We start from the raw sequence: 57046 nt of genomic DNA, 5'->3' as shown, positions 1-57046 counted from the left end.
GTCGCCCGCCAAGTCGTGCTTCCGACGAATTCGGCGACGAACGCGTCCGCCAATTCCATGCGGCGGCCGGGATCGGCCATCGGGCCGGGACGGACGGCCGCGTCCGCGGGCGCCCATCGCGTCGCCGTGACGTCCGGCCTGGTCACCGAGGGCGGTTCGGCGGACAGGCCCTTGCTCGGGAGGAACGGCTCGTCGTCGCGTGGTGCGTGCCGTCCCGCGGACGGCTCCTTGGAGAGCGGATCGGCGCCCGGCCCCCACCCGGGCCCGCCCGGGTTCTCCGGGGACGGCTCACCGGCTCGGGGCGCGGGGACGCCGGGCGTGCCGCCCGGTCGCGGCGGCGACGGCTCGTCGGCCGAGGACTCCCAGGTGGACGGCCCGCCCGGCGGCTCGCCGAAGGACGTGTCGGACGGCTCGCGTCCCGGCCACGACGACGCGCCCGGCTCCCCGCCGGTGGGCACCCCGGCCTGCGGGGTGATCCGCGGATCGTGCGGCTGCCACGACGGGGACGAACCGGCCGAGGCGGGCCCGCCGGAGAGCGGATCGTCCTGCGGAACGGGACCCGGTTCGTGAGGCTCCCACCCCGCGCCCGCCTCGCCGCCCTGGAGCGGGTCCCGCGCCGTCGCGGACGGCGATTCGGGATTCGGCGGCGGAGTCACGCCCGGGGAATGCGGCTCCCACCCGGAGGAGGACGGTGTCTCAGCAGCGGGAACACCACCCGCGCCCCCGACCGGACCAGGTTCGGACGACGACCCCGCACCCTGGGACCAGGTCGGCCGGGTCTCCCCCAGTGTCTCCGGGTCAGAGGGCGTGGCCTCCCCTTGGGGCCAGGGCTGCGGGCCCTGCCCGGACGCGGCACCGCTCTGAGCCTGCGGGTCGAGCGGCGATGGCCCGGCCTGAGACCAGGGGCGCGAGGTCTGGCCCGGCGCGCCGCCTCCCGAAGGCTCCGAGGCGGGCGCCGGTCCACCTTGGGACCAGGTGTGCGGGGTCTCGCCCGGGGTGTCGCCTTCCGAGGGCGCTGAAGCTTGCGTCCAGGGCTGCGCGGGCTGGCCCAGAGGGTCGCCTTCCGGGGACGCTGCGGCCTGCGTCCAGGGTTGCAGGGGCTCACTCGGGGTGCTGCCCTCCGAGGGCGCTGCGGATTGGGACCAGGGTTGCGGGGGCTCGCCCGGGCTGCCCTCCGGGGACCCCGTGGCTTGGGACCAGGGTTGCGGGGGCTCGCTCGGGGTGCTGCCCTCCGGGGACCCTGCGGGTTGGGTCCAGGGTTGCGGGGGCTCGCCTGGGGTGTTGCCTTGCGGGGGTGCTGCGGATTGGGGCCACGGTTGCGTGGGGTGGCCTGGTGTGGTGCCGCTCTGGTGGGGGGCGGGGGGTGGTGTCGCGGCTTGGGGGCTTGTCTGCGGCGGTGGGGTCGGGGTGCCATCGGTCTGGACGGGGATCCAGTCGGAGGGCGGCGAGGCGTCCTGCGGAGTGGTGCTGCGGCCCGCCACGTGGACGTCCCCCGGATATGGGCCGGGACGTCGGCCGGGTGTCACGTCTCCCGAAGCGGGAGGGTCCGCGGGGCCGGGGTCTGAGGGGCCGGGGTCATCGGGGCTTGGACGGTCGCTCGGGCCGAATCTCACGGTGTCGATCCTGCGCTCTCTTCAAGATCATCGGCAAGTTTCATCGGCGGCCTTCGGGGGTGCCGAAAAGGGCGTCGCACAGGGCCTCCAGGCTGTCCGGGGCGGTCTCCTGCGGAGCGGCCGCCGAGGGGACGGCCTCGTTCCCCCCATTCCTCAGACGCTCCGTTCCGGTCGCCGGGTCGCCTCCCGCGGGGAGGACGGTCAAAGCGTTCTTGTCCAGGCGCAGCCGGACCGACACCTCGCCGTGCTCCGGATCGTCCGTCCCCTGGGCGGCGGCGATGTCCCGGCGGCCGACGGAGATGACCTCCGGGACGTCCACCACCAGGGCTCCGGCGTGCAGCGCGTTGAGCCACAGGTCGAGGACGCGGTGGGCGAGGCCGTTGAGCAGGCGCCCCCACGGTTCGACCAGGTCGCCGGGGACGTCCTCCGTCTGCAGCTCGGGCAGCCCGTACCGCCCGAGGCCCTTCGTGGTGAAGAAGAAGCCGCGCGGGCCCGAGGTGTGCGGGAGGAGCATCCAGTCGGTGAGCCGGACGGCGCCGTCCGGGCCGGGCAGGGAGCGGCGGAGATGCTCCCTGCCGAGGATCTGCGGGGTGAACGCGTCGATCACGGGGGCGTCCACGGCGGCGCCGAGCGCGCCCGCGATGGCCCGGGCCGCCCACTCGTGTGCGGGTGGACGGCCCGGGCGGAACGCGGCGCGGACGGCGAGAAGGTGGGCGGCGCCGTCCACCGCCGCGAGGTCGGCCGCGGCGGCGCCGTAGGCGGCGAGCAGGTCGCGGGGCAGCGGCGGGAACCCGGACGCGGGACGCTGGTCGAGGGTCAGCATGGGGCTGTCGAGCATCCCGAGGACGAGTTCGCGCAGCGGCGGCCGGGTGTGCCGCGTCACCTCGTCCCTGGCCAGCACCGCGGGGTCGGAGATCGGCGCGGGCAGCGCCAGCGCGTAGGTGGCGTAGAGCGTCTCCGGCACGGGCAGCGTCAGACTGGAACCCAAAACCTCGTCCCCCGTCGGCCTCGATGAGCGTCCGTCACCTTCGATCTGAGCGGACGAGGCCGTTGGAAACTAACTGTCGCCGCCGGGACATTTACCTCACAAAACCGCGAGCCAGGCAACAACCGCAACTCGGACGACGACGGCTCGGCCGGTCAACCGGGCAACCGGTGCTCGAACCACACGACCTTCCCGCGTTCGGCGCGGTGCGTCCCCCAGCGCTCGGACAGGAAGCTGACGAGCTGGAGCCCGCGCCCGGACTCGTCGGTGGCGTCGGCGTGCCGGAGCCGGGGCAGGTCGGCGCCGTCGTCGTAGACCTCGCAGAGCAGCGTCATGCCCCTGATCAGGCGGAGCCCGATGGACCCGGCGCCGTGCACCAGCGCGTTCGTGACCAGCTCGCTGACCAGCAGCTGGACGGTCTCGGTGAGCGGTTCGAGGCCCCATTCGGCGAGCTTCGCCCCGGCCTGCGCGCGGACCCACGGGACGGTGCTCGGCACCGGATCGAGCTCCCAGGCGGCGACGTCGTCCTTGGGGATGCCGTCGAAGCCGACCGCGACGATGGCGATGTCGTCGGCGGGGGTGGCGGCGGCGAGCGTGTCGAGCAGCGAGTCGCAGGTGACGTCGAGGTCGGGGGTCGCCCCGGTGAGGCGGCCGCGCAGCTCGTCCAGGCCCTGCTCGATGTCGCGGTCGCGGCGTTCGAGCAGGCCGTCGGTGCACAGGACGAGCTGCGACCCGTCCTCGACCTCGATCTCCATCGCCTCGAACGGCTCGCCGCCGACCCCGATCGGCACCCCCGGCGGGACGGACAGCACGCGGCTGTCGCCGATCGCCGACACCAGCACCGGCGGGACGTGCCCGGCGTTGGCGAACGTGCACCGCCGCTCCACCGGGTCGTAGACCGCGTAGAGGCAGGTGGCGAGGTAGTCCTCGCCGAGGCGGCGGGCGAGGCCGTCGAGCTGGCGCAGCAGCCGGGCGGGCCGCATGTCCTCCCCGGCGAGGGCGCGCACGGCGGTGCGGAACTGGCCCATGATCGCGGCGGAGGTGAGGCCGTGCCCCATCACGTCCCCGACGACGATCCCCAGTCGGCAGCCGGGCAGCGGGATCGCGTCGAACCAGTCGCCGCCGACCTGGGCGGCCTGCTCGGCGGGACGGTACCGGTACCGGACGCGCGCGCCCGCGACGTCCGGCGGGTCGTCGGGCAGCATGCTGCGCTGCAGCTCCTCGGCGACCTGGACCTCGCGCCGGTACAGCCGCCCGTTGTCGATGCAGAGCGCGGTGCGGCGGGCCAGCTCGTCCACCATGGCGAGGTCGAGCTCGCCGAACGCGGGCCGGTCGGGCTTGCGGACGAGCTCGAACGTGCCGAGCACCCGGCCCCGCGCGATCAGCGGGACGATCAGCAGCGCGCGCCCGGTGAGCAGCGGACGCAGGTCGCGCCCGCCGAACGAGGCGGCGAGCAGCTCGGCGCGCCCGGCGCCGACGCGCGGGATGTGCACGGGCCGCCCGGTGCGCATGGCCTGGACGAACGGCGTGCCTGGCGCCAGGAGCAGCGCCTCGCCCTCGGGGACGACGTCGTCCCACCGTCCGGGCTCGTCGTTGTGGACGACCGCGACGCGGCGCATCTGCGTGGTCTCGTCGACCTCGCCGACCGGCGGCGCCGAGTCGGCGACGACGCGTTCGAGCAGCTCGACGGCGGCGAAGTCGGCGAGGCGCGGCACCAGCACCTCGGCGAGCGCGCGGGCGGCCTGCAAATGGTCGAGCGAGCTGCCGATCTGCTGTCCGGCCTCGCCTAGGTAGGTCAGGGGTTCCCTCACGGCCATCGTCTCCAATCCCTTTTCAGGGCGCGGAATCGGGGCGGGGGGCGGATGCGGCGCATCCGGGCGCGGACTACGGGGCGGACGAACTGGTCGGGGCGGGGTCGCGCGCCGGGGCGGGGCGGCGACGGGACGGGGCTCGGCCGGGGCGGGGCCGGGCGCCGGGGAGGCGGGGTCTTCGCGCGGGGTCGGGTGCCGGGCGGGCGGGGCGGGCGGCTCTCCCTCGGTGCACGGCACGATCGGCAACCGGATGGTCAGTCCGAGGGACAGGGCCGGGCGGCCGAGCCCGATCACCCGCGCCGCGATCCGCTCGGACGCGGCCGGGCCCATCGGGGCGAGCATCTCGGCCAGCCGGGCGGCGAACGGCACGGCGTCCCCGCCGTCACCGCCGCCCGCCCCGTCACCGGCTCCGTCACCGGCTCCGTCGCCGCCGCGCGGGGCGTGGCCCGGCGGCGCGAGCGCGGGCTCGACGCGCAGCAGCCGGGCCCCGGCCTCCCGCCTGACGGTGCCGTCCGGCGGCTCGATGGGCAGGTCGCCGACGGTGACGCAGGGGCCGTCCCGGCGGAGCCGGCGCAGGTCGGCGGCCAGCGCGAGGACGCTGACGTCCGGCCCGCCGGGCCCGGCCCGGCCGCCGTCGATCGGGTACACCCACCAGCCGACCTCGGCGCGCTCCCCGGTGTCGACCCGCGGGACGGCGCAGGCGCCGCACCACACGTGGCCGAAGATCCCCGGCTCGAAGGCGCCCCGGTTCTCCGGCGGGAGCCGCAGCAGCGACGCGGGCGAGCGTCCGACCGCCTGGAGGCGGCCGACCCCGAACAGCTCGGCGGCGGCGTCGTCCCAGTGGCTGATGCGACCGCGCCCGTTCAGCGCGATGGCGGCCATCCGCGCCATACCGAGCAGGTCGGTGATGACCATGCGATCCCCCTTTCCGGGCGCGAACTGATGCAGACGCTCCCGGCAACTCGCAGTAAAGGAGACGTTACCTCTTGTAAGAATTCCGCGCTGGAGGTCGGCGGAACTCGTCCGAGTGAGCGCTCACTCATCGGCCCCGCGACGTGCTAACGTCCAGGACAGGCGGCCTGTGCGGGACGGCCAGGGAGACGAGAGACGGGAGGCCCGGTGACGGCGGGCTCGACGGCCAGGTCAACGACCAGGTCAACGGCGGGGTCAACGGCGGGGTCAACGGCGGGGTCGATGCGGGAGCGGATCCTCGCGGCGGCGGTCGAGGTGATCCGCGCGCGCGGGATCGTCGCGGCGACGACCAAGGAGATCGCGCGGAGCGCGGGGGTCTCCGAGGGCAGCCTCTACAACCATTTCGCCAACAAGACCGCCCTGTTCGCGGCGGCGCTCGGCGAGGTCACCGGGACGGCCCGCGCCGCGATGGCGACGCTGCTCGCGTCCGCCGGGCAGGGCACGGTGGAGGAGAACCTCGTCCGGCTGGCGTCCGACATGGTCCGCTTCTACGGCGAGCTGCTGCCGATGACCGGTCCCGTCCTCGCCGACCCCGACCTGATCGCCTGGCTGCGCGACGACGGCCCCGCCAGGGCGCAGGCGCCGAAAACGCACCCGAGCGCGCCGCAGCCCGGGCAAGCACAGATGGACGCGGCGGCCAAGACGCGCGCGCGGGCCGAGAGTGGCCAGGACGCCGCGACGCCGCCGCGCGGCGCCCCCGGCGGCCCTCCGGCGGGCCCTCCCGGCGGGCCGACGGCGGGCCCGGTGATGGGCCACGCCGCGCTGATCGGGTACCTGGAGGCGGAGCAGCGGGCGGGACGCCTGTCCCCGGACGCCGCCCCGCCGTTCCTCGCGGCGGCCCTGCTCGGCGGCTGCCAGCAGCACGCCTTCCTCACCCGGCTGGCGGGCGCGGACGCGGTGGCGGCGGGCGCCCGGCTGCCCGCGGCGCCGGAGGAGTTCGCGGCGCGGCTCGTCCGGACGGTCCTCGCGGGCCACCTCCCCTAGGCCCCGGCGAAGGGGCCTCGCGACCGCTCCCGGACACCGCCGTCCACCGCGCGCGACGCCCGGATGACCGAATGCGGCTTAGTACGCCGAAGGCCCATTGACACCTTTCCTCCCCCGGCAGAAGATCACGCCGCCCCCACGTCGATCTCCTGCAAGGGAGGCGCGATGTCGCGCACTGTGTTCCGGCGCCGAAGACTGACCCCGGTCCTCGCCGCCGCCGCGCTCCTGATCGGAGCGCTCAACGCGGCCCCCGCCGCGGCCGCCCCGAAGCCGTCCCCGGCGTCCGGCGCGGCCGTGGACGTCTACGCCGCCGAGCTGACCTCCGCCCAGGTCGGCACGCTGAACCGCCTCGGCCTCGACCGCGAGGACGTCAAGCTCTCCAAGGGCGCGAAGAAGGACACCGTCCACGTCGAGGCCGTGCTGAGCCAGGCCCAGGCCGCCGCGCTCAACCGGCAGGGCCTCGGCCTGACGGTGAAGAGGGTCGGCGGCAAGGACGCGCGGCAGCGCGCGCTGGCCGCCCCCGCGCCGAAGGTCTTCCGCCCCTACTCGGGCGCCGGGAACATCCACGACGAGCTGGTCAAGGTCGCCGCCGACCACCCGTCCATCGCCACCGCGGTCGACATCGGGACGTCCCTGCAGGGCAAGCCGATCACCGCCGTCAAGGTCACCAAGGACGTCCGCGGCCACCGCGAGCGCCCGGTCGTCGTCTACCAGGCCGCCCAGCACGCCCGCGAGTGGATCACTCCGGAGATGGTGCGGCGCCTGCTCCACTACTACGTCGAGGGGTACGGCACGAACCCCGAGACGACGAAGATCGTCGACACGACCGAGCTGTGGTTCATCCCGGTCGTGAACGTCGACGGCTACGACCTGACCTTCCAGGACGGCTTCCGCCTCTGGCGCAAGAACGCCCGCGACAACAACGGCGACGGCCAGATCACCGGAGCGGACGGCGTCGACCTCAACCGCAACTTCCCCTACAAGTGGGGCTATGACAACGAGGGCTCGTCCGACCAGCCCGCCAACCAGACCTACCGGGGCAAGGCGGCGGGGTCCGAGCCCGAGACGCAGGCGCAGGTGGGGCTGTACAAGAAGCTCCGCCCGGCCTACCTGGTCAACTACCACTCGGCGGCCGAGCTGCTGTTGCACGGCGTCGGCTGGCAGGCCCTGACCCGCAGCCCGGACGACGTGATCCACGACGCGCTGCTCGGCGACATCGACCACGCGGCCGTCCCCGGCTACACGCCCGAGCTGGGCGCGCAGCTCTACACGACGAACGGCGACACCGACGGCCTGGCCGACAACGTCTACGGCGCCCTGTCGATCACGCCGGAGATGGCGACGTGCGCGACCGCCGCCCGCTCCGACCCGAACGACCAGTGGGAGCCCGGCGACTGCGCCAGCGACTTCGAGTTCCCGGACGACGAGAAGCTGATCTCGAAGGAGTTCGAGAAGAACCTGCCGTTCGCGCTGTCGGTCGGGAAGTCGGCGCAGAAGCCGGACGAGCCCGTCTCCGCCGTCGGACGCACCGCGCCCGACTTCGAGACGGACGGCTTCACCACGTCCTACGGCTCGTCGCAGCGGGTCGCTTCGGTGATCCGCCGGTCGCTCCGGCACAAGGAGCTGAAGTACCGGGTCAACGGCGGGCGCACGCGCACCGAGGACGTCCGCGAATGGCGCGGCGGCGAGCGCTTCGGCGACGAGAACAACGTCTACTACGCCGAGTACCGCGGGAAGATCGAGCGGCAGAAACCCGGCGACAAGGTCGAGGTGTGGTTCACCGGCAGGAAGGGCCACAAGGACGTCGAGAGCAAGCACTTCACCTACACGGTCCGCGACCAGAAGAAGGCAGACGTCCTGGTCATCGCGGACGAGGACTACACCGGCGTCAACCCGACCTACCCGCCCGGGACGAACGGGCCGCGCTACGCGCAGCAATACGCCGACCTGGTCAAGGCCGCCAAGCACCGCCCGCTGGTCTGGGACATCGACAAGGACGGCGTCCCGCACGACCTCGGCGTCCTGAAGCACTTCAAGGCCGTCGTCTGGTACCTGGGCGACAACCGCCTCACCCAGGACGCGGCCGACGACCCGGTCAAGACCTACCTGGGCGACCAGCCCGACTCGCAGGTGGCGGACCGGGAGAAGGACCTGCTGCTGTCCGTCCGGTCGTACCTGAACGAGGGCGGCAAACTCCTCCACGCGGGTGAGACGACCGGGTACTACGGCCCCGTCAGCCGCCTGAACGGAGGCGGCATCTACTACGGCCTCAAGGGGCACCCCGAGAAGCCGTGCGTCGTCAAGGGCAACTTCCGCGACGACTGCGAACTGCTGTCGGACGACTTCTTCCAGTACTACCTGGGCGCGTACGACAGGCAGCGCGTGGGCGCGCCGACGACGTTCACCGGGGACAAGGCGCCGTTCGACGGCGTCACGGCCAAGCTGACCGGGACGCCGAGCAACCCGGTGAACGAGGCGGGCGGGTTCCAGGTGACCTCGACCGTCCTGCCCGCCGCCCAGTTCCCGCAGTTCACCAGCTGGAAGGCGGGCGACTACGCGGGCGCGGCGGCGCCCACCGAGCCCGTCGAGGGCCAGTGGTACGTCGCGGGCCCGCACCAGGACGGCCTCTACCGCCGCCTGACCCGGACGATCGACCTGACCTCGGTCACGGCCGCGCAGGCCCCGGCCCTCCAGGCCCAGATCTCCTACAGCACGGAGACGGGCTTCGACAACGTCATCCTCGAAGCGCACACCTCCGGCGCCGAGGACTGGACGACGCTGCCCGACAAGAACGGGAGGACGAGCACGGCCGTCCCGGAGCAGTGCGAGCAGGGCTACCTCCTCGACATGCATCCGTTCCTCGGCCACTACCTGACCAGGGGCAACCCCTGCGGCAACACCGGATCGTCCGGCCAGTGGAACGCCATCACCGGCAACTCCAACGGCTGGGTCCCGGTCGCGTACGACCTGTCCGCGTACGCGGGCAAGAAGGTCGAGGTGTCCATCGCCTACGTCAGCGACCCTGGCAGCGGCGGAACCGGCCTGTTCATCGATGACACCAAGGTCACCACGACCGCCGGGACGGTCGACGCCGAGGGCTTCGAAAGCGGCCTCGGCCCCTGGACGGTCCAGCCCGCGCCGCCCGGCAGCCCCGGCAACCCGGCCGAGTTCGCCCGCGCCCAGGCGCTGATCGACTCGGTCTCGTCGGTCGCGACCCGGGACACCGTCCTGCTCGGCTTCGGGATCGAGCAGGCGGCGCCCGCCGACCAGCGGACGCTCGTGGCGAGGGCGCTCCGGCACCTGATCGACTGACCGCCGGGTCCCCGGGAGCCGCCGCCCCCGGGCTCCCGGGGACCCCCTATACCGCCTGTTCAGCACCGGTACGAGCGGAACACGACCCGATGTGATGGACGACACGTGGCCGCGCGCAACCTTTCGGCCCCTTCCGCGCGTCTTACCTGAGGAAGACCACCGACGGGTGGAAGCGATCCGATCGCGCCCGGCCCGCGACGTCCCGGGAGACCGGGGTCGCCCTGGCGAAAGCCGATCCACGCGGACTCCCGGCCGCCCCTCAGCGCGAGGCCGGCGGCCCATCCGAACCCGTCGGGAACGGTGGCACGTACCACATTACGGAGGGCGGTCGGTCCGCCCGGTCCGCGCGTGCCCCCGAACACGCGCCAGCAACCGGCCCGCCAGCCGGGCCTCTACCTACGGGGAGCGACGATGACCGCTGTGAACACGCCCGTCCGCCGGGCCGGGAAGGGCCCCGCGACCGTCGACAGCACGCGGCGCTACGAGCGCGACGTCCTGCCGCTCGCCGACCCGCTGTACGCCAGCGCCGTCCGGATGACCCGCAACTCCGCCGACGCCGAGGACCTCGTCCAGGAGACCCTGGCCAAGGCCTACGTGAACTTCCACCAGTTCCAGGAGGGCACGAACCTCAAGGCGTGGCTGCACCGCATCCTGACCAACAACTTCATCAACACCTACCGCAAGAAGCAGCGCGAGCCCCAGCGCGCGGGCTCGGAGGAGCTGGAGGAGTGGCAGATCGCGCAGGCCGAGGCGCACTCGTCCGGCTTCCGGTCCGCCGAGTCCGAGGCACTGGACCGCATCCCCGACTCCGAGGTGGTCAGCGCCCTGCGCGCCCTCCCCAAGGACTTCCGGGACGCGGTCTACCTGGCCGACGTCGAGGGCTACCCGTACAAGGAGATCGCGGAAATGATGGGCACCCCCATCGGCACCGTGATGTCCCGCCTGCACCGGGGCCGCAAGCAGCTCCGCGAGGCCCTGGCCGACCACCGAGCCTCCCACGTCCTGGCCGCGTAGCCCCGAGCCCCCGACAAGATCCCGCAGTTACCCCGTGACTGCGGGATCTTTCGTTTCCAGCAACAACCAGCATCGATACAACTACCCTTAGTAAAACTAAGTGTTAGCGGCGACCCCAGCCCCCTCCGCAACCCCGCGACAACCGAAATCGTCGCGATCGCGTCCGAAGGCAGGTTCGAGCGAAGCGAGAACCTGATCGCGAAGCGAGCCGCAAGGCGAGCCGAAGCGATGCAGCGATCGCACGCCTTGCACGACGATGGAGGGCCGCCAAGGCCCGAAGGAGGAGTGCAAGGCAATAAATAGGGTAGAGCGGACACGGGCGAACGCGAGCCGCCGGCGATCGGAAGGATGTGCGCGCGATGCCACCTAGGGTCAGCGACGTGATGACGGCGCAGCCGCTGACACTGCCGCTCGACGCGACGCTGTACGAGGCCGCCCTGGTCATGCGGGACGAGGGCATCGGCGACGTCCTGGTGACGTTCGCGGGACGGCTGTGCGGCGTGGTCACCGATCGCGACATCGTGGTGCGCGGGGTAGCCGAGGCCCGCGACCCGGCGCGGACGCCCCTCGGGGACGTGTGCACGGCGGAGTTGACGACCCTCCATCCGGACGACGACACGGGGACGGCGGCGCGGCTGATGTCGGAGCAGGCCGTCCGGCGGCTGCCGGTCGTGGACGCCGAGCACCGCCCGATCGGGATCCTGTGCATCGGCGACCTGGCGGTCGCGGACGGCGAGCGCGGCCCGCTCTCGGCCATCAGCAAGGCCCCGCCGAACAACTAGCGAGACGACGAGCCGCGCGACGGGCGAGCGACCGGCAGGCGACGAGCCGCGCGACGGCGTGGAGCAGGGCGACATGAACCAGCGTGACCAGCGACATTACGGACGGGGCGACGGCCAGGCGCCGCCGGTTCCGCCGCCCGCCGGGGAGGCTAGTGTCAGAGGGGTGACGTCCAGCGAAGTCGTTCTGACCGACCAGCTCGCGCTGGAGATCGCGCGGCTCGGCATGGTCGGGGAGTCCTCCGACGTCGGCACGCTGCACCGGGTGACGGAGCTCGCGGCGCGGGTGGTGCCGGGGTGCGCGGGCGCGGCGAGCGTGCGGTGGGCGCTGCCCGAGCTGCCCGGCCTGCCGACCGACCCGGCGCACGACGTGCCGCACGTCCCGCCGCAGAGCGCGACGCCGGACGCGGCGTCCCCGGCGGCGGGCGCGGTGGAGATCAGGCCGGAGCCGCTCGCGGCGGCGGCGAGCCATCCGGACCTCGCCGAGGTGACCGACCGGCAGCTCGCCCGCGGCCGCGGGCCGATCTTCGACGTGGTGCTGGACCGGCGGCCGCTGTCGTCCGACGACATCCTCGGCGAGACCCGCTGGCCGGACGCGGTGTCGGACATGCTGCGCCGCGGGGTGCGCTGCTTCACGACGTCCCCGCACCTGAACCCGCCGGTCCTCGTGACGCTGACGCTGTACGGGGTGACGCCGAAGGCGCTCGGGGACGGGCGGCACGCGCTGGCGTCGCTGCTGATCGCGCAGGGCAGCGCGGCGGTGTCGAACACCCAGCAGTACGACGACGTCCACCGGACGGCGATGCAGTTGCAGGAGGCGGTCGAGGCGCGGGCCGTCGTCGACCAGGCGAAGGGCATCTTGATGCACGCGCTCGGATGCGACGCCGACGAGGCGTTCGCCGAGATGCGCCGTATCTCACAGACACGTCATGTGAAGCTCACCGCGCTCGCCCAGCGTATCGTCGGCGATCAGGGCCTTCCCTAGATCATGACGCTAGGCGCATGCCGAGGCTGCGCATAAGCTTCGACCAGACCGCGTGGAGCGGCTGCGACGGCCGGGGTCCCGATGATCATGGCCCCGGCCGGCCGGGCCCGGGCGGGGAGCGACCCTGGTTCCACCCTGAGGCGCGGACGAGAGGGAGACCGGATGCGCGATCAGCCCGACCAGCTCGAACCCGAGACCCTGATGCGGGAGATCTCGGACCTCGAAGGCCGCATCGGCGAGCTGCGCCAGGCCGCCGGCGTGCCGGAGCCCGATCTGCGCGCGACGCTGGACGCCGCGCTGGTCGAGCTTGAGCTGGCGCTCACCGTGCTGCGGACGATGGGCTCCGAGCACACCGGCGAGCAGGGCGGGTCGGCCGCGGCGGAGACCGAGCGGCGGGTGCTGCGGACCGTCTTCCAGGACGCCCCCGTCCCGCTTTTCCTGTTGGACCGCGGCACCAGCGTGCGGCGGGCGAACCGGCAGGCCGCGGCGCTGCTCGGCACGTCGGCCGGGTACGTGTCGGGCAAGCAGTTCACGGCGTTCTGCGACATGGCGACCCGCGCGGCGGTGCGGTCGCAGCTCGCGGCGGTCGTCCGGACGGGCCGCCGCCGCCGCGTCCAGGTCCGCTTCCTCGGCCGCGACCGGCCGGTGGACGCGGTCGTGACGCTGGCCCGGGTGTGGATCCGCGGCGAGCCGGACCCGATGGTCGTCGTGGCGGCCGGGCCGCTCAGTCCCCCGCCGGACGAGCCGCCCGCGGGGCCGGCCACGGTGAAGCAGGCGAAGGGCCGTCCGGCGGCGGCGTCCGCGCGGGCGGACGCCGCGCGGTCGGGCGGGCCGCCGGGCAAGACCGGCCCCGCCGCGCCGCCGTCGGACGACGAGGCGGTCGCGACGATCGTCCACCGGATGGACGTCCTCGCCACGGCCAGCGAGCTGCTCCTCGACGAGCCGGTCTTCAACGAGACGGTGGCGGTGCGGCGCTGCGCCCGGCTGCTCGCCGCCGAGCTGGCCGACTGGGCGTTCATCGACCTGACCGGCCCGGACGGCGGCCCGAAGAAGCCGGGCCAGGGCGGGGTGAGCGCGACGCCCACCCTGCGCCGCCAGGTCGTGATGGGCCCCGAGGACGAGCATTCGGTGGAGGCGGCGCGGATGCTGGAGGAGGTCCAGCCCGCCGAGAACACGCTGCCGCACACCGTGTACGTGACGAGGCAGAGCGCGCTCCGTCCGCACCTGGAGAACCTCGACGTGCTCGGCGTGTGCCCGGACGGCCAGCCCGTCTGCGGGAAGATCGGCGTGACGTCGGTGCTGAGCGTCCCGATCGAGGACGGCGACCGCGCCATCGGCTCGATCACGCTGGCGGCGAGCGGCGAGTACGGCCCGTTCGACCTCATGGACCTCGGGGTCGTGCAGCGGCTCGGCCGCTACCTGGCGCTCGTGATCCGGGCGGCGCGGCTGTACCGGCGGCGCGCCGAGGTGGCCGAGACGCTCCAGGCGGGGCTGCTGCCGAAGGCGCTGCCGGTGATCCCGGGCGTGCGGGTCGCGGCGAAGTACCTGACGGCGACGCACGGCTCGGAGGTCGGCGGCGACTTCTACGACGTGTTCCGGACGGAGGACGGCTGGGGCCTCATCCTCGGCGACGTGTGCGGCAAGGGCGAGGACGCGGCGGCCGTGACGTCGACGGCCCGGCACTGCGCCCGGCTCGCGTCCCGGTGGAGGTCGCGTCCGGCGGAGGTCCTCGGCATGGTCAACGAGGCCCTCCTCGACGAGGACCGGTTCGTCACCGCCGTGATGGCCGGGCTGACGCTGGAGCCGGACCGGGTGGTCGTCTCGCTGGGCACGGCGGGCCATCCCCCGGCGGTCGTGGTCCGCGCGGACGGGATGATCAGGTCCGCGTCGCGCGGCGGCGTCCCGCTCGGCCTGTTCGAGGACTTCGAGCCCGGCGTCGACACCGTCGAGCTGAACCCCGGCGACACGCTCGTCCTGCATTCGGACGGCGTCCTCGAAGCGTGCGACATGCTGCGGCAGGAGTTCGGGCAGGAGCGGCTGCTGGAGGCGCTCGCCGCGCACGCGGGCGACACGCCGGAGGGGCTGCTCGCGGGGGTGGAGCAGGCGCTGCTCGACTTCTGCGACGGCGACCTGCGCGACGACGTGTCGATGCTCGCGCTGCGCGTGGAGCCCCCGTCGCTTACCTAGACGGCCGCCCAATGAGTTGGACATCACTGACATAGCGGACTGCCGTCCGCTGTGCGGGGTAGATCGCCTGCATGAGCGCCGATTCCGCCGACAAGCCCCGCAACGAGACCGAGCACGAACGTCTCGACCGGCAGTTGATGGAGCTTCTGCAGGGGTTCCGCGTCGCGGTCACCGGCGTGCAGGTGCTGTTCGCGTTCCTGCTGACCGTGCCGTTCTCCGCCCGGTTCAGCAAGGTGGACTCCACCGGCCGCCCGATGTTCTACGTCGCGCTGTTCGGCGCGGCGGTCGCGTCGATCTGCTTCATCGCGCCCGTGTTCCAGCACCGGATCCTGTTCCGGCTCGGGCAGAAGGCGCTGCTGATCAAGCGCGCGAACCGGTTCGGGATCGTCGGCGCGTTCGCGCTCACCGTGTCGATCACCGCGGCGACGACGCTGATCGTCGAGTCGCTGGAGGACGAGGCCGCCTGGACGGCCCTCACGGCGGCGGCCGTCCTGGCGCTGTGCGGGTGGACGTGGTTCGTCCAGCCGTACCTGACGCGGCTCAGGGCGCACCGGCGCCGCGCCGCCGACGGATAGGACCCCTGACCGGGACGGCCAGGGGCCCTTGGGTGAGGCTCAGTAGGCGCGGCCGAAGATGACGCGCTTGCCGTAGGCGGACGGGCGGCCGCACTTCACGCACACGCCCGTCTCCTCCGGGGCGTCGGCCGGGATGACCCGGGGCGTCGCGGCGGTCTCGGCCTTGATCTCGTCCTCGCAGGCCGTCTCGCCGCAGTGCAGCGCGCGGGCCCAGCCGGACGCGACCTGCGCGGTGAACGCGTCCCAGCCGTCCACGGCGGCGGTGTGCTCCTCGCGGAACGCCTCGGCGCGGGCCAGCAGGAACGACTGGAAGTCGGCGAGGATGCCGGGCAGCAGCTCGGGCAGCTTCTCCAGCGGGACCTGCTCCTTGCCCTGCCCCTCGACGGTCGGCAGCCGCCGCACCAGCGTGCCGACCCCGGCCTCGATGTCGCGCTTGCCCAGCTCGATCCGGACCGGGACGCCGCGCATCTCCCACTCGTTGAACTTGAAGCCCGGGGAGAGCTGCGGGCGGTTGTCGTCGACGTGGACGCGGATGCCCATCGACTTGATCGCCGCGCCGAGCCGGCGGGCCTCGGCGGCGGCCTGCTCGCCCTGCTCCTTGCGCCCGATCGGGACGATCACGACCTGGTAGGGCGCGAGCCGCGGCGGCAGCACGAGCCCCTTGTCGTCCCCGTGCGTCATGATCACGGCGCCGATCATGCGGGTGGTCATGCCCCAGGACGTGGTGTGCGCGAGCGTCAACTTGCCCGCCTCGTCCTGGTACTGGATCTCGAACGCCTTGGCGAAGTTCGTGCCGAGGTAGTGCGACGTCCCGGCCTGGAGGGCGCGGCCGTCGCGCATCATGCCCTCGATCGTGTACGTGCGGACGGCGCCCGCGAACCGCTCGCCGGGCGTCTTCTCCCCCGCGATGACGGGGATGGCGGCCAGCTCGCGCGACACGCCCGCGTAGGCGTCCAGGGCCCACATCGTCTCGCGCATGGCGTCGTCCTCGTCGGCGTGCGCGGTGTGGCCCTCCTGCCAGAGGAACTCGGTCGTCCGCAGGAAGAGGCGGGGCCGCATCTCCCAGCGGATCACGTTCGCCCACTGGTTCAGCAGCAGCGGCAGGTCGCGGTGCGAGTCGATCCACTTGGCCATGTACTCGCCGATGATCGTCTCCGACGTCGGCCGGACGACGAGCGGCTCCTCAAGCTCCTTGCCGCCCGCGTGCGTCACGACGGCGAGCTCCGGGGAGAAGCCCTCGACGTGCTCGGCCTCGCGCTTGAGGTAGGACTCCGGGATCAGCAGCGGGAAGGAGGCGTTGTCGTGCCCCGCGTCCTTGATCCGCCGGTCCAGGTCGGCCTGGAGCAGCTCCCACACCCGGTAGCCGTACGGGCGGATGACCATCGTGCCGCGCACCGGACCGCGGTCGACGAGCTGCGCCTGCACCACCAGCTCGTTGTACCAGGCGGAGAAATCCTCGCTCTGCGGCGTCACACCTTCTCGACTCACGGCAAACAAGGGTACTGACCGGCGGGACCGAGTAATAACGCTTTCCCCGACGGGTCGCCGGGCGGCGCTTCGCTACCCTCTCGGGATGCGCTGGTCCCAGATGTTCGCGCCCACGCTCCGCGACGACCCGGCCGAGGCTGACGCGCCGAGCCACCGGCTCCTCCTGCGGGCCGGGTACGTCCGCCAGCTCACGGCCGGGCACTACTCCCTGCTGCCGCTCGCGGTGCGCGTCCGGGCGAAGATCATCCAGATCGTGCGGGAGGAGATGGACACGATCGGCGCGCAGGAGATGCTGCTGCCCGCCCTGCACCCGGCGGAGCCGTGGCGGCGGTCCGGCCGCTGGGAGCTGATGGGCGCGGAGATGTTCCGCCTCAAGGACCGGCGCGGCGCCGACCACGCGCTCGGCATGACGCACGAGGAGATCTTCGCGACGGTCGCCCGCGAGCTGAGCTCCTACCGGCAGCTCCCGCAGCAGTGGTACCAGTTCCAGACGAAGTTCCGGGACGAGCCGCGCCCCAAGGGCGGCCTCATGCGCACCCGCGAGTTCACGATGAAGGACGCCTACAGCTTCGACCTCGACCGGCCGGGGCTGGACGCCTCGTTCGACGCCTACCACGGCGCCTACACGCGGATCTTCGCGCGGCTCGGGATCCCGGCGCTGCCGTGCGACGCGTCCAGCGGGACGATGGGCGGGTCCGGCTCGACCGAGTTCATGTGCCCGTCCGAGGTCGGGGAGGACTTCGTCGTCCACTGCCCGAACTGCGGGTACGCGGCGAACATCGAGCGGGCGACCTCGGCGCTGCCCGCCGCGTCCGACGGGCCGGGCCTGCCCGCGCCCGAACGCTTCGACACGCCCGGCGTGCGCACCATCGAAGACCTGCTGGCCTATGACGCTCCCGGCGACCGGCAGGTGAAGACGCTCGTCTACGTGCTGGACGGGGCGCTCACGCTCGTCCTGCTGCGCGGCGACCACCCGCTGAACGAGCAGAAGCTCGTGGACGCGACCGGCGCCGCCGAGATCCGCGCCGCCGAGCCGGAGGAGATCCAGGCCGCGCTGGGCGCGCTGCCGGGCAGCCTCGGCGCGGTCGGCGTGTCCCTCCCGGTGATCGCGGACGAGGCGCTGCGCGGCCGCCGCGACATGTTCACCGGCGCCAACGTCGACGACACGCACCTTCGCGGCGTGGACGTCGAGCGCGACATCGAGGTGGGCCGCTGGGCCGACCTCCGCGAGGTCGGATCCGGTGAGCGGTGCGTGCGGTGCGGTGAGCGGCTGGAGATCCAGCGGGCCATCGAGGTCGGGCACATCTTCAAGCTCGGCGACAGGTACGCTCGCGCGCTCGGCGTCGAGGTGCTCGACCCGGACGGCCGCCGTGTCCCGGTGATCATGGGCAGCTACGGGATCGGGATCGAGCGGGCGATGGCCGCGATCGTCGAGACCCACAACGACGAGCGGGGCATCGTGTGGCCACTGTCGGTGGCGCCGTTCCAGGTCGCGGTGGTGGTCGCGCAGTCCGACGACGCGGAGGTCTCCGAGGCGGCCGAGGACGTCTACGCGGGCCTCCGCGCGGCGGGCGTCGAGACGGTGATCGACGACCGGGCCGAGCGCGCCGGGGTGAAGTTCCGCGACGTGGAGCTGACCGGCATCCCGTTCCGCGTCACGGTCGGGCGCCGCGGGCTGGCGGAGGGGGTCGCGGAGGTCACGTCCCGCGCCACCGGCGACACCGACAAGATCGCCCTGGACGCCGTCGTGGCGCACGTGCGGGCGCTGGCCGCCCCGTAATTGGTTTGACGGGGTCGGTCCGCCTTTCCGAGACTCGACGACCATGGGACACGTCGAGGTCGGGCACGTCCGCCACACGCTGCCGGACGGCCGCGTCCTGCTGGACGACGTGTCGTTCCGCGTCGGCGACGGCCTGGTGGCCGCGCTGGTCGGGCCGAACGGGGCCGGGAAGACGACGCTGCTGCGCCTGATCGCCGGTGACACGGCGCCGCAGGAGGGGACCGTCGCGCACAGCGGCGGCCTCGGCGTGATGCGGCAGTTCATCGGCGGGATGCGGGACGACTCGTCCGTCCACGACCTGCTGCTGTCGGTCGCGCCGCCGCGGGTGCGGGAGGCGGCGGCCACCGTCGAGGCCGCCGAGCTGGTCATGATGGAGCGCGACGACGAGCCCGCCCAGATGCGCTACGCGACGGCCCTCGCGGGCTGGGGCGACGCCGGGGGCTACGAGATCGAGGTGCTCTGGGACGCCTGCTGCGTCGCGGCGCTCGGCGTCCCGTACGAGTCGTGCCGGTGGCGCGAGGTGCGCACGCTGTCCGGCGGCGAGCAGAAGCGGCTCGCGCTGGAGGCGCTGCTGCGCGGCCCCGACGAGGTCCTCCTGCTGGACGAGCCCGACAACTACCTCGACGTCCCCGGGAAGCGGTGGCTCGAAGACCGGCTGCGGGAAACGTCCAAGACCGTCCTGCTGGTGTCGCACGACCGGGAACTGCTCGACCGGACGGCGGAGCGCATCGTCACGGTCGAGGCGGGGCACGTGTGGATTCACGGCGGCCGCTTCGCCACCTATGCCGCCGCGCGCCGCGACCGCAACGAGCGCCTCGAAGAACTGCGCCGCCGCTGGGACGAGGAGCACGCGAAACTGAAGGAACTCGTCAACACGCTCCGGAACAAGGCCACGGTCAACGACGGTTTCGCGTCCCGGTACCGGGCGGCGCAGACGCGGCTGCGCAAGTTCGAGGAGGCGGGGCCGCCCGAGGTCCCGCCGCGCGACCAGAACCTCAAGCTGCGGCTGCGCGGCGGGCGCACCGGCAAGCGCTCGGTGATCTGCGAGAACCTCGAACTGACCGGGCTGATGAAGCCGTTCGACGCCGAGGTCTGGTTCGGCGAGCGGGTCGCGGTGCTCGGCTCGAACGGGTCGGGGAAATCGCATTTCCTGCGCCTTCTCACCACCATCGCGGAAACGCTGCCGCGGGGCGCGGCGCCCGCGTCCCCCGTCGCGTTCACGGGCACGGCCCGGCTCGGCGCGCGGGTCGTCCCCGGCCTCTTCGCGCAGACCCACGCCCGTCCCGACCTCGCCGGGCGGACGCCGTGCGAGATCGTCATGACCGAGCACGCCCGGCTCCGCAACGACGCGATGAACGCGCTCGCCCGCTACGAACTGCAGCATTGCGCCGAGCAGCCGTTCGAGACGCTTTCGGGCGGGCAGCAGGCGCGCCTCCAGATCCTCCTCCTGGAACTGGGCGGCGCCACCCTCCTGCTCTTGGACGAGCCGACCGACAACCTCGACCTCGCCAGCGCCGAGGCCCTCCAGGAGGGGCTGGAGTCGTACGAGGGGACGGTCCTCGCGGTGACCCACGACCGCTGGTTCGCCCGCGCCTTCGACCGCTGCCTGGTCTTCGGCGCGGACGGCTCCGTCTACGAGTCGGCGGAGCCCGTCTGGGACGAGACCCGCGTGGCGCGCCCCCGCTGAGCCGCCGCCGAGCGGCCTCCCGGTATAGTCATGAACTGAGAAAGTCAATGACTCTGACCAATATCGGGAGGCCGCGATGGCCGACGCCGAACGGGAGCCCGACCTCGGGATGCTGATCGGACGGCTGGGCCGCGCCCTCCAGGACGAGCTGTTCACCCGCCTCGCCGAGCAGGGCCATCCGGACGTGCGCCCCCGGCACGGCACGGTGCTCGCCATCCTGCCGCCGACCGGCGCGCGGGCGACCGAGCTGGCGCGGCGCTCCGGGCAGCACAAGCAGATCGTCACCGTCATCGTGGACGAGCTCGAACGGCTCGGCTACGTCCGGCGCGAGGCCGACCCCAAGGACCGGCGCGCCAAGCTCGTCGTCCCGACCGACACCGGCCTGGACGAGATCGCCAAGGCCCGCGCCATCCTCGCCGGGATCGAGGACCGCCACCGCGACGACCTCGGCGACGACGCCTTCCGCACCTTCAAGGCCGCCCTGGAGCGGATCACGCGGACGCAGCGCGACTGGCACGCGACGGAGCCGCATACCGGCTGATCAGGGACTCGTGTCCCTGTCCCGAATGGGACGATGCGGATAGGGTGCCCCGGGTGCGGGTGGTTGTTACTGGTGCGGCGGGGTTCATCGGAAGCCATGTGGTCGACGCGCTGTCGGGCGCCGGGCACGAGGTGCTCGCCGTCGACGCGCCGGAACGGTCCCTCGCGCCCGAGACGGCGCGGCGGACGTGGGCCGAGACCGCCTCCAGGCCCGGTGTCGCGGCCGCCGAACTCGACCTGGCCGTAGCCGATCTGGACGCCGTCGCCGCGGCGGACGTCGTCGTCCACCTCGCCGGGCGTCCCGGCGTGCGCTGCTCGTGGGGCGAGGGCCGGGCGGCGGCCTGGCGGGACAACGTCGTCGCGACCCGGCGGCTCCTCGCGGCGTGCGCGGACCGTCCGGCGGGGCTCCGGCCGAAGGTGGTCGTCGCGTCCAGCTCGTCGGTCTACGGGTCGGCGGGCGGGCGGCCGAACCGCGAGGACGACCCGCTCGCCCCGGCGAGCCCGTACGCGGCCAGCAAGGCCGAGGTGGAGCGCCTCGCCCGGGACGCCGCGCGGGACGGGCTCCGGACCGTCCTGCTCAGGTACTTCTCCGTCTACGGCCCCCGGCAGCGGCCCGACATGGCGTTCCACCGGTTCGTGGAGGCGGCGCTCGACGGCCGCCCGCTGCCGGTGTTCGGCGACGGCCGCAGCTCGCGGGCGTTCACGCACGTCGGGGACGTCGTGTCCGCGACGCTCCTCGCGGCGGCGGCGGACCTGCCGCCCGGCGTCGCGGTCAACGTCGGCCACCACGAGCCGGTGGCGCTCCGCGCCGCCATCGGGACGCTCACCGGCCTGCTCGGCGTCCGCGCGGAGATCAGACGGGAGGCGCCGGTTGCCGGGGACGCCGCCCGCACCTGGGCCGACACCGGCCGCGCCCGCCGCCTCCTCGGCTGGACGGCCGCCACCGGCCTCACGGACGGCCTGGCCGACCAGATCGCCTGGCACCGCGCGCTCAGAAGCAGTTCTCGGGGGTGTGGGGGTCGTCCCCCACAGGGGGACGACGTGGACGAGGGGGTGCGGGTCGGATGATGCGGCATCGGGCCGCCTATGTCGCGTTCGACCGGTTCCCGTCCAGCAAGGGGTCGGCGGTGCACATCGCGCAGATGGCGGACGAGCTGTTCGCCCGCTTCGGCGGCGGGCTGCTCTGCGCGATCGGCGGCGGCGACCTGCCCCGCTACCAGCGCGAGGGGACGCGCGAGATCGCCCGCTTCGACGAGCCGGTGCCGAACCTGATCGACCGGGCCGAGGCGTTCTCGGCGTGGGTCGCGGGCCATCTGGAGCCGCACCTCGGCACGCTGGAGGTCTGCCACGTCCGCGACCCGTGGAGCGCGCTGCCCGCCGTCGCCGACGGCCCCCGCCACAGGCGCCGCCACCGGGTGGTGTACGAGGTCAACGGGCTGCCGTCGATCGAGATGGCGCACACCTGGCCGTGGGCGGCGCCGAGCACGCTCGCCAAGGTCCGCGAGCTGGAGCGGCACTGCCTGGAGCGCAGCGACGCGGTCGTCGTCCCGTCGCGGGTGATCGGCGCGGCGGTGCGCGGCCTCGGGGTGCCGGACGCGAAGGTCCACCTCGTCCCGAACGGGGCGGACGTCCCGGAGCCATCGGAGCGCCCGCCGGACGCGCCCGACCGCTACATCGTCTACGTCGGCGCGCTCCAGCCTTGGCAGGGTCTCGACGTCCTGCTGCGCGCGTTCGCCCGGCTCGCCGACCTGCCGGACCTGCGGCTCGTCGTGTGCGCGTCGGTCCCGGAGCGGCGGGCGAAGCCGCTGCGCCGCGCGGCCGAGCGGCTCGGCGTCGCGGACCGGGTCGAGTGGCGGTTCACGCTGCCGCACCACGAGGTCGCCGCGTGGCTCGCGCACGCCGAGGCGTCGGTGGCGCCGCTGACCGGCTGCGCCCGCAACCTCGACCAGGGCTGCGCGCCGCTGAAGGTCATCGAGTCGATGGCGGCCGGGGTGCCGGTCGTGGCGTCCGACCTTCCGGCGGTCCGCGAGCTGATGGCGGACGGGGAGCACGGGCGGCTCGTCCCGGCGGACCGTCCGGCGGAGCTGGCGCGGGCCGTCCGCGTCCTGCTGGAGTACCCCGACGAGGCCGCCGCGATGGGACGGCGCGGCCGGGCGCACATCGCGGAGAGCCTGACCTGGGCGCGGTCGCGCGCCCGGCTGTCCGCGGTCTACGACATGGTCACCGGCACGATCACGCCTTCGGACCGAGAGCGATAGGTGGTTCGTCATGTTCTGGCGTAAGCAGAAGGCCGCCATCCAGCGGTTCCATCCGCTGCACCGGGCGCTCACCCTGGAGCAGGGCTTCGCGGTCTCGCTGCGGCGGGACGACTGGGAGCCGGTGATCCAGAGCCTCGCCCGGCACACCGCCGAGATCCGGCGGCGGCGGTGGCGGCTGGACGAGCGCGTCCCCGGCGTGCTGGTGCCGATGCTGCGGATCCTCGCCTCCGACATGCCGCCGGACGGGGTGCTGTCCGTAGCGGCGGACATGCGCGGCCCGAGGGTGCCGGAGAAGAACGGGCCGGAGTACGACATGCCCGTCCAGCGTCCGGTCCTGTCGATGAAGCAGTGGTTCGCGTTCGACCCGTGGCTGCGGATGCGGGCCGAGCTGCGCGACGGCAGCGTCCTCGAAGTCGCGGTGACCGACCGGGTGCGGTTCCGCAAGCTCCGGAAGCGGAACCCGCGCGGCAAGATCAAGCTCAAGACCAAGACGAAGACGGTGCAGCTCGTCCGGGTGACCCGGCGGTTCGCCAAGGACGCCGCCGTCCGCCCGCCCGCGTCGCCGCCCCCGCCGTGGATCCGCGTCCAGGTCAGGAACGGCAGGCGGATGGCGATCCGGGTGAACGCCAAGTTCCCGGGGCCGCTGGAGGGCCCGGTGCTGATCGACCGCATCCTGCAGGTGTCGACGGAGCCGTTCCGGTGGACGCCGCCGGGCACGCCCGCGAGGAGGACCACGTGAACCGCTGCACCGTGACCACCGGTTTCTTCGTCCTCGGACGCTGCGGGCGGCAGGCCGTCGCGTCCTGCGGGCAGTGCGGGCGGCCCGTCTGCGCCGAGCACGCCGCGCCGTCCGGGGTCTGCCCGGAGTGCCTCGCCGCGCAGGGGTACGGGGCGCAGGACCCGCACGACCCGTCCTGGGCGCGCGGGCGGCGGCGGCACTACTACCAGAGCAGCGGGCACGCCTACCAGGACGCCGCCTGGTACTCGTCGTTCGACCAGTACGACCGGGGCGCGTTCAACCCCGGCGACGACTACGCGCACGGCGGCGACTGGGGCTCCGACGACGACCACGGCTTCGTGGACAGCTGATGCGCCGGGAGTCCGAGCACCGGGTCCTGTGGATCACGGGCCACTACCCGCCGAGCCGGGGCGGCATGGCGCAGTCCTGCGACCGGATCGTGCGGGGCCTGCGCGGCGCAGGGGTGGAGGTCGACGTCGCGCACCTGACCCGCCGCGCCCGCCCGTGGGGCGTCGCGCGCGAGCACGGCGGACGGCTGGTCACCGCCCCGCTCGGCGACGACGCCGAGCACGCCCTGCGCCGCCTCTGGACGACGATCACCGCCGAGAACCTCACCGGCTACACCCATGTCGTCGCGTTCGGCGGCGTGTACGCGACGCTCGCCGCGCCCGTCCTGGCCGCGCTGCTGGACGCGCCGCTCGTGACGCTGCTGCGCGGCAACGACATCGACGTCGGCGCCTTCTCGATGCGGCGGCGCGGGGTGCTGGCGGACGCGCTGCGCGCCTCGGCGCGGGTGTGCGTCGTCGCCCGCTCGCACGCCCCGCTGGTCGGCGCGCTGGCCCCGGACGTCCCGGTCGCGTTCGTCGCGAACAGCGTGGACACGGCGCGGTGGCAGGTGCTGCCGTCCGAGCGCGAGCGGGCCCGCGCCTGGCGGGACGAGCACGTCCGCGACGGCCGCCGCACGATCGGGATCGTCGGGCAGCTCAAGGTCAAGAAGGGCGTCGGCTTCTTCCTGGACGCGCTCGCCGCGTCCCGCCGCGCCGCCGACTTCCACCTGGTGCTCGTCGGCGAGGTCGAGGAGCAGGTGACGGAGTGGCTGGCCGCGCGGGGCGAGGACGTCCCGCACTCGTTCCTGCCGTTCCTGGACCGCTACGACCTCCCCGCCGTCTACGCGGGCTGCGACCTGGTCGCGCTGCCGTCCTTCTACGACGGGATGCCGAACGTCGCGCTGGAGGCGGCGGCGCTCGGCGTCCCGCTGCTCGCCTCGGACGCGGGCGGGCTCGCCGACCTCGCCGACGACGACATCGGCTTCACCTTCCCCGCCGGGGACGCGCACGGCTGCCGCGCCGCGATCGACCGCGCCGCCCGCGCGGACGCCGCCGAGCTGGCGAAGCTCGGCGCGGCGGGCGCGGAGCGGATCCGCCGCGACTTCACCCCGGCCGCCGAGACCGCCGGGTACCTCGGCGTCCTCGACGCGGCGCGGTGATCCGCTGCCACGCGTCCGGCGCCGGGCTCGGGCATCTGACCCGGCTCCGCGCGGCGCTGCGCACGCTCCGGCTGGACGGCCCCGTCACCGTCGTGACGGACTCGCCGTTCGCCGACGATCCGCGCGTCACGGGCGGCTGGCGGGTCGTGCGCCCCGGCGCCGAGCTTCCCGACAACGCCAGAGAGGTGATCGTCGACGCCTTCCCGGCCGGGCTCAGAGGCGAGCTGGACGCCGCGCCGCCGCCCGGCGCGCGGGTCACCCACCTGGCGCGGCTGCTGCGCTGGGACGCCTACGCGCCGCTGCTGCCCGCCGTCCCGCCGCGCTTCGACCGGACGTTCGTCCTGGAGGAGCTGGCCCCCGCCCACGACGCCTTCCTGCGCCGCGTCTCGGACGAGGTCGCGCCGCTGACCCTGGCCGATCCCCCGGCGGAGCCCGTCGACGTCGACGGGTGGCTCATCGTCCACAGCGGGCCCGACGCGGAGACGCGGGAACTCGTCGCGTACGCGCTCGACATGGCGTCCGCCGAACGGGTCCGGCCGCCGATGACGCTCGTGTCGCCGGTGCGGCCCGAGGGGATTCCCGCCCGGATCGCGCACCTGGACGTGTATCCGGCGTGCGCGCCGGGGCCGAACGTGGAGCGCGTCATCACGGCGGCCGGGTTCAACGCCGTCCGGCAGTTCGCGCCCTGGCGGGACATGCACCGCATGCTGCCCTTCCCGCGCCGCCTGGACGACCAGTTCACCCGCGCCGCCCGCGCCCGCCGTTAGCCCGGCAGGCGGACGTCGAACTCGACCTCGACGTCGTCGGCCAGCCTGAGCGCGCCGAAGAACGCCGAGTACGGCTTGATCCCCCACCGCGACTGCCGGACGGTCACCCCGCCCCGCACCCGGTCGTCACCCTCCAGCGCGGCCGTGACCCGCACGGGTTTCACCCGGCCCATGATCGTGAGGTCGCCCTCGATCCGCTCCCCGGCGCCGTCGATCCGCGTGGACGCGAACGTGATCCGCGGATACCGCCGGACGTCCAGCACCGAGCGCAGGTTCTTCGCGATCTCCGCGCGGTCCTGGTCGGTCAGCGGCTTCACGCCGCCGGTCCCGTCCCTGACCTCCAGGCCCTCGACCTCGACGGTCACCGCGACCGACGACGCGTCCAGGGGCTCGCGGGCCTCGACCTCCGCCGTCCAGCGGGTGGCCTCGATGGTGAGGTCGTGGCCCGCGCGGCGGCCGAGGCCGCTGCGGCCCGTCCTGATCAGCAGCCGGCCGTCGTCCGGCCCGAGTTCGTGCGTTCCCTCTCGTACGGCCATGCCTTCACACTGCCACGCGTCCCGCCCGGCGGCTCAGCGGCACTCCACCCTCGGCTGCGGACGGTACTCGGTGTGGAACCGCTCGTGACCTGCCTCGCGGCCGTCCAGCAGAAGCGTCCGCCAGACGTCGATCTCGAAGCCCGGGCGGCCTGGCGTGGGCACGCAGGCGGGTCCGCGCTCGCGCAGGACGCCCGTCCCCTGCGGGACGAACGCGTACGGCCGCGAAACAGCCGAACGCACCTCGTACCGGCGTTCGCCCCACAGGCTGACCGTCAGCGACGACCCCGTGTGCTCCACCTCGACGCGCACCGGGAGCCGGGTGTCGTTCCGCCACGTGAAGTCGAGGTCCGGGTAGGAGACGGCGGCCTCCAGCCCTTCCGGGTACTCCGGCATGTACATCGAGTGCGCGCGCGCCCTGCGGATGTCCAGCCCGGCCCGGAACACGGCGTTGAACAGCGTCGTGGACACCTGGCAGATGCCGCCGCCCACGTCGGCCACCAGGCGCGGGCCCACGATCGCGGGCGCGGGGACGTACCCGCGGCTCCGCGTGCGCGGCCCGACGACGTCGTTGAACGAGAACGTCGTGCCGGGCGCGACGACCCGGCCGTCGAGGCTCCGCGCGGCCAGCTCGATGTTGCGCACCCGCGGCTCGCCCGGGGTGAACCGCGTCGTGTAGCTGCTCATCGGCCCGCCAGGGCGCGCCTCGTGCGTCCCGTCCGCGCCGTCCGGGAGGGGGCCGACCGGCTTTCCTCCGGCGGACAGCGGCGCGGGGGCCGGGGCGCGGGGAATCCAGAGGTACGCGCCGAGCAGCAGCCCCGTCGTGGCCAGCGTGCCCGCCACGAACGGCCACCACCGCCGGGCGCACTCGCGCAGGCCCGGCTCGGGCCCGCGATCCCGGCGTCCCTGCCGCCGCCGTCTCCGGTCGGGCCGGGTCCCCGTCACGGAACACACCCCCGAGGACGATCCTCCAACGGACCCACCGGGGAACCGCCGACGACGCCCGTACCTTTACCCGGGCCAGACGAACCCCCGACCAACGGGAGCCGTCAGGGAAGCGTCAGCGGGCGCGGGCGCCTTCGCGCAGCCGCTCCGGGTCGATCTCGCGTCCCGGACGCCTGCGCAGGTACTCGGCTTCGAGCTGGTTCATGCGGCGCGTGTGCTCCCCGTACGCCTGGTCGGCGGCGTGCCTGAGGGCGTCGAGCCGCGTCTGGTACAGGTGGCCGAGCTCGCGGAACAGGTCGTCGTCGCTGAGTTCGCCGGGGTCGATCCCGGTCTCGGTGCCGTCGCTCGTCATCTCCGGGCCCCTCCTCCGTGGCCGTCCCGTCCCTTACCCGCGCCGCCGGGGACGAACACGAGCAGCGCGCCCGCGTGCTTCCCGAACCGCACCGCCCCGGGCAGGGACGACACCTCGCCGTCCCGCGCCAGCCGCAGCCCGCCGGACGGCGCGACCACCTCCAGCCCCGTCGCCCGCCACGCCCGGTACCCGGGCATGACGCCGAGCTGCCCGGCCAGCACCGCCGCGACGGCCCGCACCCGCGGGACGCGCCGCCCGGTGGCGACCAGCCGGACGTCGAGGCGGCCGTCGTCCAGCCGGTCCCGCCAGGTGGGCGCGGCGCCGCGCGTGCCGTAGCCGCAGTTGCCGACGAAGCCGAGCCAGACGCGCCGGCGCCGGCCGTCCAGGACGAGGTCGACGGGCTCGGAGCGGCGCAGCGTCCGGACGGCGGCGACCGCGAGCGCGGGCCACTTCCCGATCCGCCGCTCCAGCCGCTCCCGCCGGTCGACCAGCTCGGTGTAGGCGCCGAAGCTCGCCGTGTTGAGGAACAGCCGCTCGTCCGCGCCGCCCCGCCCGCCGTCCGCCGGGGCGACGTAGGACACGTCGACGCGGCCGAGCCGCCCGCCCCGGTAGGCGGCGACCGCGTCCGCCGCCGACTCCAGGCCGAGCGCGCGGGCGAAGTGGTCGAACGTCCCGCCGGGGACGACCAGCAGCGGCACGTCGTGCTCCAGCGCGGCCCGCGCGCCCGCGTTCACGGTGCCGTCCCCGCCGACGACGGCGAGGACGGCGGCGCGCTCGGCGGCCTCCGCGAGCGCCTTGTCGGCGTCCTCGTCCGGCGCCAGCCGGACGATCTCCGCCGCGGGCAGCTCCCGCTCGATCAGCTCGACCGCCAGGTCGGGCCGTCCCGGCAGGATCGCGGCGGTCGCCCCGCCGGAGCCGCCCGACACCGGGTTCACCACCGCGACGAGTCCCTCCCCGTCCGGCCGCACCAGGCCGTCGGCGGCCAGCGTCACCGACACCCGCGCCACCGGCGGCCGGGCGGGCCAGACGAGCCGCGTCCCGCACGCGGCCAGCGCGCCGATCCCGAGCCCGGCGAGGACGTCGCCCGGGTAGTGCGCGCCCGTGTAGACGCGGGCGAACGCGACCGCCGCCGCCGTCGCCGCGACCGGCGCGGCCACCCGGCCGGGCGCCTCCAGCGCGACCCCGGTCGCGAACGCGGCGGCCGACGCCGAGTGCCCGGACGGGAACGCGTGCGAGGTCGGCAGCTTCCAGCGGATCCGGATCGGCGGGACGAGGTCGACGACGGGCCGCTTGCGGCGGAACGCCTGCTTCCCGACGAGGTTCACGACCGGGCTCGCCACCGCGATCGCGAGCGAGCCGCGCAGCGCGGCCCGGCGCAGCCGGTGCCGCCCGGTCAGGCCCAGGGCGCCCGCCGTCGTGAACCACAGCACGCCGTGGTCGGCGAACCGCGACAGCCGCGGCAGGACGTACTCCAGCCCGGGCAGCCGCGCCGCCGCCACCCGGTCGAACGCCCACCGGTCGGCCCGGCCGAGTCTCGCGAGGAGCCGGAACCGGGGTTCGACCGTCCCCGACCGCGTGTTCCGGGCGGACCAGGGCATGATGACCGGGCGTGCGGGCGCGGCGCGGCGCCGTGAATGGTTGACGCGCATCCCGGGGGTATCCCCTTGGACGGCGACATGATTCCGTAAAGATCTCAAATCGGGGGTCACATGCGGGCGAACGTCACTCTGGACTCACCGACTGCAATAGGCTTCGCGACATGAGTCACCCGGAACGGCTCGGTTCCCCGGGTGGCGAGTCGGTCGGCACGATCGCGGAGCCTCTTCACGTGAACGAGTCGCTGTCCGACTACGCCGCACGGTACGGGCTGAGGCAGAGCGCCGCGCGTCCCCCGCTGCGCAAGTACCTCCAGCAGGTGTGGGCCCGGCGCAACTTCATCTGGGCGTTCGCCTCCGCGAAGAACATCTCGATGTACACCGATTCGCGGCTGGGGCAGTTGTGGCAGCTCCTCACGCCATTGCTGAACGCGGCGGTGTACTACCTGATCTTCGGATTGCTGCTGAACACCAGCCGCGGGATCGACGACTTCATCCCGTTCCTGGTGACCGGCGTCTTCCTGTTCGGCTTCACGCAGCGGTCGGTGACGTCCGGGGCCAAGTCGGTCGGCGACAACCTGTCGCTGATCCGCGCGCTGCACTTCCCGCGGGCCACGCTGCCGCTCGCGATCGCGGTCGTCGAGTTCCAGCAGCTGCTGCTGTCCCTGGTCGTGCTGTTCGCGATCATCATGGCCTGGGGCGAGCCGATCACGTTCAACATGGCGCTGTTCGTTCCGGTGGTGGCGCTCCAGTTGATGTTCAACGTGGGCATCAGCATGGTCATGGCGCGGCTGGGCGCGTTCAACCGCGACATCACCCAGCTCCTGCCGTTCATCATGCGGACGTGGCTCTACATGTCCGGCGTGATCTTCAGCCTGCCCGTGATGATGAAGCCCGGCTCCAAGCTGGACCGCTATCCCGTCATCGCGAGGCTGCTCGAAGCCAACCCGGCGCACGTGTACGTCGAGCTGAGCCGGAACATGCTGCTGGGCGAGTACCGCCAGTCGATGCGCGAGCAGGTGGCGGCCCACAAGGCGACCACCATGCCGCTGTCGCAACTGTGGTTGTACGCGATCGTCTGGTCCGTGGTGATGCTGGTCGGGGGATTCATGTTCTTCTACCGGGCGGAGGAGCGATATGGCCGTGGCTGACACGAGGCCCCGCAAGGCCCTCGACCCCGTCGACATCGAGATCGACCCCCGCCGGGAGCCGATCGTCGTCGTGGACGACCTGCACATCGTCTACCGCGTGTACGGCGCGGGCGGGAAGGGCAACGCGGCGTCCGCGTTCTCCCGCATCCTGCGCCGCAAGCACCGCCCGACCATGACCGAGGTCCACGCGATCAAGGGCCTGTCGTTCGTCGCCTACCGCGGCGAGGCCGTCGGGATCATCGGCACCAACGGGTCCGGCAAGTCGACGCTGCTGAAGGCGATCGCCGGGCTGCTGCCGCCGCACCGCGGCGGCGTCTACACCGACGGCCAGCCGTCGCTGCTCGGCGTGAACGCGGCCCTGATGAAGGACCTCACCGGCGAGCGCAACATCGTCCTCGGCTGCCTCGCGATGGGCATGTCCCCCGCCGAGACCAAGGCGAAGTACAAGGAGATCGTCGACTTCGCCGGGCTCAAGGAGGGGTTCATCCAGTACCCGATGCGGACGTACTCGTCCGGCATGGGAGCCCGGCTCCGGTTCGCGATCGCCGCCGCCAAGACGCACGACGTGCTGCTGATCGACGAGGCCCTCGCCACCGGCGACGCCAAGTTCAAGGTCAAGAGCAAGCGCCGGATCGAGGAGCTGCGCAAGGAGGCGGGCGCTGTCTTCCTCGTCGCGCACCAGCTCGACGTGGTCAAGGAGACCTGCGACCGCGTCATCTGGATCGACGAGGGCCGCATGCACATGGACGGCGACCCGGACGAGGTCATCTCCGCCTATATCGAGGCCACCGGCAAGTAACGGCACGCTATCGGGATGTAACGGACCACGGCCGTGTCACGCGTGTGACTCGTTGAGACCAGAGTGACAGGGAGTTACCAGATCGTCTCTGGATGAGACGGCCTCGCCGATCTACCTTCGAGGGGAGACCTTCACGGCGAGGGAGTGTGCACCCATGGCCGATCGGCTCGACGTCCCCCCGGCGGGGACGGCCCCCGACACCCCGCGAACCCCCGACACCGACTCCCACACCCCCCGGACCGACTCCGTCGGCATCAGCAGGCGGGGGTTCCTGTCCTCCTCGGCGCTCGCGGCCGGGGCGGCGGGCGCGGCCGGGTTATTGGCCGGATGCGCCAGCGAGTCCAGCGGCCCGCAGGCCAAGGGCACCGGCGACGCGCCCAAGGAGGTGTTCACCTCCCCGGCGAAGAAGCTGAGCGGCTCCCTCAGCATCCTGATGTGGAGCCACTTCGTCCCCCGGCATGACAAGTGGTTCGACAGGTTCCTCGCCGACTGGGGCAAGAAGGTCGGCGTGGACGTCCGGGTCGACCACATCAACACCGTCGACGTCCCCCGCCGCGCCGCGTCCGAGATCCAGGCGGGACGCGGCCACGACCTCATCCAGCACATCGCGCCGTTCTCGCAGTACGAGCCGTCCGTCCTCGACCTGACGGACGTCGTGCAGGAGGCGAACCGGCGGTGGGGCCAGCAGCTCGAACTGTGCCGCAAGTCGAGCTTCAACCCCAACACGAAGCGGTTCTACTGCTACTGCCCCGGCTGGTCCCCCGACCCGGGCGACTTCCGCAAGTCGATGTGGTCGAAGGTCGGCATGCCGAACGGCCCGGCGAGCTGGGAGGACCTGCTCCGCGGCGCCGCCGAGATCAAGAAGCAGACCGGCGTCCCGTGCGGGATCGGGCTGTCCCCCGAGACCGACTCGAACATGGCGGCGCGGGCGCTGCTGTGGTCGTACGGCGGGGCCGTCCAGGACGAGAACGAGAAGGTCGTGCTGAACTCCGACGCGACCGTCGCGGCCGTCGAGTACATGACGCGGCTGTTCAAGGAGGCGGAGACCAGCGAGGTGTTCTCCTGGGTGCCCGCGTCCAACAACCAGGCGCTGATCGCGGGCAAGTCGTCCTACATCCTGAACTCGATCTCGGCGTGGCGGACGGCGATGGGCGCGAACCGGGCGATCGGCGACGACATCTTCTTCGTCCCGGCGCTGCGCGGGCCGAAGGCGTCGCTGGCGGCGCAGCACGTCATCCAGCAGTGGATCGTGCCGAAGCACGCGGGCAACCCGGACGCGGCGAAGGAGTTCCTGCTGCACTACACGGCGAACTTCCCGGCCGTGACGTACAACTCGGAGTTGTACGACCTGCCGGGGTGGCCGTCGCTCGTCCCGCAGCTCGACGGGTGGCTCGACCACGACCCGTGGGGCGCGAAGCCCGCGAACAAGCTGGCCCTGCTGAAGACGGCGACGTCGTGGAGCGCGAACATCGGCTATCCGGGCCCGTCCAACCCGGCGATCGGGGAGATCTTCAACACGAACGTGCTGCCGACGATGTTCGGCCGCGCGGCGCGCGGCCAGGCGTCCCCGAAGCAGGCGGTGGCCGAGGCGGCGGGCCGCGCCGAGGCGATCTTCAAGAACTGGCGGGGCCGCGGCCTCGTCGGCGGCTGAGGGGGCGGGGCAGATCACTACCGTTGAGGTGAAAGGGCTGGTCAAGACCTTCGACGGGCAGCTCAGGGCGCGCCGCGGCCGGTCCGACCACGTGCGCGCGCTGGACGGCGTCGACCTGGCCGCGGAGCCCGGCGAGTACCTGGTGCTGCTCGGCCCGTCCGGGTGCGGCAAGACGACCCTGCTGCGCACGATCGCGGGCTTGGAGCAGCCGACCGAGGGCGAGGTGCTGATCGGCGGGAACGTGGTCAACGGGCTGCCGCCGCGCGTCCGGAAGATCGCGATGGTGTTCCAGTCGTACGCGCTGTACCCGCACAAGACCGTGTTCGACAACATCGTCTTCCCGCTGCGCGCGGAGGGGATGGCAAAGGAGGAGCGCCGGAAGAAGGCGGCGTGGGCCGCCGAGTTACTGGAGATCGAGCCGCTGCTGCGCCGCAAGCCGCGCCAGCTGTCCGGCGGGGAGCGGCAGCGGGTGGCGCTCGCGCGGGCGCTGGTCCGCGACCCGGCGGTGTTCCTGCTGGACGAGCCGCTGTCCAACCTCGACGCGAAGATGCGCGCGACGGCCCGCGACGAGCTGAAGCGCTTCCAGCAGCACGTCGGGACGACCACCGTCTACGTCACCCACGACCAGGCGGAGGCGATGGGCCTCGGCGACCGGATCGCGGTGCTGGAGAAGGGCCGCGTCCGGCAGGTAGGGACGCCGCGCGAGGTGTACGACGACCCGGCCGACACGTTCGTGGCGCGGTTCATCGGCTCCCCGCCGATGAACCTCGTCAGGCGGGACGACCGGCTCGTCGGGTTCCGTCCGGAGCACCTGCTGCCGGTGGAGAACGTCCCGGCGGAGTCGCGGGTGACGATGCCGCTGCGGGTCGAGCGGATGGAGTACCTGTCGGGCGACCGGCACGTGTACGGGACGGTCACCGGCATCGGCGAAGAGACGCGCGTCATCGCCCGCCTGCCGTCGACCGTCGCCACCCCGCTGGACGCCGGGGAGACGCACGAGTTCGCCGTGCCGGGCGAGCGGCTGCGGTTCTTCGACGCCGGGTCGGGCGCGCGGACGTCCGCCGTCCCGATCGGAGGGGCGCCGTGACGGGCGCGCGGACCGAGCCCACGCCGGTCGCCGTGCGGGACGAGGCGGCGCCGAAGCCCGGCCTCGCCGACCGGGACGGCTTCCTCGCGTGGGTGATGCTGCTGCCGTCGGTCGTCTACATCGCGGCGCTGGTCGGCGTCCCGTTCCTGCTGGCGGTCGCGTTCGCGTTCTCGGACGTGACGACCGGCGACCCGTCGTTCGACTTCGTCGGGTTCCGGAACTTCACGGCGGTCTTCGACGACGGCGTGTTCTGGCGGGCGCTGCGGAACACGCTGGTGTTCACGCTGGTCAGCATGGCGCTGATCGTGGTGTTCGGGAAGATCCTGGCGAACATCCTGGTCGCGGAGTTCCGGGGGAAGTGGTTCGTCCGGTTCCTGGTGCTGCTGCCGTGGACGACCCCGGTCGCGCTGTCGACGATCTCGTGGCTGTGGTTCCTCGACTCGATCTACTCGCCGGTCGACTGGGTGCTGCGGCACCTCGGGCTGATCGACGGGAACGTCGTGTGGCTGGGGCGTCCCGGCACGGCGATGGCGTCGGTGATCGCGGTGCAGACCTGGCGGCTGACGCCGCTCGCCGCCGTGATCGTGATGGCCGGGCTGGTCGCGATCCCGCGCGACGTCGACGAGGCGGCGCGGATCGACGGCGCCGGGTTCTGGCGGCGGATGTTCGAGGTGACGATCCCGCTGACGCTGCCGGTGATCGCGGTCGCCGGGCTGTTCGGCGCGATCATGACGTTCACCGACATGACCGTCCCGTACGTGCTGACGCGCGGCGGCCCGACGCACTCCACGGACGTCCTCGCGTCGTGGGCGTACTTCCGCGGCATCGAGGGCGGCGACGTCGGCCAGGGCGCCGCCATAGCCCTCTTCCTGTTCCCCCTCCTCCTCGCAGGCGCCGTAGCGATCCTGAGGGCGGTACGACGATTGGAGGCGGGATGACCGGAGCGGAGCGAGGATCATCCCGCCTCCAGCGGGGGTCTGGGGGTCGTCCCCCAGAAAAGCAGGGCGGGATGACCGGAGCGGAGCGAGGATCATCCCGCCTCCAGCGGGGGTCTGGGGGTCGTCCCCCAGAAAAGCAGGGCGGGATGACCGGAGCGGAGCGAGGATCATCCCGCCTCCAGCGGGGGTCTGGGGGTCGTCCCCCAGAAAAGCAGGGCGGGATGACCGGAGCGGAGCGAGGATCATCCCGCCTCCAGCGGGGGTCTGGGGGTCGTCCCCCAGAAAGGCAGGGCGGGATGACCACTGAAGTTGGGGCGTTGCGGCGGAGGTATGCGCGGCGGCATGTCGCGGCGCGGGTCGGCGTGTACGCGTCGGCGGTGCTGGCGGCGCTGGTGTGCGCGCTGCCGTTCCTGTGGAGCGTCGTCAGCGCGTTCAAGCAGAACCAGGACCTGTACAACCCGGAGAGCAACCCGTTTTACTTCAACGAGCCCGCCACCCCCGACCATGTGAAGTTCCTGTTCAGCGACACGCCGTTCCTGACGTTCGTGGGGAACACGCTGATCGTCGGCGCGGCGGTCGTCGCGATCACGCTGGCGCTGGCGCTGCCCGCCGCGTACTCCCTCGCGCGCCTGGACCGGCCGTGGGGCACGCCGATGGGCATCGCGATCTTCATGGTGTACCTGGTGCCGCCGTCGCTGCTGTTCCTGTCGCTGACCCGCGTCGTCGTGTGGCTGCGCCTGGAGGACACGCTCTGGTCGATGATCGTCGTGTATCCGACGATCACGGTGCCGGTGTCGGTGTGGCTGCTGATCGGGTTCCTGAAGGCCGTCCCGAAGGACGTCGAGGAGCAGGCCATGGTGGACGGCCACAGCCGTCTCGGCGCGTTCCTGCGGGCCGTCCTGCCGCTGGTGTTCCCGGGGATCGTCGCCGTGGTCGTGTTCAGCTTCACGCTCACGGCCAGCGAGTTCGTGTACGCGCTGGCGTTCGTGTCGGCGAGCCCGGAGATGGTGGTCAGCACGGGCGTGCCGACGCAGCTCGTCCGCGGGGACGTGTTCTTCTGGCAGTCGCTCCAGGCGGCCACGGTGGTCACGGCGGTGCCGATCGCGTTCCTGTTCAACCTGTTCCTGGACCGGTTCGTCACCGGGTTCACGATGGGAGCCGTGAAGACGTGACGTGCCACCGCGACGTCCCCTGATAGAGATGGAGGCGACAACCGGAAGTCCGAAACTGGAGGTCGCCATGTCCGGCAAGCCGCCGCTTCCCTACGAGTTCCTGCCCGAGGTCCCGTCGTTCACCGTCGAGAGCGACGACATCGCGGACGGCGAGCGCCTCCCCGACCCGCACGTCTTCGACCAGGGCGGGTTCGGCGGCGGCAACGAGTCGCCGCATTTGCGCTGGTCCGGGTTCCCGGCGGAGACGCGGAGCTTCGCGGTGACCTGCTACGACCCGGACGCGCCGACCGGCAGCGGCTTCTGGCACTGGTCGCTGTTCGACGTCCCGGCGGACGTGACGGAGCTGCCGCGCGGCGCCGGGACAGCCGACGCGAAGGTCGGCGTGCACGCCCGCAACGACTACGGGGTGAAGGCGTTCGGCGGCGCGGCTCCGCCGCCCGGCGACCCGCACCGGTACGTGTTCGCCGTGCACGCCTTGGACGTGGAGTCGCTCGGGATCGACTCGGACGCGTCCCCGGCCGCTGTGGGCTTCAACCTGACCGCGCACACGCTGGCCCGCGCGACGATCGTCCCGGTCTACGGCACCTGACAAGCGGCGGGGGCCGTCCCCGGCTGAGGACGGCCGGGGGCGGCCCCCGCGCTGCTCAGGGCGGGTCGGCGAGGACGTCCCCGACGGCCGTCCGCCGGTAGAGCACGGACCGTCCGCTGCGCTGCCGCGTGACGAGCCCGGCCGCCCGCAGCACCGCGAGATGGTCGCCGACGCCGCCGACGCTGACCCGCAGCCGGGCGCTCAGCCAGGTCGTCGTCGCCGGGTCGGCGAGCAGCCGCAGCAGGTCGGCGCGGGTGCGGCCGATCAGTTTCGCGAGGGCGTCGTCGGGGCCGCGCTCGGGGCGCTCCCAGAGCGCCGCCACTCCCCTCGCCCGGTACATCAGCGTGTACGGCCAGCCGGGCTCGACGGCGAGGCCCAGCTCGGAGAAGACGATCGGCACGAACATCAGCCCGGCGCCGCCGAGCCGGTGCACGGCGTCGCCGCCGGCGGCGATGTCCACCTCGATCACGCCGTCGCGCCAGCGCACCCGGCGGGACAGCCCGTCCAGCGCCTCGGCCCAGCCGTAGGCGGCGAGCCGTCCGGCGCGGTGGACGATGTCGCGCTCCAGAATCGACCGGACGACCGGCCAGTCCGGCTCCAGCAGCGTGTGCCAGGCGGTCTCCATGCCGGTGGCGAGGCGGCCGACCATGTCCGGGGCGTCCAGCACGGACCGGACGACGCGGTCCGGCTCCGGCAGGTCGGCCAGGTTGCGGGCGACCTCGCGGCGCGCCTGGTCGAGCGGCGTCGCCCGCATCGTGGCGAGCTGGTCGGCGACGGTGAGGTTCGGCCGGGCGGGCGGCGGGCTGACGAAGTCGGCCATGTAGCCGGCGCGGCGGCGCAGGAACACGAGCGCCCGGACGGCCGGGTCGTCCGCGATCGCCAGGTAGCGGGGCCGGGCCCGCTCGACCCATGGGCGCAGCGCGCCGACCGGGATCCGCCCGGCCACCAGGCCGAGCGCGTTCAGCGTCTCCAGCAGCGGGGAGTGGCCGAAGCGGCTGGCCGCGAAGTCCGCCTGGCCGACCTCGATCCGTTTCATGTTTCGTTCCTCCGCGAAACATTGTGCCGGGACGGCGGCCGCGCCGCAGAGTCGCCCTCATGGCCGTTTCCTCCCCCGCCTCCGTCCCGGAGTCGTCCCGGTACCGGGACGTGTTCGCCGTCCCCGAGTTCCGGACGCTGTTCGCCCTGCAGACGCTGCTGGTGGGCGGCGACTCGGTGCGGATGCTGGCGCTGTCGGTCCAGGCGTTCGAGCGGACCGGCTCCACCGTCGCCGCCGCGCTGATCTTCGCGGCGGGCTTCCTGCCGTACGTGGTGGGCGGGGCGCTGCTGCTCTCGCTCACCGACCGCGTCCCGGCGCGGCGCCTGCTCACCGCGTTCCACCTGCTGCGGCTCGCCGTCACGGCCGTCCTCGCGGTCGGCGCGCCGCCGGTCCCCGCGACGCTCGCGCTGCTCTTCGCGGTGGGGCTGTTCGCGCCGGTCGGCGGCGCGACCGTGCAGGCGAGGCTGCCCGACCTGCTGCCCGGCGACGGGTACGTGCTCGGCCGCTCGCTGTTCACGATGACGAGCGCGGGCGCGCAGATCGCCGGGCAGGCGGCGGGCGGGCTGCTGCTCGCGCTGCTCGGCACGACCGGGACGCTCTGGCTCGCCGCCGCGAGCGCCGGGCTGGGCGCCGTCCTCGCCCGGTTCCGGCTGCCGGACGTCCCGCCGCCAGCCCCCGAAGCGACGGCCGGGACGGCGCGCGAGACCTGGCGGGTGAACCGGCTGCTGCTCGGCGACCGCGGCGTCCGCGGCCTGCTCCTCGGCGCCTGGCTGCCGATCTCGTGCTGGGTCGGGTCGGAGGGCATGGCCGTCCCCTACGCGGCGGCCGCCGGCAGCGCGCACGGGGCCGGGCTGCTGCTGTCCGCCGCCGCGGCCGGGATGTTCGCCGGGAACCTCGTCGTGGGCCGGCTGATCCGGCCGGACGTCCGGGAGCGGCTCACCCTCCCGCTCGCCGCGCTGACCGGCGTGCCGCTGCTGGCGTTCGTCCTCGCCCCGGGCCTCGCGGCGGCCTGTGCGCTGATGGCCGCCGGGACGTTCGGCCTCGGCTACGAGCTGACCGTCCAGCGGCGGCTGGTGGACGCCGTCCCGGAGCGGATCCGCGGGCAGGCGCTCGGCCTGTCCAACACCGGCCTGATGACGGGCCAGGCGGCGGGCATCGGCGCGGCCGGGGCGCTCGGCGAGTTCCTCGCCCCGTCCCACGTCATGGCGGTGTGCGGGGCGGCCACGCTGGCGTCCGTCCTCGCGCTCCGGCGGCACCTGCGCTGAGGCGGCCTCCTGGACGTGGCGTGCCCGCCCGGGTCCCGGGAGGGACGGCGGGCACGCCACCGCGCGCGGCTACTTCTCCCAGGGGAAGCTGTCGGCGAAGGCCGGTTTGAGGTCGTCCAGCCAGACCGCTTCGGGGTCGTACTGCGCGTAGAAGGGCTTGCCGACCAGCTCGGCGTCGCGGCACTGGATGAAGTGCAGCGCGAACGCCTTCTCCCCGAACAGGTCGACGACGCCGTCCACGCAGACCTTGCCCGGCGTGGCCGACATGGACGGGCCCCGCACGGTCCGCGACAGGCCGGACACGTTCTTGTAGGCGTCCCGGTAGATCTCGTAGGCGCGGGCGAGCGGGACGGCGAAGTAGTCCTGCGGCCCCGTGTCGCGCTCGACGAACATGTAGTACGGGACGAGCCCCATCCGGGTCTGGACGCGCCACATCGTCTCCCACACCGCCGGATCGTCGTTGATCGTCCGGATCAGCGGGGCCTGGGTGCGGATGACCGCGCCCGTGTCGCGGATGCGCCGGCACGCCTCGGTCACCATGAGCGGCTCAAGCTCGCGCGGGTGGGAGAAGTGCGCCATGAACGCGAGGTTCTTGCCCGACTCGACGACCTGCTCGAACAGCCGCAGCATGTCGTCGGCGTCCGGGTCGGTGACGAACTTCTGCGGCCAGTAGGCGAGCGACTTCGTCCCGATCCTGATGGATTCGAGCTGCTCCAGGTCGAGCAGGGGCTCGACGTAGCGGCGCAGCACCGGCTCGCCCATGATCATGGCGTCGCCGCCGGTGAAGAGGACGCTCGTCACCTCCGGATGGGCGACCAGGTAGTCGCGCAGGGCGGTGACGTCGTCCCCGGCCATCTTCAGGTCGGCCTCGCCGACGAACTGGGCCCAGCGGAAGCAGTACGTGCAGTACGCGTGGCATGTCTGGCCCTGCTTCGGGAAGTACAGGACGGTCTCGTCGTACTTGTGCTGCATGCCGGGGATCTTGCCGTCGCCGAAGCTCGGCACGTTGAGTTCGAGCTGCCCCGCGGGATGCGGGTTCAGCCGCATCCGGACCGCGTGCGCGGCCGCCTCGACCTCCGCCTTCGGCGCCTCGCGGCGCAGCAGGTCGGACAGGTGCGCGACGTCCTCCGGCGGAAGCATGTCCTCCTGCGGGAAGACCAGCCGGTATATCGGGTCGTCGGGCGCGGCCTCCCAGTCGATCAGCTCGTCGATGACGTAGGCGTTCGTCCGGAAGGGCAGGACGGTGGCCACCGCGCGGGTCGCGAGGCGCTGCGCGGGCGAGAGCCCCGCGCGAGCGGTGAGCTCGTCGAGGTGCTTCGCCGTGAAGGCGCGGAACTTGCGACCGGTGGATCGCACCGCGGGAGCCGCGTCGTTCACCAGTGTCACGTGTTGGTACTCCTTGCTGTCAACGGGGAGGCGGACCCCCGGTGCGGCGTCACGGACCGTGATCGGTACTGCGCAGGACACCCCCATTCAACCCGTTGGGATGGGTTCATTACGAATTGATGCCCCCTACCCGGTAAGAACAAAGCCGGTCAAGGACGATCCCGACAAATCGCCTCGACATCATCGTGGACGTCCCGCGGCCAGTACAACGACCGCGGGAGCCTGACTTCTCCACCGTCCGGTCCCGGGATCGCCTCCACCGACGGCGGTCCGGGTCTCGGCGACACCCCGGTGCACCGCCCGACCAGCGGATACACGAGGAACACTCACCCCGTGTCACCTGCTGACAAGATCTTGGGAAATACTGGGCGAGGGCGCGGCAAGGACAGGGCGGCGTGAGGGGGCTCGGTGAACTCCGACGAGCGTGGCGGGCCGGGCATCGTTCCCGTGAGGGTGATCGTCCTGGCCGCCGTCGCGGGCGTCAGCTACGCGACCTTCCTGCTGGAGAACCTCCTCAGTCCGAAGCTGGACTTCCTCAACGGCTACGTCAGCGAGCTCTCGGCCGTCGACCAGCCGTTCCACGCCGTCTACAGCGCGGGCGACTTCGTCACGGGCGTCCTGTCGATCCTCGTGGCGCTGGAGACCCTGCGCAGGCTGAGCCGCAGGCCCCTCGCCACCGCCGGGTGGGCGTTCCTCGGCCTGTTCGGCGTGTGCGCGATCGGCGACGCGTCGTTCCCGCTCGACTGCGCGCCCAGCCTGGAGACGTGGTGCGCGCTGCGCGAGCGGTCCGGGCACGTGTCGTTCTCCCACGAGTTCCACTCGGTGACGAGCAGCGCCGTGATCGTGTGCGGGGTGGCCGCACTGCTGCTGCTGTCGCTCGCCGCCCGCCGGTACGGGTGGTGGCCCGCCCTCGCCCGCTGGGGCTGGCTGCTCGCCCTGGCCGAGACGGTGCTCGCCCTGGGCACGCTCGTCGCGATGTACATGGGCCAGTGGCTCGGGATCGTCCAGCGGGCGCAGATCAGCGTCCTGTGCCTCGGGCTCCTGGTGATCGCGTGGGCGCTGTACGCCGACTGGCGGGACACGGTCCGCGCCCGCCGGGCCGCGCCGGGAGCGATGGAGGAGGCACGCCGGTGACGGAGATCGTGAGCGCCGGGGGCGAGCGGGTCCACGTGGTCCGGTCCGGGCCCGCGGACGGCGTCCCGCTGCTGCTCGGCTCCGGGCTCGGCGGGGCCTGGTTCGACTGGGCGCCGTCCGTCGAGCTGCTCCGGGACGAGTACCGCGTGACCGTGTATGACCGTCCGGGGCTCGGGCTCAGCCCGGCCGCCGTCCGGCGTCCCACGCTGGACCGCGACGTCCGGATCATGGCGGCGCTGGCGGAGCGGGCGGGCCGGCCGGTGATCGTCCTCGCGCACTCGATGGCGGCGTTCGCGGCGGAGGCCCTCGCGCGGACGTCGCCGGAGCACGTCCTCGGCATGGTCCTGGTCGACCCGAGCTACGAGCACGCGCCGCGCGCCCCGCTCCCGCTGGGCGCCGCGCTGGCGCCGGTCTGCGGGGCGGCGGGCGCCGTCCTCGACGCGACGCGGATCGCGCGGGTCGCCGGGCCGTTCGGGCGGCGGCTCGCCCTCCGCCACACGAGCCGCCGGGGGGAGGCCGTCCCGGACGGCGTCGTCCGCTCCGTCTACGGGCGCGGGACGGTCATCGGCACCGTCCTCGCCGAGGAGCTGGCCTACCGGGAGATGGCGGTCGCGCTGGCGCGGCTGCGCGCCCGGACGGCGTTCCCGGCCGTCCCGCTGGTCGTCGTGACGGCGCTCGGCGACGCGGGCCGTCCGGCCAAGCAGCGCGAATGGGCCGAGGGCCACGAGCGGCTCACGAAGATGAGCCCGCTGGGCAGCCGCGTCGAGCTGCCCGACGCCCGCCACATGGTCGCCCTCGACCGTCCCGACGCCGTGGCCAAGGCCGTGGCGAGAGTCGCGCAGGAGACGCCATGACCACTCCGGTCCGGATCGTCGTCTCGGTGGTCGTGCTCGCGCTGAGCCTGTCGGGATGCAAGGTCATGCAGCGGATCTCCGAGGGCGCGTACCGCAACGCCGTCAGCGACGGGGTCGTGGACGACCTCAAAGCGCAGGGCATCGAGCTGCGGAAGCGTCCCGAATGCACGTCGGCCAAGCAGGAGACCGCGGCGATGGTCCGGGTGACCTGCACCGCGCTGACCCGGGCGGGCGAGCCGGTCGTCGTCAGCGGCGTCGCCTACGACGCCGACACCGACCGGCCGCGCGAGAGCTACGTCGTCACCGTCGCCGGACGCGAGATCCTCCGCAAGAACTGCCTCGGCATCGGCTGCGGCTGACCGCACGGCTGACCGCACGGGGGTTCTGGCAAGGAATCCGCATACGGAACGGAAAAAGCGACCACCCTGCGCATACAACACCGTACCCTCGGTGAGGTTGTCGACGTGGATATACGTCGCAAGGCCGTGGAGTTGAGCCGCCGGGTCGTCGGCGCGAACCGCAGGCGGGCCCTGATCCTCGGATCGGCCGGGGTGCTCGTGCTCGCGCTGGTGGGCGGCGGTGTCGCGTTCCTGCTGTCGACCCGCGGGGAGCTGCAGTACAAGACGCAGTCGGCGCTGCGCAGGGCGCTGCCGGTGACGGCGGCGGCCGAGCTGGAGAAGCGCGGCGTGTCGCTGGCGGCCCCGCTGAAATGCCAGGACCTGCCCGGCTGGACGAAGTCGAAGCTGCGGGTCTCCTGCACCGGGACGACCACGGACCGCAAGTCCGTCAAGGTCCTCGGCACCGGCGAGGAGAAGACGCACAAGAGCTACTACACGATCCTCGTGGACGGCCGTCCGGTCGTGGAGAACGCGCACTGCCTCGGCGCCGACTGCAAGGGCGAGCAGGGGTAGTTCGCGGGCGGGTGATGATCGCCACTCCGGCCGGGCGCGGTCAAGACGGGTGGGAGAACGTCCTACGATGCGATGAGCTGCACTATCGCAGCGTTTCCCTTTCACCCTCCTGGAGCGGCCATGACCGGCACCGGCGAGCCGTCGCGTCCCGCGGCGCCTCGCCGCGGGGCGCCGGTGCGGCCGCTGCCCGTCGCGGTGGACACGATGGGCGGCGACCACGCCCCCGCGGAGATCATCGCGGGCGCGGTGGAGGCCGTCGCCGAGCACGGCGTGCGCGTGGTGCTCGTCGGGCAGGCCCCGCGGATCCGCCGCGAGCTGGACCGGCACGGCGCCATCGGCAAGATCCCCATCGTGCACGCCGAGGAGGCCCTCGACATGGGCGAGGGCGCGCTCGCGAGCTGGCGCAAGCCCCGCTCGTCCGTCGCGATCGCGTGCCATCTGATCCGGCAGGGCCGGGCGTCGGCGCTGGTGTCGGCGGGCAGCACCGCCGGGGTCGTCGCGACGTCGCGGCTGCGGCTGAAGGGCCAGCAGGGCGTGCTGCGCCCGGCGATCGCGGTGACGCTGCCGACCCGCCCGCGGCCGACGATCCTGCTGGACGCGGGCGCCACCGCCGACGTCAAGCCGGAGGGGCTCGTCCAGTTCGCGGCGCTCGGCACCGCGTACGCGCAGATCCTGCTCGGGCTGGAGCGTCCGACGGTGGGGCTGCTGAACATCGGCGCCGAGCCCGGCAAGGGCGACAAGGTCGCCAAGCGGGCGCACGAGCTGCTCGCGGGCGGCGGCCACGGCCTGGAGTTCGCCGGGAACGTCGAGGGCCACGACCTGCTCACCGGCAAGGTGGACGTGATCGTCGCGGACGGCTTCACCGGCAACGTCGCGCTGAAGACCATGGAGGGCACGATCCGGACGGCGTTCGCCGAGGTCCGGGAGGCGATGACCGCCGGGCCCGCCGCCCGGATGGGCGCGCTGCTCCAGCGCCGCCGCCTCCAGGACCTGCGCGACCGCCTCGACCCCGACACCTACGGCGGCGGCGTCCTGCTCGGCCTGAACGGGACGGTCGTCATCGCGCACGGCGCGTCCAAGGCCCGCGCGATCACGTCCGCGTGCGAGCTGGCGCACCGGCTCGCCGCCGGGCGGATCGTCGAGCGGATCCGCGAGCAGGTCGCGCTGACCCGGACGTCCAGGTTCGGCCGCTGGACGCACGGCGAGCGCGACGGGACCGACGGCAGGCCCGCCGAGGCCGGGGAGCGCCCGCCGGAGCCCGTCCCGCCCGCCGACCTGCCCGAACCCGACCGCGGCGAGCCGCCCGCCGCGCCCTGACGGGTCGGGAAACCTGGTTCGCCGGGCGGCGGGACGCCGATAGCCTTGGGACATGCCCGATCCGCAACTCGTGCTCGCCGCCCGGGTCCAGGCCGCGCTCGGCGCCGCCTTCGGACCGTCGTACGCGGACGCCGACCCGGTCATCCGGCCGTCGTCGTTCGCCGACCTCCAGGCCAACGTGGCGCTGCCGCTGGCCAAGAAGCTGGGCCGCAAGCCGCGAGACGTCGCCGACGAGATCGTCGCGCACCTCGACACCGCCGACGTCGTGGCGGACGTCCAGGTCAGCGGGCCGGGCTTCATCAACCTGACGCTCAGCGACGGCTGGATCGCCGCCGCCGCGCAGCGCGCCCTGACGGACGAGCGGCTCGACGTCCCGCTCGTCGACAAGCCGCACAAGGTCGTCGTCGAGTACTCCTCGCCCAACGTGGCGAAGGAGATGCACGTCGGCCACCTGCGGACCACGATCGTCGGGGACGCGCTCGCCCGGATCCTCGGCTTCCTCGGCCACGAGGTGATCCGCGACAACCACGTCGGCGACTGGGGCACCCCGTTCGGCATGCTGATCGAGCACCTGCTCGACCTCGGCGAGGACGCCGCCGCGCGGGGCGACTCGTCGGTCAGCGACCTGACGGAGTTCTACCAGGCGGCGCGGCGCAAGTTCGACGGCGACGAGGCGTTCGCCGACCGGTCGCGGCGGCGGGTCGTCGCGCTCCAGGCGGGCGACGCCGAGACGCTGCGGCTCTGGAACGTCCTCGTGGACGTGTCCAAGCGGTACTTCAACGCCGTCTACGGGCAGCTCGGCGTCACGCTGTCCGACGCCGACATCAAGGGCGAGAGCTTCTACAACGACCTGCTCGAACCGACGGTCCGGGAGCTGGAGGAGAAGGGCATCGCGGTCGTCAGCGAGGGCGCGCTGTGCGCGTTCCCGCCCGGCTTCACCGGCCGCGAGGGCGAGCCCCTCCCGGTGATCATCCGGAAGAGCGACGGCGGCTACAACTACTCCACCACCGACCTCGCCACGATCCGGTACCGGGTCGACACCGAGCACGTCGACCGGATGGTCTACGTCGTCGGCACGACGCAGGCGCTGCACTTCCAGATGGTGTTCGCGGTCGCGCGGATGGCGGGCTGGCTGAACGACGACGTCCGGGCCGAGCACGCGCAGATCGGGAACGTCCTCGGCACCGACGGCAAGCTCCTGCGGACCCGGGCGGGCGGCACCGTCAAGCTCTCCGAGCTGCTGGACGAGGCCGTCGAGCGGGCGGGCGCCGTGTTCGACGAGATCCAGCACGACCAGCCCTACGACGACGCGACGCGGGCCGCGATCGTCCGGGACGTGGCGATGGGCGCGGTGAAGTACGCCGACCTGTCCGTCGCCCGCGACAGCGAGTACGTCTTCGACCTCGACCGGATGATCTCGTTCCACGGCAAGACCGGCCCGTACCTCCAGTACGCCGTGGCGCGGATCCGGTCGATCTTCCGCAAGGGCGGGCTCACGCCGGAGCAGGCGGCCGGGCCGATCGTCCTCGGCCACCCGGCCGAGCGGGCGCTGGCGCTGGAGCTGCTCGGGTTCGGGGCCGTCGTCCAGCAGGCGGGCGAGACGACCGAGCCGCACCGGCTCGCGTCCTACATCTACGCGGTCGCCGACGCCTACACGACGTTCCACGAGAACTGCCCGGTGCTGAAGGCCCCGGACGAGCAGACGAAGGCGTCCCGGCTGGCCCTGTGCGCCGCCACCCTCCGCACCCTGGTAACCGGCCTAGACCTCCTCGGCGTCCCCACTCCGGAGCGCATGTAAGGGGTCGGCCACGGGCAGGCGCGCGGAGCGAGCTAAGCGAGCGGAGCGCGCATGCCCGCCGAGCCGGTCGACCACAGCGCCACGGCACCAATCCGCACGGTCACGACGACCTCACCCGTGGCGTGAGGATCGACCGGCTCGTGACGGGGGTTCCAGGGGGTCGCCCCCCTGGGCAGACACAGCCCCTCGTTCGCGCGCTATCTGTTCGCGGACGGCCGGGACGATCTCCAGGGCGAAGACCGGGAGGTGCTCCGGGTCGCCGCCGTACAGGAACGAGTCGACCCGGTGGCCGACGGCCAGCTCGGTCATCTCGTAGATCCACTGGCGCGGCGGCCCGTGCAGGAAGCCGCGGGCGTCGCCGCCGTCGATCGCGCCCTCCAGGACGTAGACGCGCCGCAGCTCGCCGGGGTCGCGGCCCACGGCGGCCGCGGCCTGGTCGAGGCGGCGCTGCCCGTCCGCGAGGCGTTTCGGCGGGACGAGCGAGGACGGCGCGATCCAGCCGTCGGCGACCCGGCCCGCGAGGTCCAGGCCGTGCGGCCCGGTCACGCCGAGCCAGACGCCGATCTGGTGCGCGGGCGGCGGGCCCGGCTGCGGCGCGGCGAACCGGTAGTGCTCGCCGCCGAACCGGAGCCCGTTCTGCCCGCTCCAGTGCAGCCGGATGACCTGGACGGCCTCCTCAAGGGCGCGGCGCGCCGCCGCCGCGCCGAGCCGCGCGCCGCCGTAGGCGTCGACGCCGTCCGGCGCCCGGCCCGCGCCGAGGCCGAGCTCGACCCGGCCGCCGCTCAGCAGGTCGAGCGTCGCGACGGTCTTGGCCAGCACGGCGGGCGGCCGCAGCGGCAGGCACGCCACGGCGGGCAGCACCCGGATCCGGGACGTGACCGCCAGCGCGGTCGCCATCAGCGCGAGCGCGTCGGCGGTGCCGCGCCGGTACGGCTCGTCGCGGACGCCGAGCAGGTCGAGCCCGTACCGGTCCGCGTCCTGCGCGGCGCGGACCAGCGGGACGGACGCGTCCGGCGCGAGCGACACGCCGAACCGCAGCGTGTTCCGCGCGGCCCGGCCGCCCTGCCGCGGGCGGGCGGTCTCCGCCGTCACTGCAGGTAGCCTTCGACCTCGTCCGGCGGCCTGACGTCCGCGTCGCCCGGGTCCTCGCCGGCCTCCAGCCGGGCCCGGCGGCGGCGGAGCAGGTCCCAGCACTGGTCGAGCGCGACCTCCAGCCGCTCCAGCCGCCGGTGCTCCTCCTCACGGCCGAGCTCGTCGCGCTGGTAGCGCTCGCGGAGCCGCTGCTCCTCGCCGACGTAGTCGCTGATGCGGGCCAGGATGTCCTTCTCGTCCACGGCCTGCGGCGTTCAGCGTACGCGGCCGGAGTCGGTGAGCCCGCTGAGGAACCCGCCGTCCGTCCGCGTGGAGTGCTGGAGCCCGTTCCGCGTCTCGCCCATGGACGAGGTCGCCGACGCCGCGGCCGAGCGCGCCGCGTCGACCGCGCGGCGCGCGGGCGACTTGCGGGCGGCCGTGGACCCGGTCGTGCTCGATCTGGCCGCCCCCTTCGACGTGCCGGAGCGGGTGGACGCCGTCGTCCTGGACGAGGCCGACTTGCGGGCCGTGCTCGTCCGCGACTTCGGCGCGGTCGTCTTCTTCGCCGTGCTGGACGACCTCGACGCGGGCTTGCGGGCCGTGGACGTCCGGGCCGACGCGGTCGACCGCGAGCGGCTCGACGCGGCGGACGTCTTGCGGGCCGTCCCCGACCGGGACGCGGTGCTCTTGCGCGCCGTGCCCCCGTTCGCGGACGACTTGGCCGTCGTGGTGATGACCTTCGCGGCCGCGTCCATCGCCTTCGCGGCGTCGGTCATCGCCTTCGTCGCGCTGGTCATGGCCTTGGTCATCGCCGTCATGGCCTTGGCCGACGAGGACGCCTTGGTCGCCACCGACTTCATCTGCGTCGCGGCGGTCTTGGCCTGGCTCGCGGCCTTGGTCACCCGGTTGGCGGCGGCGGTCGACGTCCGGCTGGACGCCGCCGACGTGCGCCGGGTCGTGGTCCCGGTGGAACGGCTGCTCGACGACGACCGCGCGGCCGACGTGCGCTTGGCCGCGGGCTTGCGGGCCGTCGTGGACTTGCTGGTCGCTGATGTGCTCTTCGTCGTACGCCCGGCCGTACCTCGGCTCGGCGTCGTACGCGATGCGGTCTTGGTAGGCACTGATCTCCCCCCAGTGATGATCAGTTACGGGGAGTTCTATTCCACGCTTTGTGACCCTTTACACACGTCCCGTGATTTCAGATCAGACGCCGACCGGATGCCAGACGGTCTTGGTCTCCAGGAACGCCGTCATGCGCGCGGTTCCGGGATCGTCCGTCCAGGCGTCCTTTCCGGGACGAAGGACGCGCTTCAGGTTCCCGGCGGCCGCCTCCTCCAGCCCCCGGACGTGGTCGGCGGCGGCTCCGGTCAGGTCGATGCCGTTCACGTCCATGTGGGACGCGAGCCAGGGCGCGATCTCGGCGCGCCGCCCGGTGAGCAGGTTCACGACGCCGCCGGGCAGGTCGGACGTCGCGAGCACCTCCGCCAGCGTGATCGCGGGGAGCGGCGCGGGCTCGGACGCGATCACCACGCACGTGTTCCCCGACACGATCACCGGCGCGACCACGGAGACGAGCCCGAGCAGCGGCGAGTCGGGCGCGACGACGGCGACGACCCCGGCCGGTTCGGGCGTGGAGAAGTTGAAGAACGGCCCGGACACCGGGTTCGACGCGCCCGCCACGGCGGACAGCTTGTCGGCCCATCCGGCGTACCAGACCCAGCGGTCGACGGCGGCGTCCACCTCGGCGGCGGCGGCCTGCTTGGACGCCCCGGCGCGGCGCAGCTCGTCGGCGAACTGGTCGCGGCGCCCCTCCAGCATCTCGGCGACGCGGTAGAGGATCTGGCCCCGGTTGTAGGCGGTGCGCCCGGACCAGCCGCCGAACGCCTTGCGGGCGGCGGTCACGGCGTCGCGCGCGTCCTTGCGGGACGCCTGCGAGGCGTTGGCGACGAACCGCCCCTTGGCGTCGTGCACGGGATAGGACCTGCCGGACTCGGATCGGGGGAACGCGCCGCCGATGAACAGCTTGTAGGTCTTGCGGACGGCCAGCCGGTCAGACATTCAGGTACCCCTCCAGGCCGTGGCGTCCGCCCTCGCGGCCGAACCCCGATTCCTTGTAGCCGCCGAACGGGGAGGCCGGGTCGAACTTGTTGAAGGTGTTTGCCCAGACGACCCCGGCGCGGAGGCGCTCGGCCGTCCAGAGGATCTGCGAGCCCTTCTCCGTCCAGATCCCGGCGGACAGCCCGTACGGGGTGTTGTTGGCCTTGGCGACGGCCTCGTCCGGCGTCCGGAACGTCAGCACCGACAGGACGGGCCCGAAGATCTCCTCCCGCGCGATCCGGTGCGACTGCGCGACCCCGGTGAACACGGTCGGCGCGAACCAGAATCCCTGCGCGGGCAGCTCGCACGGCGGCGACCACGCCGTCGCGCCCTCCGCCTCGCCCGCCGCCGACAGCTCGCGGATCTTGGCGAGCTGCGCCGCCGAGTTGATCGCCCCGACGTCGGTGTTCTTGTCCAGCGGGTCGCCGACGCGGAGCGTCGCCATGCGCGCCTTGAGCCGCTCCAGGACCTCCTCGGCCACCGACTCCTGGACCAGCAGCCGCGACCCGGCGCAGCACACGTGCCCCTGGTTGAAGAAGATCCCGTTGACGATGCCCTCGACGGCCTGGTCGAGCGCGGCGTCCTCGTACACGATGTTGGCGGCCTTGCCGCCGAGCTCCAGGGTGAGCTTCTTGTCCGTCCCCGCCAGGACGCGGGCGATCTGCCGTCCGACCTCGGTGGAGCCGGTGAAGGCGACCTTGTCGATCCCGTCGTGGGCGACGAGCGCGCGGCCCGTCTCGCCCGCGCCGGTGACGATGTTGACGACGCCCGGCGGCAGCTCGGCCTGGCGGCAGATGTCGGCGAACAGCAGCGCGGTCAGCGGCGTCGTCTCCGCGGGCTTGAGCACGACGGTGTTGCCGCAGGCCAGCGCGGGCGCGATCTTCCAGGCGAGCATGAGCAGCGGGAAGTTCCACGGGATGACCTGCCCCGCGACCCCGACCGGCTTCGGGTCGGGCCCGAACCCGGCGTAGGGGAGCTTGTCGGCCCAGCCCGCGTAGTAGAAGAACCAGGCCGCGACCAGCGGCACGTCCACGTCCCGGGACTCGCGGATCGGCTTGCCGTTGTCGATCGACTCCAGCACCGCCAGTTCCCTGGCCCGCTCCTGGACGAGCCGCGCGATCCGGTACAGGTACTTGGCGCGTTCCCGTCCGGGCATGGGGCCCCAGACCTTCTCGTACGCCTTCCGCGCCGCCGCGACCGCCCGATCGACGTCGGACTCATCGGCGCACGCGATATCGGCCAGAACGCTCTCGTCGGCCGGGTTCACCGACTTGAACGGCTCGCCGTGCCCGTCCGCGAACTCCCCGTCGATGAACAGCCCGTAGGAGGCGCGGATGTCGACGATCGCCCGCGACTCGGGCGCGGGCGCGTACTCGAAAACCATGATCAGTCCAACGTGACGTAGTCGGGACCGGAATAGACGCCCGTCGCGAGCTTGCGGCGCTGCATCAGCAGGTCGTTCAGCAGGCTGGACGCGCCGAGCCTGAACCAGTCGGGCGACAGCCAGTCCGGCCCGGCGGTCTCGTTCACGAGCACCAGGTACCGGATGGCGTCCTTGCTCGTCCGGATGCCGCCCGCGGGCTTGACACCCACCTGCCGCCCGGTACCGGCCCGATAATCGCGGACGGCCTCCAGCATCACCAGCGTCACCGGCAGGGTCGCGGCGGGCGACACCTTCCCGGTCGAGGTCTTGATGAAGTCGGCCCCGGCGCGCATCGCGAGCCACGACGCCCGCCGGACGTTGTCCAGCGTGGCCAGCTCGCCCGTCTCCAGGATGACCTTCAGGTGCGCCCCGCCGCACGCCTCCTTGACCGCCGTGATCTCGTCGAACACCTTCGGGTAGTCGCCCGCGAGGAACGCGCCCCGGTCGATGACCATGTCGATCTCCGCCGCCCCGGCCGCGACCGCCGCCCGCGTGTCGGCGAGCTTGGCCTCCAGCGGCGCCCGCCCGGACGGGAACGCGGTCGCGACGCTCGCCACCTTGATGCCCGTCCCGGCGAGGGAGCGGACGGCCACGTCCACCATGTCCGAGTACACGCACACCGCCGCCACCCGCGGGACGGTCGCGTCCGCCGGGTCGGGATGCGCGGCCTTGGCGCACAGCGCCCGCACCTTGCCCGCCGTGTCCGCGCCCTCAAGGGTGGTGAGGTCCACCATCGAGATGGCGAGGTCGATCGCCTCGGCCTTCGCCGTCGTCTTGATGGACCGGGTCGCGAGCCGCGCGGCCCGCTCCTCGGCCCCCACCTGGTCCACCCCGGGCAGCCCGCGCAGAAACGCGCGCAGCTCCGCGGCGCCGTTCAGAGTCTCCGTTGACACTCCCCCAGCATCGCCGAACCCCACCCCCGACACAAAACGGTCACCCCGATAACCCGCCGCCGCGTGCACCGGGCCCGCCCTTGATGCGTCCCACCAGGGACGACGGAGGTGGACGATGGGGTTCGGGTTCCGCGTGGGCGTGCCGGGGATGAGCGTGCGGGTGTCGAGCAGGGGCGTGCGGACGTCGGTGGGGCCGCGCGTGGCCCGCGTCCACAGGGGCGCGGGACGGACGAGGGTCTCCAGCGGCATGGGCCCGTTCTTCGCCTCGACGTCGGTCGGCGGCGGGCGGCGGGCGGCGGCGAAGCGTCCGGCGCGGAGCCGCCCGCCCGGACCGACCCCGGCGCAGCTCGAACGGGCCCGGCGGCAGGTCCACCGGCGGCTCCGCGACGCGGCGGCCCACTGGTGGAACGCGCTCAACGGCAACGACGAGGAGACCGTCTGCGAGGCCGTCAACACGGCGTTCGCCGACAACCCGGCCGCCGTGTCGATCAACATGGACGTCGACACGGGCCTGACGTGCGCGTCGCTCGCGTACGCGACGCTGAGCGTCCAGTGCGCGACCGGCGCGGCCTGGACGTTCCGGCCGCCGTCCGACCCTGCGGTGCGGGCCATGGTGATGGCCGAGTTCTAGGGCTGGGCGGACGGGCTCGGCGGCCTCGCCCGCGCGCACGGCGTCCAGGTCGACTGACCCCGGTCAGAGGGAGAGGGCGCGTTGGATTCGGTTGGCGGTGGCGCGGAGTAGGTGTACCGATTTCTCGATCTTGGGGAGGCGGCGCGGGGGGCAGGAGACCGCCAGGGCGCCCAGGGCGGTGCCCGTCGCGTCGGTGACCGGGACGGCGGCGCAGCCCGTGCCGAGGGCGTACTCCTCGCGGTCCACGACCAGGCCGTTCGCGGTGTCGAGGGAGCGGAACAGGCGGTCGGGCTCGGTGATCGTGTTCGGGGTGAGGTCGACGAGCGGGTGCCGGGACACGTAGTCGCGGCGGCGGGCGTCGTCGAGCTGGCCGAGGACGCACTTGCCGACGGCGGTGGCGTGCGCGGCGTGCTCGAAGCCGACCCACTGGTCGACGCGCGGCGCGCGCGGGCCGTCGACGACGTCGATCAGGCGGATCTCGTCGTCCACGTGCATGCCGAAGTAGGCGGCGGCGCCGAGCTCGTCGCGCAGCGTGCTGAGCGTCGGGCGGATGCGGGCGAGGAGCTGCTGCGCCCGGCTGCTGCCGTGCAGGGCGTCGACGCGGTCGCCGAGCACCCAGATGCCGTCCGACAGCCGGGTCGCGTAGCCCTCGTGGGCGAGGGTGCGCAGGAGGTGGTAGGTGGTGGCGAGGGGCAGCCGGGCCTCCCGCGCGAGCTGCTTGGCGGGGGCGCCGCTCGGATGCGCGGCGACGGCCTCCATGAGTCGCAGAGCACGCTGCACCGAGGCGATGAGAGTGGGCTTGCGTGGCTCTTCCATCACGCAATGCGAACCCCTCTGACCTGGTCCGGTCAAGGTCTTTGGGTGACAGTCCAGCCCATTGGATCACTTCTGCTGTCCGGACGGGCAGTGTTTCCCGATCCGACCACGGGAAACAGCCTTGCCATGCACGCAGACACCGAGCGCGGCCACGTCGACGAGCGGACGGCCCGGAAGGTCGCCGAGGAGGCGCGGGAGACCGAATGGCGGCTCCCGAGCTTCGGCAAGCAGCTCTTCCTCGGCGACTTCCGCCTCGATCTCGTCCATCCGCATCCCCGTCCCTCGGACGAGGCGCGGCGCAGAGGCGAGGAGTTCCTCGCGCGGCTCACCGAGTTCTGCGCGTCCAAGATCGACCCGGTGGCGATCGAGCGGGAGTCGCGCATCCCGGACGAGGTCGTCACCGGCCTGCGCGATCTCGGCGCGCTCGGCATGAAGATCCCGGAGCGGCACGGCGGGCTCGGCCTCGGCCAGCTCCACTACGGCCGCGCGCTGATGGTCGTCGGGTCGGTGAGCCCGGCGCTCGCCGCGCTGCTGTCGGCGCACCAGTCGATCGGCGTCCCGCAGCCGGTGAAGCTGTTCGGCACGCCCGAGCAGCAGGACGAGTGGCTGCCGCGCTGCGCCCGCGAGGTCAGCGCGTTCCTGCTCACCGAGCCGGACGTCGGCTCCGACCCGGCCCGGCTGCGCGCCACCGCCGTCCCGGACGGCGACGACTACGTCCTGAACGGCGTCAAGCTCTGGACGACCAACGGCGTCGTCGCCGACCTGGTGGTCGTGATGGCGCGCGTCCCGAAGTCCGACGGGCACCGGGGCGGCATCTCGGCCTTCATCGTGGACATGGCGACGCCCGGCATCACCGTCGAGAACCGCAACGCGTTCATGGGGCTGCGCGGCATCGAGAACGGCGTGACGCGGTTCCACGACGTCCGGGTCCCGAAGGCGAACCTGATCGGCAAGGAGGGCGCGGGCCTGAAGATCGCGCTCACCACGCTGAACACCGGACGGCTCTCGCTGCCCGCCGTCTGCGCGGCGGCCGGCAAGTGGGCCACCAGGATCGCGCGGGAGTGGTCGCGGGAGCGGGTGCAGTGGGGCCGCCCGGTCGGCGAGCACGAGGCCGTCTCGCGCAAGATCGCGTTCATCGCGGCGACCGCGTACGCGATGGAGGCGATGCACGACCTGTCCGCCCAGCTCGCGGACGCCGGGCGCGGCGACATCCGGATCGAGGCCGCGCTCGCCAAGCTGTGGTCGTCGGAGATGGCCTACCGCGCGGCGGACGAGCTGGTCCAGATCCGCGGCGGGCGCGGCTACGAGACGGCCGAGTCGCTCGCGGCGCGCGGCGAGCGCGGCGTCCCGGTCGAGCAGCTGGTGCGCGACCTGCGGATCAACCGGATCTTCGAGGGGTCCACCGAGATCATGCACCTGCTGATCGCCCGGGAGGCGGTGGACGCGCACCTCGCCGCGGCGGGCGGCGTCATCGACCCGGACGCGTCCGCCGGGCAGAAGGCGCGGGCGGCGGCGAAGGCGGGCGGGTTCTACGCCCGCTGGCTGCCGACGCTCGTCACCGGGGCCGGGCAGCGGCCGAACTCCTACGCCGAGTTCGGGCCGCTGGCGCGGCACCTGCGGTACGTGGAGCGCGCGTCCCGCAAGCTCGCCCGATCGGTCTTCTACGCGGCCGGGCGCTGGCAGGGCCGCCTCGAATACAAGCAGGGCTTCCTCGGCCGGATGGTCGACATCGGCGCCGAGCTGTTCGCGATGAGCGCGGTGTGCGTCCGCGCCCACGCCGACGCGAACGGCGAGGGCCTCGGGACGGACGGCGCGGCGCCGGGAGCGTCCGCCGTGAAGCTCGCGGACGCGTTCTGCCGCCAGTCGCGCGTCCGCGTGGAGGAGCTGTTCGAGGGGCTGTGGCGGAACACCGACGCGCTGGACGTGAAGCTCGCGCGGGCCGTCCTCGACGGTGAGTTCACCTGGATCGAGCAGGGCGTGCTCGACCCGTCCATCCCCGGACCGTGGATCGCTCCGTCCGAGCCGGGGCCCAGCGAGAAGGACGACGTGCACCGCAATATCGGCTGACCCGTATCAGGCGTGCCGCCGTCCAACGCGGACGACGGAGATCAAGCCGACTGTAGACTGAGCGCCCTTCGCGCCTGAGATCGGACCGGTTCAAGCGGACCAGGTCAGCGATCCGGCGAAAAAGAAGCCGAACGCCCACGCACCCAGCGAGCGGGAAGTATGCAGTCACCTGGTCAGAAGAAGTCCATCGCAGGCACCCTCCTCAACCTCGTCGGCAGCCGCCAGAAACGTCCGGCGGCGGCGCCCGCCCGGGACGGGGACGTCGTCCAGCCCGCCGCCGGGGAGGGGGCACTGGAGAACCATCTCGGCGGGGACGAGGCCCGCAACTACCGCAAGTACGAGTACGACACGGTCGCGCCGCACGTCGGCCGGTCGATGCTGGAGGTCGGGTCGGGGCTCGGGCACTTCTCCGAGCAGTTCGCCGGGCGGCTCGACTACCTCGTCGTCAGCGACAACGACCCGTACTGCGTCGGCGAGCTGCGCAAGCGCCACGACGGCAACGAGGACGTCGAGGTCATCGACCTCGCCCTGCCCGCCGAGATCAAGATCCGGCGCAAGGTCGACACCGTCGTGATGATGAACGTCCTGGAGCACATCAAGGACGACGTCCAGGCGCTGCGCGACCTCGCCGCCGTCACCGAGCCGGGCGGCCGGATCGTCATCTGGGTCCCCGGCTACATGCAGCTCTACGGCGACTTCGACCGCAAGGTCGGGCACGTCACCCGGTACACGCCCGCGACGCTTGAGGCGTCCGTCCGGGAGGCGGGGCTCGTCCCGGAGGTGCTGAAGCCGATCAACTTCCTCGGCGGGATCGCCTGGTGGTTCGCGGTCCGCCGCGGCGGCGCCGGCTACCCCGACCCGCGGCTCGTCAAGATCTACGACCGGACGGTGGTGCCGCTGACGCGCGGCATCGAGCGGTTCGTCCGCCCGCCGTTCGGCCAGACCGTGTTCTGCGTGGCGCGCGTCCCGCGCTGACCCCGCCCAGAAGCACGCGAAAGCCGTCTCCCAGCCGAAACTTCCGGCGACGGGAACGGGTCACGAAAAGCGGCCCGTTCCCGTCGTCTTTTTTCGTCCGCCCCGATCGGTATGTCGACCGATGACCGGAGGGCCTCCGACCTGGACACTGGGGGTGGCCGGAACGGTCCCGGGCCGCCTCTCCGGGCGGAGAAGCACCGCCTGCTTCCGCGGGCCGCGGCCGTGAAGGCCGGCCACGTTAGTTCCCGTGTGGTCCGACGGTTCGGCGGCGGGGATCCTGGGAGGGGAGATCCCCGCCTCCGGATCAGGCCCGCACCCGCCGTCCGTTCGCCGACGCGGCGCCCAGCCCGTTGCCGCTGCCGTTCCCGTTCCCGCTGGCGCTGCCGTTGCCGTTCCCGGGGCCGAACAGGCCGAGGCGGTGGGCGGTGGCGGCGGCCTCGCCGCGGCTCGTCACGTCCAGCTTGCCGAGGATGTTGGAGACGTGGACGCTCACCGTCTTCACCGAGATGAACAGCGCCCCGGCGATGTCGCGGTTGCTGCGCCCCTGCGCGACGAGGCGGAGCACCTCGTACTCGCGCGGCGTCAGGCCGAGCGGCGC

Annotated in this window: 51 protein-coding genes (2 of these 51 cut by a window edge); 33 read left to right on the top strand and 18 right to left on the bottom strand. The window is 73.2% G+C overall.

Annotated elements, in window-relative coordinates:
• The 3 genes from ACH01S_RS23510 to ACH01S_RS23500 form a co-directional block, all read right to left on the bottom strand.
• A protein-coding gene (locus ACH01S_RS23510) for a hypothetical protein (RefSeq protein WP_067895220.1) crosses the window boundary here: on the bottom strand, positions 1 to 656 show its beginning. 658 nt of this gene lie to the left of the window's left edge; the window shows 656 of its 1314 coding nt (coding positions 1-656); it begins with the start codon at positions 654 to 656; its stop codon lies off the left edge, out of view.
• 997 nt (positions 657 to 1653) lie between these two features.
• Positions 1654 to 2601 carry a hypothetical protein gene (locus tag ACH01S_RS23505; RefSeq protein WP_174564905.1) on the bottom strand — a complete coding sequence of 316 codons (948 nt, stop codon included), beginning with the start codon at positions 2599 to 2601 and terminating at the stop codon, positions 1654 to 1656.
• Between the two features lie 152 nt (positions 2602 to 2753).
• Positions 2754 to 5324, bottom strand: coding sequence for an ATP-binding SpoIIE family protein phosphatase (locus ACH01S_RS23500; RefSeq protein ID WP_067895214.1), 2571 nt, complete (start codon positions 5322 to 5324; stop codon positions 2754 to 2756).
• Between the two features lie 279 nt (positions 5325 to 5603).
• Between ACH01S_RS23500 and ACH01S_RS23495 the strand changes: the two genes are divergently transcribed.
• The 7 genes from ACH01S_RS23495 to ACH01S_RS23465 all read left to right on the top strand — a co-directional run bounded on the left by ACH01S_RS23495 (position 5604) and on the right by ACH01S_RS23465 (position 15217).
• Positions 5604 to 6365: a TetR/AcrR family transcriptional regulator gene (locus tag ACH01S_RS23495; RefSeq protein ID WP_067895211.1), complete on the top strand. Its 762-nt coding sequence runs from the start codon at positions 5604 to 5606 to the stop codon at positions 6363 to 6365.
• A 165-nt stretch (positions 6366 to 6530) separates the two neighbouring features.
• A complete protein-coding gene (locus tag ACH01S_RS23490; RefSeq protein WP_067895208.1) occupies positions 6531 to 9677 on the top strand; it encodes a M14 family metallopeptidase in 3147 nt (1048 codons plus the stop codon).
• A gap of 411 nt (positions 9678 to 10088) precedes the next feature.
• Positions 10089 to 10691 (top strand): sigma-70 family RNA polymerase sigma factor, encoded by a 603-nt coding sequence (locus tag ACH01S_RS23485; protein WP_067895205.1) that lies wholly within the window; start codon positions 10089 to 10091, stop codon positions 10689 to 10691.
• A 359-nt stretch (positions 10692 to 11050) separates the two neighbouring features.
• The gene (locus tag ACH01S_RS23480) at positions 11051 to 11473 is read left to right on the top strand and encodes a CBS domain-containing protein (RefSeq protein ID WP_067895202.1); all 423 of its coding nucleotides are present in this window, start codon (positions 11051 to 11053) and stop codon (positions 11471 to 11473) included.
• Positions 11474 to 11636: 163 nt separating this feature from the next.
• Positions 11637 to 12455 carry an ANTAR domain-containing response regulator gene (locus ACH01S_RS23475; RefSeq protein WP_246236590.1) on the top strand — a complete coding sequence of 273 codons (819 nt, stop codon included), beginning with the start codon at positions 11637 to 11639 and terminating at the stop codon, positions 12453 to 12455.
• Positions 12456 to 12617: 162 nt separating this feature from the next.
• Entirely contained in the window at positions 12618 to 14642 is a 2025-nt protein-coding gene (locus ACH01S_RS23470; protein ID WP_067895200.1) for a SpoIIE family protein phosphatase, read from the top strand.
• Positions 14643 to 14713: 71 nt separating this feature from the next.
• Positions 14714 to 15217 carry a DUF6328 family protein gene (locus ACH01S_RS23465; RefSeq protein WP_067895197.1) on the top strand — a complete coding sequence of 168 codons (504 nt, stop codon included), beginning with the start codon at positions 14714 to 14716 and terminating at the stop codon, positions 15215 to 15217.
• Between the two features lie 39 nt (positions 15218 to 15256).
• Here ACH01S_RS23465 and proS read toward each other — a convergent pair whose 3' ends face one another.
• Positions 15257 to 16705 (bottom strand): proline--tRNA ligase, encoded by a 1449-nt coding sequence (gene proS / locus ACH01S_RS23460; RefSeq protein WP_246236589.1) that lies wholly within the window; start codon positions 16703 to 16705, stop codon positions 15257 to 15259.
• 85 nt (positions 16706 to 16790) lie between these two features.
• Here proS and ACH01S_RS23455 point away from each other — a divergent pair, with 85 nt between their 5' ends.
• The 9 genes from ACH01S_RS23455 to ACH01S_RS23415 all read left to right on the top strand — a co-directional run bounded on the left by ACH01S_RS23455 (position 16791) and on the right by ACH01S_RS23415 (position 25962).
• Entirely contained in the window at positions 16791 to 18485 is a 1695-nt protein-coding gene (locus ACH01S_RS23455; protein ID WP_067895191.1) for a proline--tRNA ligase, read from the top strand.
• A 43-nt stretch (positions 18486 to 18528) separates the two neighbouring features.
• Entirely contained in the window at positions 18529 to 20172 is a 1644-nt protein-coding gene (locus ACH01S_RS23450) for an ABC-F family ATP-binding cassette domain-containing protein (RefSeq protein WP_067895188.1), read from the top strand.
• A 76-nt stretch (positions 20173 to 20248) separates the two neighbouring features.
• A complete protein-coding gene (locus ACH01S_RS23445) occupies positions 20249 to 20713 on the top strand; it encodes a MarR family winged helix-turn-helix transcriptional regulator (RefSeq protein WP_067895184.1) in 465 nt (154 codons plus the stop codon).
• Positions 20714 to 20766: 53 nt separating this feature from the next.
• Positions 20767 to 21780: an NAD-dependent epimerase/dehydratase family protein gene (locus tag ACH01S_RS23440; protein ID WP_246236588.1), complete on the top strand. Its 1014-nt coding sequence runs from the start codon at positions 20767 to 20769 to the stop codon at positions 21778 to 21780.
• A complete protein-coding gene (locus ACH01S_RS23435) occupies positions 21777 to 22970 on the top strand; it encodes a glycosyltransferase family 4 protein (RefSeq protein ID WP_246236587.1) in 1194 nt (397 codons plus the stop codon). The genes ACH01S_RS23440 and ACH01S_RS23435 overlap by 4 nt, the downstream gene beginning before the upstream one ends.
• 10 nt (positions 22971 to 22980) lie before the next feature.
• Positions 22981 to 23709, top strand: a complete 729-nt coding sequence (locus tag ACH01S_RS23430) for a hypothetical protein (protein WP_067895177.1) — start codon at positions 22981 to 22983, stop codon at positions 23707 to 23709.
• Positions 23706 to 24059, top strand: a complete 354-nt coding sequence (locus tag ACH01S_RS23425; protein ID WP_083981038.1) for a hypothetical protein — start codon at positions 23706 to 23708, stop codon at positions 24057 to 24059. Before ACH01S_RS23430 ends, ACH01S_RS23425 begins: the two co-directional genes overlap by 4 nt.
• Positions 24059 to 25195 (top strand): glycosyltransferase family 4 protein, encoded by a 1137-nt coding sequence (locus tag ACH01S_RS23420; RefSeq protein WP_067895169.1) that lies wholly within the window; start codon positions 24059 to 24061, stop codon positions 25193 to 25195. The genes ACH01S_RS23425 and ACH01S_RS23420 overlap by 1 nt, the downstream gene beginning before the upstream one ends.
• Entirely contained in the window at positions 25192 to 25962 is a 771-nt protein-coding gene (locus ACH01S_RS23415; protein WP_067895166.1) for a hypothetical protein, read from the top strand. Before ACH01S_RS23420 ends, ACH01S_RS23415 begins: the two co-directional genes overlap by 4 nt.
• On the opposite strand, the gene ACH01S_RS23410 is transcribed toward ACH01S_RS23415, so the two are convergent.
• The 4 genes from ACH01S_RS23410 to ACH01S_RS23395 all read right to left on the bottom strand — a co-directional run bounded on the left by ACH01S_RS23410 (position 25959) and on the right by ACH01S_RS23395 (position 29441).
• Positions 25959 to 26498: a YceI family protein gene (locus ACH01S_RS23410; RefSeq protein WP_067895163.1), complete on the bottom strand. Its 540-nt coding sequence runs from the start codon at positions 26496 to 26498 to the stop codon at positions 25959 to 25961. The two genes, ACH01S_RS23415 and ACH01S_RS23410, sit on opposite strands and share 4 nt — an antisense overlap.
• A gap of 33 nt (positions 26499 to 26531) precedes the next feature.
• The gene (locus ACH01S_RS23405; protein ID WP_067895160.1) at positions 26532 to 27440 is read right to left on the bottom strand and encodes a VanW family protein; all 909 of its coding nucleotides are present in this window, start codon (positions 27438 to 27440) and stop codon (positions 26532 to 26534) included.
• Between the two features lie 115 nt (positions 27441 to 27555).
• The gene (locus tag ACH01S_RS23400) at positions 27556 to 27792 is read right to left on the bottom strand and encodes a DUF6158 family protein (RefSeq protein ID WP_067895157.1); all 237 of its coding nucleotides are present in this window, start codon (positions 27790 to 27792) and stop codon (positions 27556 to 27558) included.
• On the bottom strand, positions 27789 to 29441 hold the full coding sequence (locus ACH01S_RS23395) for a bifunctional phosphatase PAP2/diacylglycerol kinase family protein (protein WP_246236585.1): 1653 nt from the start codon (positions 29439 to 29441) through the stop codon (positions 27789 to 27791). Before ACH01S_RS23395 ends, ACH01S_RS23400 begins: the two co-directional genes overlap by 4 nt.
• Positions 29442 to 29551: 110 nt before the next feature.
• Here ACH01S_RS23395 and ACH01S_RS23390 point away from each other — a divergent pair, with 110 nt between their 5' ends.
• The 7 genes from ACH01S_RS23390 to ACH01S_RS23360 all read left to right on the top strand — a co-directional run bounded on the left by ACH01S_RS23390 (position 29552) and on the right by ACH01S_RS23360 (position 36774).
• The gene (locus tag ACH01S_RS23390) at positions 29552 to 30538 is read left to right on the top strand and encodes an ABC transporter permease (protein WP_083981024.1); all 987 of its coding nucleotides are present in this window, start codon (positions 29552 to 29554) and stop codon (positions 30536 to 30538) included.
• Positions 30525 to 31337, top strand: a complete 813-nt coding sequence (locus tag ACH01S_RS23385; RefSeq protein ID WP_067895154.1) for an ABC transporter ATP-binding protein — start codon at positions 30525 to 30527, stop codon at positions 31335 to 31337. The genes ACH01S_RS23390 and ACH01S_RS23385 overlap by 14 nt, the downstream gene beginning before the upstream one ends.
• A gap of 154 nt (positions 31338 to 31491) precedes the next feature.
• On the top strand, positions 31492 to 32988 hold the full coding sequence (locus ACH01S_RS23380; RefSeq protein ID WP_083981023.1) for an ABC transporter substrate-binding protein: 1497 nt from the start codon (positions 31492 to 31494) through the stop codon (positions 32986 to 32988).
• A gap of 28 nt (positions 32989 to 33016) precedes the next feature.
• Positions 33017 to 34075, top strand: coding sequence for an ABC transporter ATP-binding protein (locus ACH01S_RS23375; RefSeq protein WP_246236583.1), 1059 nt, complete (start codon positions 33017 to 33019; stop codon positions 34073 to 34075).
• A complete protein-coding gene (locus ACH01S_RS23370; RefSeq protein ID WP_218010360.1) occupies positions 34072 to 35013 on the top strand; it encodes a carbohydrate ABC transporter permease in 942 nt (313 codons plus the stop codon). Before ACH01S_RS23375 ends, ACH01S_RS23370 begins: the two co-directional genes overlap by 4 nt.
• Before the next feature lie 296 nt (positions 35014 to 35309).
• The gene (locus tag ACH01S_RS23365; protein WP_067895151.1) at positions 35310 to 36185 is read left to right on the top strand and encodes a carbohydrate ABC transporter permease; all 876 of its coding nucleotides are present in this window, start codon (positions 35310 to 35312) and stop codon (positions 36183 to 36185) included.
• Between the two features lie 67 nt (positions 36186 to 36252).
• Positions 36253 to 36774 (top strand): YbhB/YbcL family Raf kinase inhibitor-like protein, encoded by a 522-nt coding sequence (locus tag ACH01S_RS23360; protein ID WP_067895147.1) that lies wholly within the window; start codon positions 36253 to 36255, stop codon positions 36772 to 36774.
• 55 nt (positions 36775 to 36829) lie between these two features.
• On the opposite strand, the gene ACH01S_RS23355 is transcribed toward ACH01S_RS23360, so the two are convergent.
• Positions 36830 to 37810 (bottom strand): ArsR/SmtB family transcription factor, encoded by a 981-nt coding sequence (locus tag ACH01S_RS23355; RefSeq protein ID WP_067895144.1) that lies wholly within the window; start codon positions 37808 to 37810, stop codon positions 36830 to 36832.
• 59 nt (positions 37811 to 37869) lie between these two features.
• On the opposite strand from ACH01S_RS23355, the gene ACH01S_RS23350 reads away from it, so the two are divergent.
• Positions 37870 to 39075, top strand: a complete 1206-nt coding sequence (locus ACH01S_RS23350; protein ID WP_067895141.1) for an MFS transporter — start codon at positions 37870 to 37872, stop codon at positions 39073 to 39075.
• A gap of 69 nt (positions 39076 to 39144) precedes the next feature.
• Here the strand turns inward: ACH01S_RS23350 and ACH01S_RS23345 are convergent, their stop codons facing one another.
• On the bottom strand, positions 39145 to 40461 hold the full coding sequence (locus ACH01S_RS23345) for a KamA family radical SAM protein (protein WP_067895138.1): 1317 nt from the start codon (positions 40459 to 40461) through the stop codon (positions 39145 to 39147).
• Between the two features lie 447 nt (positions 40462 to 40908).
• Here ACH01S_RS23345 and ACH01S_RS23340 point away from each other — a divergent pair, with 447 nt between their 5' ends.
• The 6 genes from ACH01S_RS23340 to argS all read left to right on the top strand — a co-directional run bounded on the left by ACH01S_RS23340 (position 40909) and on the right by argS (position 46475).
• Complete coding sequence (locus ACH01S_RS23340) at positions 40909 to 41595, top strand: DUF998 domain-containing protein (RefSeq protein WP_246236582.1); 687 nt, start codon at positions 40909 to 40911, stop codon at positions 41593 to 41595.
• Positions 41592 to 42449 carry an alpha/beta fold hydrolase gene (locus ACH01S_RS23335; RefSeq protein ID WP_083981021.1) on the top strand — a complete coding sequence of 286 codons (858 nt, stop codon included), beginning with the start codon at positions 41592 to 41594 and terminating at the stop codon, positions 42447 to 42449. The genes ACH01S_RS23340 and ACH01S_RS23335 overlap by 4 nt, the downstream gene beginning before the upstream one ends.
• Positions 42446 to 42808, top strand: coding sequence for a hypothetical protein (locus ACH01S_RS23330; RefSeq protein ID WP_067895132.1), 363 nt, complete (start codon positions 42446 to 42448; stop codon positions 42806 to 42808). Before ACH01S_RS23335 ends, ACH01S_RS23330 begins: the two co-directional genes overlap by 4 nt.
• A gap of 105 nt (positions 42809 to 42913) precedes the next feature.
• Positions 42914 to 43360: a hypothetical protein gene (locus ACH01S_RS23325; protein ID WP_246236581.1), complete on the top strand. Its 447-nt coding sequence runs from the start codon at positions 42914 to 42916 to the stop codon at positions 43358 to 43360.
• Between the two features lie 120 nt (positions 43361 to 43480).
• Positions 43481 to 44677: a phosphate acyltransferase PlsX gene (gene plsX / locus ACH01S_RS23320; protein ID WP_169809339.1), complete on the top strand. Its 1197-nt coding sequence runs from the start codon at positions 43481 to 43483 to the stop codon at positions 44675 to 44677.
• A gap of 52 nt (positions 44678 to 44729) precedes the next feature.
• On the top strand, positions 44730 to 46475 hold the full coding sequence (argS, locus tag ACH01S_RS23315; RefSeq protein ID WP_067895130.1) for an arginine--tRNA ligase: 1746 nt from the start codon (positions 44730 to 44732) through the stop codon (positions 46473 to 46475).
• A gap of 111 nt (positions 46476 to 46586) precedes the next feature.
• On the opposite strand, the gene ACH01S_RS23310 is transcribed toward argS, so the two are convergent.
• The 6 genes from ACH01S_RS23310 to deoC form a co-directional block, all read right to left on the bottom strand.
• Complete coding sequence (locus tag ACH01S_RS23310; RefSeq protein ID WP_067895128.1) at positions 46587 to 47567, bottom strand: LLM class flavin-dependent oxidoreductase; 981 nt, start codon at positions 47565 to 47567, stop codon at positions 46587 to 46589.
• Positions 47564 to 47809 (bottom strand): DUF2630 family protein, encoded by a 246-nt coding sequence (locus ACH01S_RS23305; RefSeq protein ID WP_067895125.1) that lies wholly within the window; start codon positions 47807 to 47809, stop codon positions 47564 to 47566. Before ACH01S_RS23305 ends, ACH01S_RS23310 begins: the two co-directional genes overlap by 4 nt.
• A gap of 12 nt (positions 47810 to 47821) precedes the next feature.
• Positions 47822 to 48667, bottom strand: a complete 846-nt coding sequence (locus ACH01S_RS23300) for a hypothetical protein (protein ID WP_148344279.1) — start codon at positions 48665 to 48667, stop codon at positions 47822 to 47824.
• A gap of 82 nt (positions 48668 to 48749) precedes the next feature.
• A complete protein-coding gene (locus ACH01S_RS23295) occupies positions 48750 to 49604 on the bottom strand; it encodes an aldehyde dehydrogenase family protein (protein WP_067895119.1) in 855 nt (284 codons plus the stop codon).
• Positions 49597 to 51027 (bottom strand): aldehyde dehydrogenase family protein, encoded by a 1431-nt coding sequence (locus ACH01S_RS23290; RefSeq protein WP_067895116.1) that lies wholly within the window; start codon positions 51025 to 51027, stop codon positions 49597 to 49599. Before ACH01S_RS23290 ends, ACH01S_RS23295 begins: the two co-directional genes overlap by 8 nt.
• Before the next feature lie 2 nt (positions 51028 to 51029).
• A complete protein-coding gene (gene deoC / locus ACH01S_RS23285) occupies positions 51030 to 51959 on the bottom strand; it encodes a deoxyribose-phosphate aldolase (protein WP_067895112.1) in 930 nt (309 codons plus the stop codon).
• A 115-nt stretch (positions 51960 to 52074) separates the two neighbouring features.
• Between deoC and ACH01S_RS23280 the strand changes: the two genes are divergently transcribed.
• Positions 52075 to 52590: a DUF4236 domain-containing protein gene (locus ACH01S_RS23280; RefSeq protein ID WP_067895109.1), complete on the top strand. Its 516-nt coding sequence runs from the start codon at positions 52075 to 52077 to the stop codon at positions 52588 to 52590.
• Between the two features lie 63 nt (positions 52591 to 52653).
• Here ACH01S_RS23280 and ACH01S_RS23275 read toward each other — a convergent pair whose 3' ends face one another.
• Positions 52654 to 53406, bottom strand: a complete 753-nt coding sequence (locus tag ACH01S_RS23275) for an IclR family transcriptional regulator (protein WP_067895106.1) — start codon at positions 53404 to 53406, stop codon at positions 52654 to 52656.
• A 126-nt stretch (positions 53407 to 53532) separates the two neighbouring features.
• On the opposite strand from ACH01S_RS23275, the gene ACH01S_RS23270 reads away from it, so the two are divergent.
• The gene (locus tag ACH01S_RS23270; protein WP_067895103.1) at positions 53533 to 55473 is read left to right on the top strand and encodes an acyl-CoA dehydrogenase family protein; all 1941 of its coding nucleotides are present in this window, start codon (positions 53533 to 53535) and stop codon (positions 55471 to 55473) included.
• 159 nt (positions 55474 to 55632) lie between these two features.
• Positions 55633 to 56448 (top strand): class I SAM-dependent methyltransferase, encoded by an 816-nt coding sequence (locus ACH01S_RS23265; protein ID WP_083981020.1) that lies wholly within the window; start codon positions 55633 to 55635, stop codon positions 56446 to 56448.
• A 304-nt stretch (positions 56449 to 56752) separates the two neighbouring features.
• On the opposite strand, the gene ACH01S_RS46555 is transcribed toward ACH01S_RS23265, so the two are convergent.
• Positions 56753 to 57046, bottom strand: the final stretch of a protein-coding gene (locus ACH01S_RS46555) for a helix-turn-helix transcriptional regulator (RefSeq protein WP_281289181.1). Its footprint extends 2673 nt past the window's final position; 294 of the gene's 2967 nt are visible here — the last part of the coding sequence; its start codon lies beyond the right edge, outside the window; it ends in the stop codon at positions 56753 to 56755.

This window comes from Actinomadura chibensis NBRC 106107, from assembly GCF_001552135.1.
In the GTDB taxonomy this organism is placed as follows: domain Bacteria; phylum Actinomycetota; class Actinomycetes; order Streptosporangiales; family Streptosporangiaceae; genus Spirillospora; species Spirillospora chibensis.
This window is presented reverse-complemented; position numbering and strand designations above follow the sequence as displayed.

Coding starts and splice junctions, on each gene's coding strand:
- ACH01S_RS23500 (WP_067895214.1), bottom strand. CDS start 5,324: ATGGTCATCACCGACCTGCTCGGTATGGCGCGGATGGCCGCCATCGCG.
- ACH01S_RS23495 (WP_067895211.1), top strand. CDS start 5,604: ATGCGGGAGCGGATCCTCGCGGCGGCGGTCGAGGTGATCCGCGCGCGC.
- ACH01S_RS23490 (WP_067895208.1), top strand. CDS start 6,531: ATGTCGCGCACTGTGTTCCGGCGCCGAAGACTGACCCCGGTCCTCGCC.
- ACH01S_RS23485 (WP_067895205.1), top strand. CDS start 10,089: ATGACCGCTGTGAACACGCCCGTCCGCCGGGCCGGGAAGGGCCCCGCG.
- ACH01S_RS23480 (WP_067895202.1), top strand. CDS start 11,051: ATGCCACCTAGGGTCAGCGACGTGATGACGGCGCAGCCGCTGACACTG.
- ACH01S_RS23470 (WP_067895200.1), top strand. CDS start 12,618: ATGCGCGATCAGCCCGACCAGCTCGAACCCGAGACCCTGATGCGGGAG.
- ACH01S_RS23465 (WP_067895197.1), top strand. CDS start 14,714: ATGAGCGCCGATTCCGCCGACAAGCCCCGCAACGAGACCGAGCACGAA.
- ACH01S_RS23455 (WP_067895191.1), top strand. CDS start 16,791: ATGCGCTGGTCCCAGATGTTCGCGCCCACGCTCCGCGACGACCCGGCC.
- ACH01S_RS23450 (WP_067895188.1), top strand. CDS start 18,529: ATGGGACACGTCGAGGTCGGGCACGTCCGCCACACGCTGCCGGACGGC.
- ACH01S_RS23445 (WP_067895184.1), top strand. CDS start 20,249: ATGGCCGACGCCGAACGGGAGCCCGACCTCGGGATGCTGATCGGACGG.
- ACH01S_RS23435 (WP_246236587.1), top strand. CDS start 21,777: ATGATGCGGCATCGGGCCGCCTATGTCGCGTTCGACCGGTTCCCGTCC.
- ACH01S_RS23430 (WP_067895177.1), top strand. CDS start 22,981: ATGTTCTGGCGTAAGCAGAAGGCCGCCATCCAGCGGTTCCATCCGCTG.
- ACH01S_RS23420 (WP_067895169.1), top strand. CDS start 24,059: ATGCGCCGGGAGTCCGAGCACCGGGTCCTGTGGATCACGGGCCACTAC.
- ACH01S_RS23410 (WP_067895163.1), bottom strand. CDS start 26,498: ATGGCCGTACGAGAGGGAACGCACGAACTCGGGCCGGACGACGGCCGG.
- ACH01S_RS23400 (WP_067895157.1), bottom strand. CDS start 27,792: ATGACGAGCGACGGCACCGAGACCGGGATCGACCCCGGCGAACTCAGC.
- ACH01S_RS23395 (WP_246236585.1), bottom strand. CDS start 29,441: ATGCGCGTCAACCATTCACGGCGCCGCGCCGCGCCCGCACGCCCGGTC.
- ACH01S_RS23390 (WP_083981024.1), top strand. CDS start 29,552: ATGAGTCACCCGGAACGGCTCGGTTCCCCGGGTGGCGAGTCGGTCGGC.
- ACH01S_RS23385 (WP_067895154.1), top strand. CDS start 30,525: ATGGCCGTGGCTGACACGAGGCCCCGCAAGGCCCTCGACCCCGTCGAC.
- ACH01S_RS23380 (WP_083981023.1), top strand. CDS start 31,492: ATGGCCGATCGGCTCGACGTCCCCCCGGCGGGGACGGCCCCCGACACC.
- ACH01S_RS23365 (WP_067895151.1), top strand. CDS start 35,310: ATGACCACTGAAGTTGGGGCGTTGCGGCGGAGGTATGCGCGGCGGCAT.
- ACH01S_RS23360 (WP_067895147.1), top strand. CDS start 36,253: ATGTCCGGCAAGCCGCCGCTTCCCTACGAGTTCCTGCCCGAGGTCCCG.
- ACH01S_RS23355 (WP_067895144.1), bottom strand. CDS start 37,810: ATGAAACGGATCGAGGTCGGCCAGGCGGACTTCGCGGCCAGCCGCTTC.
- ACH01S_RS23350 (WP_067895141.1), top strand. CDS start 37,870: ATGGCCGTTTCCTCCCCCGCCTCCGTCCCGGAGTCGTCCCGGTACCGG.
- ACH01S_RS23330 (WP_067895132.1), top strand. CDS start 42,446: ATGACCACTCCGGTCCGGATCGTCGTCTCGGTGGTCGTGCTCGCGCTG.
- plsX (WP_169809339.1), top strand. CDS start 43,481: ATGACCGGCACCGGCGAGCCGTCGCGTCCCGCGGCGCCTCGCCGCGGG.
- argS (WP_067895130.1), top strand. CDS start 44,730: ATGCCCGATCCGCAACTCGTGCTCGCCGCCCGGGTCCAGGCCGCGCTC.
- ACH01S_RS23295 (WP_067895119.1), bottom strand. CDS start 49,604: ATGTCTGACCGGCTGGCCGTCCGCAAGACCTACAAGCTGTTCATCGGC.
- ACH01S_RS23290 (WP_067895116.1), bottom strand. CDS start 51,027: ATGGTTTTCGAGTACGCGCCCGCGCCCGAGTCGCGGGCGATCGTCGAC.
- ACH01S_RS23280 (WP_067895109.1), top strand. CDS start 52,075: ATGGGGTTCGGGTTCCGCGTGGGCGTGCCGGGGATGAGCGTGCGGGTG.
- ACH01S_RS23275 (WP_067895106.1), bottom strand. CDS start 53,406: ATGGAAGAGCCACGCAAGCCCACTCTCATCGCCTCGGTGCAGCGTGCT.
- ACH01S_RS23270 (WP_067895103.1), top strand. CDS start 53,533: ATGCACGCAGACACCGAGCGCGGCCACGTCGACGAGCGGACGGCCCGG.
- ACH01S_RS23265 (WP_083981020.1), top strand. CDS start 55,633: ATGCAGTCACCTGGTCAGAAGAAGTCCATCGCAGGCACCCTCCTCAAC.